The organism is Vibrio sp. 10N.261.51.A4, assembly GCF_041471945.1.
Lineage (GTDB): Bacteria > Pseudomonadota > Gammaproteobacteria > Enterobacterales > Vibrionaceae > Vibrio > Vibrio crassostreae_C.
The window spans coordinates 1-57671 of record NZ_JBFRPJ010000036.1; the positions used below are offsets into that span (position 1 = coordinate 1).

A 57671-nucleotide genomic window follows, 5' to 3' on the forward strand; every position below is an offset into this window, starting at 1 on the left:
CGTATTTTAGGACGAGACACAAAGCGGATGCTTCTTTCAAACATCCACTCTATAAAACGTGAGCTTATAGCTCTTCGTTTTCTTCTTCTTTCTCTACGTCTTTCTCTTCAAGAACAGCTGGAGTCAGTAGTAACTCACGAAGTTTAGTATCGATCTCTAGAGCAACTTCTGGGTTTTCACGTAGGTATTTACCAGCGTTAGCTTTACCTTGGCCGATCTTATCGCCTTTGTAGCTGTACCAAGCGCCTGCTTTTTCTACTAGCTTATTCTTAACACCTAAGTCGATAAGCTCACCTTCGCGGTTGAAGCCTTTACCGTAAAGGATTTGAGTCTCAGCTTGTTTGAATGGTGCAGCAATCTTGTTCTTAACGACCTTGATACGAGTTTCGTTACCAACAACTTCATCACCATCTTTAATCGCACCAGTACGGCGAATATCAAGACGAACAGATGCGTAGAACTTAAGTGCGTTACCACCTGTTGTTGTTTCTGGGTTACCGAACATCACACCAATTTTCATACGAATTTGGTTAATGAAGATAGCCATACAGTTAGACTGCTTAAGGTTACCCGTCAGCTTACGCATTGCTTGAGAAAGCATACGAGCCTGAAGACCCATGTGGCTGTCGCCCATTTCGCCTTCGATTTCTGCCTTTGGTGTTAGGGCTGCTACTGAGTCAATAACAAGAACGTCGATTGCACCTGAACGAGCCAGTGCATCACAGATTTCCAGCGCTTGCTCACCAGTATCTGGTTGAGAAACAAGAAGTGCATCGATATCAACACCAAGCTTTTGAGCGTAGATAGGGTCTAGTGCGTGCTCCGCATCAACGAATGCACACGTCTTTCCCACTTTCTGTGCTGCAGCAATAAGCTCAAGCGTTAGCGTTGTTTTACCTGATGATTCTGGACCGTAAACTTCTACGATACGTCCCATCGGTAGGCCACCAGCACCTAGTGCGATATCTAGAGATAGAGAACCTGTAGAAATAGTTTCTACGTCCATTGTGCGGTTATCACCAAGACGCATGATAGAACCTTTACCAAATTGCTTTTCAATCTGACCAAGGGCTGCGGCTAACGCTTTTTGTTTATTCTCGTCCATTTCTATCTCCACATAATCGGTTGTCTCAACAAGCGATCTAGAATCTATTTCTAACCCACATAGGGGTGACTAATTGGCTTTCATTATACTGTTGATTCATACAGTGTCTATACCTGTATGAAAATAATTTGTACAAATGTTACTTACCTTCCATTGATAGGTAATCATAAATAACTTGCAGGGCATGGTGCGTGGCTTGTTGGCGTACTTGTGATCTGTCGCCTGTAAATACATGCGTTTCTACTTTATCCCAGCCATTTAGCGCTTTCCACGCGAAGCATACTGTACCAACAGGCTTATCTTCGGTCGCGCCACCTGGGCCAGCGATGCCACTGATTGATACAGAGATCGTCCCGTTTGAATGTTGCAATGCCCCGCTCGCCATTTCTATTACGACAGGCTCACTCACGGCGCCGAACTCCATTAAGGTTTTAAACTGTACACCGATCATCTCTTGTTTGGCTTCATTGCTGTACGTAACAAAAGCGCGATCAAACCATCCAGAGCTGCCCGCAATATCGGTGACTGCACTCGCGACACCTCCGCCAGTGCAAGATTCAGCCGTCACTAACACGTGTTTGTGTTTAGCGAGTAAATGTCCAAGCTGCTCACTAAGGTCTTGAGTCATCTGCATCATCTGCTTCCCTTTATTTACTGTCATATCATTTGGATTCGCATCTTTTCGCATCAGCCGCTTTTCGCACGAAACGCTTTCACGTATCCTAAGCCGCAATAGAAATAAACGAAAGAAGTTAACTGTGAAAGCCGATCAAAAACATACTCCCATGATGCAGCAGTATCTAAAACTGAAAGCAGAAAACCCAGAAATTCTGCTGTTCTACCGCATGGGCGATTTCTACGAGCTTTTCTACGATGACGCTAAAAAAGCCTCTCAACTCCTCGATATTTCACTGACTAAGCGTGGCTCATCAAATGGTGAACCGATTCCGATGGCAGGTGTTCCATACCATGCGGTTGAAGGATACCTTGCAAAGTTAGTGCAACTTGGTGAGTCCGTAGCAATTTGTGAACAGATTGGTAATCCAGCACTTTCAAAAGGCCCTGTTGAGCGCGCAGTAGTGCGTATCGTGACACCGGGTACCGTAACCGACGAAGCCTTGCTTTCTGAACGCGTTGATAACCTAATTGCAGCCATTTATCACCACAACGGTAAATTCGGTTATGCGACACTTGATATTACCTCTGGCCGATTCCAACTTTGCGAGCCAGAAACAGAAGAAGCGATGGCCGCTGAGCTACAAAGAACCTCTCCGCGTGAGCTGCTGTTCCCTGAAGATTTCGAACCCGTCGATTTAATGGCAAGCCGTAATGGCAACCGCCGCCGCCCTGTATGGGAATTTGAATTAGACACCGCTAAGCAGCAATTGAATAAGCAGTTTGGTACTCGCGATCTGGTTGGCTTTGGCGTAGAAAGCGCGAAACTGGGTCTATGTGCGGCTGGTTGTTTGATCCAATACGTGAAAGATACCCAACGTACTGCCCTCCCTCATATCCGTTCACTCACGATGGATAAACAAGATCACTCGGTGATCCTTGATGCTGCAACTCGTCGTAATTTGGAGATCACGCAAAATCTTGGGGGTGGTACTGATAACACCCTTGCCGAAGTACTTGATCACACTGCGACAGCAATGGGTAGCCGTATGCTTAAGCGTTGGTTACATCAACCAATGCGCAATATATCTGCACTCGATCAGCGCTTAGATGCAATTGGTGAAATGAAAGATTTGGCTCTATTCACAGAACTACAGCCAACCTTAAAACAGATTGGTGATATCGAACGTATTCTCGCTCGATTAGCACTTCGCTCTGCTCGCCCTCGCGATATGGCGCGTCTTCGCCAAGCAATGGAATATTTGCCAGAGCTTGCTGAAACACTGACGCAACTGAAGCACCCATACCTAACTCAACTTGCTCAATATGCTTCTCCTGTGGATGAGGTTTCTGAGCTGCTTGAACGTGCAATCAAAGAGAACCCACCGGTGGTTATCCGTGACGGTGGTGTGATTGCAGAAGGCTACAATGCCGAGTTAGACGAATGGCGCGACCTTGCAGCAGGCGCAACTGAATTTCTTGATAAGCTTGAGCAAGAAGAGCGTGAACGTCATGGCATCGACACGCTAAAAGTTGGCTACAACAACGTACATGGTTTCTTCATTCAAGTAAGCCGTGGGCAAAGCCATCTTGTGCCGCCACACTATGTTCGTCGTCAAACGCTGAAAAATGCTGAGCGTTACATCATTCCTGAGCTAAAAGAGCACGAAGACAAAGTACTTAACTCTAAGTCGAAAGCACTCGCTATCGAGAAACAGCTGTGGGAAGAGTTGTTTGACTTACTACTGCCGTATCTAGAGCGCCTACAAAATATCGCCTCTTCAGTATCTCAGCTTGATGTTCTACAGAACTTGGCTGAGCGTGCAGATACCCTTGATTACTGTCGTCCAACCATGACAGAGTCTGCTGGCGTACAAATTCAGGCCGGTCGTCACCCTGTTGTTGAACAAGTGATGGACGAACCTTTCATTGCTAACCCTATCGACCTGAATGATCAACGTAAGATGCTGATCATCACGGGTCCCAACATGGGTGGTAAATCGACCTACATGCGCCAAACGGCACTCATCGCATTGATGGCTCATATCGGTTGTTATGTTCCTGCAGAAAGCGCAACCATCGGCTCTATCGACCGTATCTTTACGCGTATTGGCGCATCCGATGATTTGGCTTCTGGCCGTTCAACCTTCATGGTTGAGATGACAGAAACCGCAAATATCCTGCACAATGCAACACCAAACAGCCTTGTGCTAATGGATGAAATCGGTCGTGGTACCAGTACTTACGATGGCCTGTCTCTGGCTTGGGCAAGTGCAGAGTGGCTAGCCAATCAAATCAATGCGATGACACTGTTTGCAACGCACTACTTTGAGCTAACTGAACTACCTAACCAACTTCCAACTTTAGCAAACGTACACTTAGATGCGGTTGAGCATGGTGATAGCATTGCCTTTATGCACGCAGTTCAAGAAGGTGCTGCAAGTAAATCTTATGGTCTAGCGGTTGCAGGTTTAGCTGGCGTACCGAAAGCAGTGATCAAGAATGCTCGTGCGAAGCTGACTCAGTTAGAAGCGTTAAGTATGGAGTCGCCAACATCGAAGCCAAGCGGTGTCGATATCGCAAACCAACTGAGCCTGATCCCAGAACCGAGTGAAGTAGAGCAAGCGCTAGCGAATGTTGATCCTGATGATCTAACTCCTCGCCAAGCATTAGAAGAACTTTACCGCTTGAAGAAGCTGCTTTAGTTTCTTACCAAGTAGCTTGTTATGGCCGTACTGCTATTTTGATTAGACGGCATGAAATACCAAAGCCACAAACAAAAAAACGCTGACTTAAAGTCAGCGTTTTTATTTGTCTTCTATTTAGAGAAGCATCATCCGTTCAATTAGTCGCTTTCTACGTTGAACAGGTTTTCCATATTCAGACCTTGCTTGATAAGAATCTCACGTAGACGGCGAAGACCTTCAACTTGGATTTGACGAACACGTTCACGAGTCAGGCTGATTTCGCGGCCCACTTCTTCTAATGTTGACGGTTCATAACCCAGTAGTCCAAAGCGACGCGCAAGCACCTCTTTCTGCTTAGGATTCAGCTCATCAAGCCAGAAAATCAACGAGTTCTTGATATCGCTATCTTGGGTTGAAACCTCAGGATCTGAATTATTGATGTCTGGAATAATATCCAACAGCGCTTTCTCACCGTCACCACCAATTGGCGTATCAACAGAGCTCACTCTTTCGTTTAGACGAAGCATCTTGCTCACATCACCAACCGGCTTATCTAGCTTAGAAGCAATTTCTTCTGCCGTTGGTTCATGGTCAAGCTTTTGTGATAGCTCTCTTGCAGTACGTAGGTAGATGTTCAGCTCTTTCACAACATGGATTGGCAAACGGATAGTCCGAGTCTGATTCATTAACGCACGTTCAATGGTTTGACGAATCCACCATGTCGCGTAAGTTGAGAAGCGGAAGCCACGCTCTGGATCAAACTTCTCTACGGCGCGAATCAAACCTAGGTTGCCTTCTTCGATTAGATCGAGAAGTGCAAGGCCGCGGTTGCTATAACGACGTGAAATTTTTACCACTAAACGCAGGTTACTTTCGATCATGCGTTTACGTGCTGCTTCATCACCGCGTAGAGCTCGACGTGCATATAGCACTTCTTCTTCAGCGGTTAGTAGTGGTGAGAAACCAATTTCGCCTAAGTAGAGTTGAGTGGCATCTAAACTTTTAGACGTAACTTCAACTTCTTCTTTCGCTTCGGTTTTCTTAGTGACTGTTCGTTTTGCTTTTCCAAGAGCTTCCGGTTCCGTGGTTGCTTGGTCAAGATCGAACTCTTCTTTGGTTACTGCATTGCTTATACTCATAACGCCTCCCCCTGGCGAAATTAGCATGACATTACAACTTCATATGTCGCTAAATGACTATGTCACTCCATACAATACGTAATTTTTGCATATTGTATTTAAGGTAAATATCGTTTTGGATTAACGGATTTACCTTGGTAACGAATCTCAAAGTGCAACCTAACACTGCTGGCTCCAGAGCTTCCCATTGTTGCAATCTTCTGCCCTGGTTTCACACTTTGCCCTTCAGATACTAATAGTCGGTCGTTATGCGCGTATGCACTTAAGTAATTATCATTGTGCTTCACAATCACTAGATTGCCGTAGCCTCGTAGTGCATTACCCGAATAAACAACCGTTCCCCCTGCAGTAGATACTATTGGCTGACCTCGCTGTCCTGCTATGTCTATGCCTTTATTTCCTTGTTCGCCTACAGAGAAACTCTTGATTACTCTCCCTTTAGTTGGCCATAACCATTTGGATACTTTATCACTTGTTGGTTTGGTGGGCGGTGTAACATTCTGTTTACCTTTAGAACCAACATACTCCTTTGATTTGGATTGTTCAACCTTCTTTGGTGGATCTTTTTTCACCACTTTGGTGGTAGTTTGAGCTGGAGCCGGTTTAGAGTTTTTGCTCGGTTGCGATGTGGTTTTAGGTTTACTTGCCGCAGATGACGTTGTCGATGCCGCGACAGGCGCAGCAACTGCTGCTGCCGCTACCGTTGATTTACCATACGCTGGCGCATTGTAGCTAGGACGCCACAACTTAAGCTTCTGCCCGGGGTGGATAGTATAAGGCGCAGACAATTTGTTGTAGCTGACGAGGTCATTGACGTCTTTATTGGTCACATAAGCGATGAAATAAAGCGTATCGCCTTTTTTAACTTCATAGTAACTGCCACGATAACTACCACGATCAATCGATGAGTAATTCTTGTTTAGGTTTGAAACGGGCGCAGGCGAATTCGCTGCACACCCAACAAGGGCACAGCTAAGCAGTAAAGTACTTCCTTTTAACAACTTCGAACGCATCGACTCTCTATCCACCTACACCATTAGTCTTTTATTAAGCTAGCTCACCAGGAACAAGAGGTACAAATCTCACCATCTCGATAACACTCGATAAAAACTCATCGCCGTGTCGAACGATCTTCAATAGTTGCTGTTCGTCATCACCGACTGGAATCAGTAAACGACCGCCATCTTTCAGCTGTTGCAGAAGCGCTTGAGGAATCGACTCTGCAGCGGCGGTGACAATAATCGCATCAAAAGGGGCTTTTGAAGACCAACCTTGCCAACCATCACCGTGCTTAGTTGAGATATTGTAGAAATCGAGTTGCTTCAACCTACGCTTGGCATCCCATTGTAGCGACTTTATTCTTTCAACCGAATACACATGATCAACAAGTTGAGCCAATACCGCAGTTTGGTAACCAGAACCCGTTCCGATCTCCAAGACACGGCTATCTTGTTGTAATTCAAGTAGCTCTGTCATTTTAGCAACAATGTATGGCTGTGAGATTGTCTGACCCTGACCGATAGGCAGCGCATTATTATCATAGGCTTGGTGATACATCGCCTGTGATAAAAAGCTCTCTCTCGGCAGTTGGTAAATCGCATCAAGAACCTTTTGATCCTGAATACCATTTTCAATCAGGAAAGTAATTAAACGCTCAGCTTGCGGATTACTCACTTACTTCTCCCCTAACCATGTTGCCATCGCACCCAACGACTCATGCGCCGTCAGATCAACCTGCAACGGTGTTACCGACACAAAGCCATGCTCAATCGCGTAAAAATCGGTACCTTCACCGGCATCTTGCTCTTTACCCGGAGGGCCAAGCCAATAGATATCGTGACCACGCGGGTCTTTTTGCTTGATCATATCTTCAGCGTGATGACGAGCACCTAAGCGCGTCACCTGAGTACCAGACAATTGTTCTAAGGCTAAATCAGGAACGTTTACGTTCAACAAGCGGTTGGTCGGGATTGGGTTTGCTAAATGTTGTTCGACAATACGACGAGCAATCGCTGCCGCTGTCTTAAAATGTTTTTTTCCCACCAGAGAAAACGCTACCGATTGAACGCCTAGAAAATGCCCTTCCATTGCTGCAGCCACCGTGCCGGAATAAAGCACGTCATCACCCAGGTTAGCACCGTGATTAATGCCCGTTAATACCAGATCAGGCATGTCATTCTTTAGCAGTTCGTTTAACGCAAAATGCACACAGTCGGTCGGTGTTCCTTGTACCGAATAGGTATTTTCAGTAATCTCTTGAACACGCAGAGGCTGTTCTAAAGTTAATGAATTTGACGCACCCGAGCGATTACGGTCAGGGGCAACAATGATAACGTCAGCAAGATCACGTAGCTCATTTGCCAGCTCATGAATACCTTGAGCGTGCACACCATCATCATTGCTGAGTAAAATCTTCATCTTGTATCCTTTCTTTTGTTCCCATGCTAAGCCAAGTCACTTAAATTCCAATATCAAGTGACTCAGCTCCAAGCAGAATCATTATTGCTCGTAGGTTCTCTCTACGTGTACTTCTTCAACCAATTCGCGAACGATCGCTGTTGCGAAACAACCCGCATCAAGAGAGAACTTAAGCGTGACATTATCTTCGTTCACTTCCCAAGTTAAGTCTGTTGGTTTCAGTGACGCTTCACGGCGATCATGACGCATACGGTTACCACGAATCAGAGCCATTAGATCCGGTTCAGCATCAAGGTGTTTCTGTTCTAGAGCTTGAGACTCATCAATCGTTGGTAAGGCATTATCGCCAGCCAAAGCAACAGTTATCAAAGCAGAACCATTCGCAATGTCTTGGTTTACAGCTTCAATGTTGTCTGCTGTTACTGCCAGTTGAGCACCGTCTTTCACCACGATATCGCCAACCAATGCTGATGCAAACGCATCTTGCTCAATACGGTCTGAAAGGATCAGGTTGTAAATCCACGAACGAGCAGCAGAAAGGTACAAGCTGCGCTTATTCTGGTTACGAGTACGAACGTTATCGCGGCCCCAACGACGAGCTTCAGATAGGTTGTTACCTTCATTGCCAAAACGCTGAGCACCAAAGTAGTTTGGCACGCCCACTTGAGCGACTTTTTCCAAACGCTTGACCACATCATCGCAATCCGTTACTTCAGACAAGGTCAACTCAAATTGGTTGCCAACTAAATCGCCTGGACGTAACTTTTTGTTGTGTCGCGCTGTCGCTAAGATTTCAATGCTTGGGTATTGTGCTAAGAACCCTGAAAAGTCAGGCTCACCTTTCGGTAGGTGAACGCTCAACCACTGCTCTGTCACAGCGTGGCGGTCTTTCAAACCCGCCCAGCTCACGTCTTTCGACTTAACACCGCAAGCTTTAGCCAGCTCGTTTGCTACGAAGCTCGTGTTTTCACCAGTTTTACGAATACGAACCATTAGGTGCTCGCCTTCACCAGCAAACTCAAAACCCAAGTCTTCATTAACGACAAAGTGTTCGGCTTTTGCTTTTAGTTTTGCTTTCGCAGTTGGTTTACCGTTTAGATAAGCCAATGAAGATAAAATATCTGACATGCTGTTCTTTTCGTGTTGGTGCTTACGCACTTTTAGTAATTAGGACCACCGCTTCACATGCGATGCCCTCTTTGCGACCTGTAAAACCTAAACGCTCAGTGGTCGTCGCTTTTACATTCACATTGCTAATGCTGGTTTCTAGGTCTTGAGCAATAGCTTGGCACATAGAGTCTATATGAGGCGCCATCTTTGGAGCTTGCGCCATGATAGTAATATCGGCATTACCAATCACGTAACCTTGTTCTTTTACTCGACGGTAAACATCTTTCAGTAGCTCACGGCTATCCGCACCTTTCCATTCGTCATCGGTATCAGGGAAATGACGACCAATATCACCCGCAGCAATCGCACCCAATAGAGCGTCACACAACGCATGAACGGCAACATCACCGTCTGAGTGTGCAATAAGACCTTGCTCGTAAGGGATGCTTACACCACCAATAATTACCGGGCCTTCACCACCAAACTTATGTACATCAAAGCCATGGCCAATACGAATCATCATTATTCCTTATTCTGACTTAAATAGAACTCAGCAAGCGCTAAATCTTCAGGCTGAGTAATCTTAAAATTATCTGAACGCCCCGCCACTAAAGCGGGCGATAAACCTTTCCATTCAAAGGCTGAGGCTTCATCAGTAATTGAAGCGCCTTGTTGCAACGCCTCACTTAATGCCTTCCACAGAGGCTTTGCTCTGAACATTTGCGGCGTAAGTGCATGCCATAAATCGGCACGCTCAACGGTATGCTCGATCTGCCCTTGGGCACCGCGCTTCATCGTGTCACGAACTGGAGCCGCTAAAATAGCGCCCACATCATGGCTCATCGCGCCGGAAATTAGCTTGTCGATATCACTTAGCTGAACACACGGCCTTGCCGCATCGTGAACCATTACCCAATCACTAAGCTGCTGCTCAGCGATATAGTTTAGCGCAGAGAGTACAGAGTCCGCTCGCTCGCTTCCGCCTGACACTCTGATCACTTGCGGGTTCAGGTTGAGTGCTAGATCAGGGTAGTATGGGTCATCATCGCTGATCGCAACGACAATTTGAGCGACTTGTGGGTGAGACAGTAATTTCTCAATGGTGTGCTCTAAAATTGTTTTGCCGTGAATCTTGAGATATTGCTTAGGGCGGTCTGCCTTCATTCGGCTACCGACGCCCGCCGCAGGTACAACGGCAATCACGCTTTGAAGTTGAGTCGACATTAATGGGATTCCTCACCAATGATGCGATAAAACGTTTCACCTTCTTTGACCATTCCAAGTTCATGACGTGCGCGTTCTTCTATCGCGTCTAAGCCTTGGCGTAGATCGTCAATTTCAGCAAACATTTCTGCATTTCGAATATGCAGCTTTTCATTTACTTGCTGTTGAACTTGGATTTCGTTGTTCACACCGTAGTAATCAGAGATACCATTTTTACCGAGCCACAGTGTGTGTTGTAGCCAGCCAAACACTATGAGCAGTACTAAAGCAAAAATTCGCATAACACCTTTCGCCGGTTGAAAAAGAAGGAACTAGAATAAGGCACATATATACCATAATGAGCTTATTGGTGCGAGATATGTGGTGTCAGGGAATCAATAAGTCGGGGAGTCATTGTCAGGAAAACAATGAGATTCCCTACTCCTTCCTTCGTCAGTCTAGGGAATGACGAACTTTATATGTGACAAGGAGGAGCTTTAGAGCCTAGAGCTTCTTTCATTCAGTTTTCTACAGACAAAAAAATGCCCCGCATAAGCGAGGCATTCAAAAGTATTAGTGCATAATTCTAACTAGTTGGTGCTGTAGCAAGGCAACAAAGAAGATTCAGCTATGGAGCATAGTTTCCTATGTGACTTAGTGAATCTTCTGCAGTTAACGCAGCTACAGTGCCAAATAGGACGAATTATTGACCTTTAACTTCTTTAAGACCGTTGTAAGGAGCTTTAGAACCTAGAGCTTCTTCGATACGGATAAGTTGGTTGTACTTAGCAACACGGTCAGAACGGCTCATAGAACCAGTTTTGATTTGACCTGCAGCTGTACCTACCGCTAGATCAGCGATAGTTGCATCTTCAGTTTCGCCAGAACGGTGAGAGATTACTGCAGTGTAGCCAGCGTCTTTAGCCATCTTGATAGCAGCTAGAGTCTCTGTTAGAGAACCGATTTGGTTGAACTTGATAAGGATAGAGTTAGCTACGCCTTTCTCGATACCTTCAGCAAGAATCTTAGTGTTTGTAACGAACAGATCGTCACCAACGATTTGAAGCTTGTCGCCTAGAAGTTCAGTTTGGTGCTTGAAGCCATCCCAATCTGACTCGTCAAGACCGTCTTCGATAGAAACGATTGGGAAGTTGTTCGCTAGCTCAGCTAGGTAGTGGTTGAACTCTTCAGAAGTGAAAGTTTTACCTTCGCCCTTCATGTTGTAGATGCCAGCTTCTTTGTCGAAGAACTCAGATGCTGCACAGTCCATAGCAAGAGTAACGTCTTTACCTAGTTCGTAACCAGCAGCTGCAACAGCTTCTGCGATAACTTCTAGAGCTTCAGCGTTAGACTTAAGGTTAGGAGCGAAACCACCTTCATCACCAACTGCAGTGCTGTAGCCTTTAGACTTAAGAACTTTAGCTAGGTTGTGGAATACTTCAGCGCCGATACGTAGACCTTCTTTAAGAGTTTTAGCGCCAACTGGTTGGATCATGAACTCTTGGATGTCAACGTTGTTATCTGCGTGCTCACCACCGTTGATGATGTTCATCATTGGTAGAGGCATAGAGAACTGACCAGCAGTACCGTTTAGCTCAGCGATGTGCTCGTATAGAGGCATGCCTTTCGCAGCAGCAGCAGCTTTTGCGTTAGCTAGAGATACAGCTAGGATAGCGTTCGCGCCGAACTTAGACTTGTTATCAGTACCGTCTAGGTCAAGCATGATTTGGTCAACGTCAGCTTGTGCTTTAGCGTCAGTACCAACTAGAGCTTCAGCGATTGGGCCGTTTACAGCTTCAATAGCTTTAAGAACACCTTTACCTAGGAAACGTGATTTGTCGCCGTCACGTAGCTCAAGAGCTTCGCGAGAACCAGTAGATGCGCCAGATGGAGCAGCAGCCATACCTACGAAACCGCCTTCTAGGTGTACTTCAGCTTCTACAGTTGGGTTACCACGTGAATCGATGATTTCACGACCTAGAACTTTAACGATCTTAGACATTGAATGTTTCCTTCTCGTTGAATATATAAATGTCAAATTTAAAGGTAGCAGCACAACTTACGCAGCTACCTGTATTCCTTTTTACTTCTCTAACTCGCCGCGCTGGAACTCACCAGCCGCTTTAACGAAACCTGCAAACAATGGGTGACCATCGCGAGGTGTTGAAGTGAACTCTGGGTGGAATTGAGCAGCAACGAACCATGGGTGGTTCGGGTTCTCAATAACTTCAACCAGTTTCTTGTCCGCAGATAGACCCGATACTTTTAGGCCCGCTTTTTCGATTTGTGGACGAAGATTGTTGTTCACTTCGTAACGGTGACGGTGACGTTCATGGATCGTCGCGCTACCGTATAATTCGTAAGCTTTCGTCCCTTTCGCTAGGTGACAAAGCTGTGAACCAAGACGCATTGTGCCGCCAAGGTCAGATGTTTCTGTACGCTCTTCAACTTTACCTTCGCCATCAGTCCACTCAGTGATAAGACCAACAACTGGGTACTTAGTTTCAGTACAGAATTCAGAAGAGTGTGCCCCTTCCATTTTCGCAACGTTACGAGCGTACTCGATAAGTGCTACTTGCATACCTAGACAGATACCTAAGTACGGTACTTTGTTTTCACGAGCGTATTGAGCAGCAAGAATCTTACCTTCAACACCACGGTCACCAAAGCCACCAGGAACTAGGATTGCATCTAGGCCTTCTAAAACTTCTACGCCACGAGACTCAACGTCTTGTGAATCTACGTATTTAATATTAACGCTTAGGCGATTTTTCAAGCCCGCGTGTTTTAGCGCTTCATTTACTGATTTGTATGCGTCTGGTAGTTCAATGTACTTACCAACCATACCAATCGTCACTTCACCCGTTGGGTTAGCTTCTTCGTAAATTACTTGTTCCCATTCAGACAGGTCTGCTTCTGGAGCTGTGATGCCGAAACGCTTACATACAAGTTCATCAGTACCTTGAGCTTTAATAAGCTGAGGGATCTTGTAGATAGAGTCAACATCGCGCATAGAAATAACTGCATTTTCTTGCACATTACAGAACAGAGCAATTTTCTTACGCTCGTTCGAAGGAATGTTGCGGTCTGAACGACAAACTAGGATGTCTGGCTGAATACCAATAGACAGTAGCTCTTTTACAGAGTGTTGCGTTGGCTTAGTTTTCACTTCGCCCGCAGCTGCTAGGTATGGCACTAGAGTAAGGTGCATGAACATTGCGCGTTCACGGCCTAGTTCTACTGCTAGCTGACGAATCGCTTCCATGAATGGTAGAGATTCGATATCACCAACCGTACCACCAACTTCAACGATCGCGATATCGTGGCCAGCTGCGCCAGAAATTACACGCTCTTTGATAGAGTTAGTGATGTGTGGGATAACCTGAATAGTTGCACCTAGGTAATCACCGCGACGCTCTTTTGCTAGTACGTCTGAGTAAACACGACCTGCAGTGAAGTTGTTACGCTTAGTCATCTTGGTGCGAATGAATCGCTCATAGTGACCAAGGTCAAGGTCTGTTTCAGCGCCATCTTCCGTAACGAACACTTCACCGTGCTGAGTCGGGCTCATAGTGCCTGGATCAACGTTGATGTAAGGGTCAAGCTTCATCATGGTCACTTTAAGACCACGAGCTTCTAAAATAGCTGCAAGAGATGCTGCAGCAATACCTTTACCTAGAGAGGATACAACCCCGCCAGTAACAAAAATGTAATTTGTCGTCATGTTTAACCTGAAATTGGTTGAATGAGGGAAATGGACTACTTCTGGACGGGATGAAAATATACCAGAAGCCCCTTATCGCCACAACGTGAAATCTATCACACTGCTATTTTTTATTTTTTGCTTCAAATCAATTCATGATAAAAGCTTTGGTTATCTTTTCTCCGCCACTTTGACTTCATCCCACATGGAATCAAGCTGTTGTAGTGAAAAGTCAGTCAAATTTTTATCTTGCTGACGAACTTTTTGTTCCACCCCTTTAAAGCGACGCGAAAACTTGAGATTGGCTTTATTGAGTGCCGATTCTGGGTTTTTACCTAAATGTCGTACCAAATTGACCGTCGCAAACAGCAAGTCTCCCAACTCTTCTTCAACCAAATCTTCATTTGGCGTCACTTGAAGTGCCTCTTCCAGCACCTCATCGACTTCCTCTAAAACCTTATTGGCGACTGGGCCAATAGAGTCCCAATCAAAGCCATATTTCGCTACCTGTTTTTGAATCTTTGTAGCACGTGAAAGCGCAGGTAGAGAGTTTGGTATTGAGTCTAGAATACTTTCTTGAGTTTTGCCTGCCTGAGCTTTTTCTTTGGCTTTTTCAGCTTCCCAGTTGGCATTAATTTCTTCATCGCTCGCAAACTCGGTATCAGAAAACACATGCGGATGGCGGCGTGTTAGCTTTTCGTTAATGCCATCAACCACATCAGAGAACTCAAACAACCCCTGTTCTTTCGCTAACTGGCTATAGAAGATCACCTGAAACAACAAGTCACCCAACTCTTCTTGTAGGTTCGGCCAATCTTTGTTGTGAATCGCATCCACCACTTCGTACGTCTCTTCGATAGTATGCGGGACAATTGTTTCAAAATTTTGTTTTAAATCCCAAGGACAGCCACCTTCTGGATCGCGCAGCTTAGTCATAATTTGTTCTAGTTGTTCAATCGGGTGGCTCATGGTGCTTTCCTATTATTCTGTTTGATTGTTTTAATCTAATTCTTTTCTTAAAACTAAAAAAGGTGAGCAGCCAAAACCACTCACCTTTCTATTTTTCGTCATCTCCAAGAGTGAAGTATGAGCGAGTTGGGGATCTCAAACCGCTTGGCGAGATTCCCTATCACGTTCGTCCCTCACTGTAGGGAATGACATAAATGACACAAAAGGATCATCCAAGTCTCTTAACGCTCATTACATCTTTGATCTGCTCGACTCGACTTGTCACTCGGCTCAGAATCTCAATATTGGTCACTTCCAAATCGAAATCCATTACCGATAGCTGACGCTTGTAGTCGATGCGGCTCTTCATTGTGGTCACGCTGATCTTTTCATTCGAGAACAGTGAGGTGATGTCTTTCAACAAGCCATTACGTTCTAGCGCTTCAACACGCAGCGTTAGGATGTATGAACCGACAAAGCCATTACCCCAAACGGTATCAATGATACGTTCTGGCGCATGCACGCTTAGCTCGCCTAGCTGTTCACAGTCAGCGCGGTGCACTGAGATACCACGACCTTGAGTGATGTAACCTTTAATCACATCACCTGGGATTGGCTGACAGCAACGCGCTAGGTGCGTCATTAGGTTATCAACGCCCTCAACCACTACCGCATCTTTCTTCGGACGACTCTGTTGTGCCGGCTTGTTTTCCGACTCAAGCAGTTTCTCTAGCGCTTTCTTGTCTTCTTCTTCCGCCGTTGGCTTATTCACTAGCGCATTGATGTGATTAACCACTTGGTTAATACGCAAGTCGCCACTACCAATACCTGCATAGAGTTCGTCTGGCGTATTCACGTTAAAGCGTTTTAGTGCGTATTGATCAGCATCTTTTAGGGTTGCGCCTACTTTCGCTAGCTCAACTTCCAGGATATCACGACCCGCTTCTAGGTTTTTCTCACGGCTTTGTGCGCGGAACCAAGCGTTGATTTTCGCTCGAGCTCGACCAGAATGAACAAAACCTGTGGTTGGATTTAACCAGTCACGAGATGGGTTCGGCTCTTTCTGCGTGATGATCTCAACTTGATCGCCCATCGATAGTTTATGAGTGAACGGTACGATACGCCCCGCTACTTTGGCACCGATACAGCGGTGTCCGACCATCGAGTGGATGTGGTAGGCGAAATCCAACGGGGTTGCGCCCATTGGTAAGTCGACCACGTCACCACGTGGAGTAAATGCGTATACACGGTCATCGAAGACTTGGCTACGTACCTCATCCAGCATCTCGCCAGAGTCCGACATCTCTTCTTGCCAGTCGATAAGTTTACGCAACCAAGTGATTTTCTCATCGTAGCCACTACGGCCGCTTGAAGCTCCTTCTTTGTACTTCCAGTGCGCCGCCACACCAAGCTCAGAGTCTTCGTGCATTTGCTTAGTACGGATCTGAATCTCAATGGTCTTGCCTTCAGGGCCAAGTACTACGGTATGAATCGACTGGTAACCATTTGGCTTAGGGTTCGCCACATAGTCATCAAATTCGCTCGGGAGGTGCTTGTATTTAGTGTGTACCACCCCAAGGCCGGCGTAACAGTCTTGCAGCTGGTCAGCGATAATACGTACTGCTCGTACGTCAAAAAGCTCATCGAAGGCTAAGCCTTTCTTCTGCATTTTGCGCCAGATACTGTAGATGTGTTTTGGTCGGCCACTCACTTCAGCATTGATGTTTGAACGCTGCATTTCTGCGGTTAAATCATCAACGAAATCTGTGATGTATTGTTCACGAACGATACGACGCTCAGACAGCTGTTTTGCAATCTGCTTGTAGGTATCTGGTTGTTGGTAGCGGAATGCGTAATCTTCGATTTCCCACTTAAGTTGGCCGATACCTAAACGGTTTGCCAGTGGGGCATAGATGTTAGAACACTCTTTTGCGGCCGCGCGACGCACAGCATCAGGCGCTTTTTTTACCTCGATAAGGTTACAGATTCGTTCAGCGAGTTTGATGACTACGCAGCGGAAATCATCGACCATAGCCAGTAGCATGCGTCGAACGTTATCAACTTGACCCGAGGCAGCACTGCCTTCAAGGGTCACGTTTAACTGGCCTAAGGCCGCCATTTCTTCAACGCCATCGATCAACTTTACGGTTTCTTTACCGTAGCTTTCTTCAAACGCTTCGCGCTCAAAAACGCCGCTTGAGACGACGGGGAAAAGTTGTGCAGCAATTAAAGTGGCACGGTCCATGGACAAGGTGACCAAGATTTCGATCATCTCACGGCCACGCCAAAGCAAGAGCGATGCTTGCTCGTGATCTTTTAAAAGTTCTTCACAGTGACGATAAACTTTAATCAGTTTATTCGAGGTTTTTGCGTCTTGATTCAATGACGCAATCCAACTTTCTAGCTCAAACTGTTCGCTTGGGTTTAAATGTGCGCTTCGTACCGCAACCATCATGCCTTCCTAGTTATTATGTTTTATACCCAATTCAATATGACTAACTGGTTCCAAGTTAGTTCGACCATATTGATATCAGCGCAGGCTTCCCTGCGCCTTTGTGATTCATTTGAAGCCTTGTTTAAGGGCCTCTAAGCCTTGATAAAGAGAGCCATCGATTCTAGATGACTGGTGTGTGGGAACATGTCCAACATACCCAGTTTGGCTAATTGATAGCCTTGTTTTTCTAAGCTCTCAGAATCTCTAGCTAGAGTAGCAGGATTACACGAAACATAAACCACACGCTTCGCTCCTAACGCTGAAATTTGATCAACGATCCCACTCGCTCCCGCACGTGCCGGGTCAAGCAATACTTTATCGAATTTCTCTTTTGCCCAAGGCTGTGAAGATAAGTCTTCTTCAAGGTTAGCTTGGTAAAATTCCGTATTGCTTAACTGGTTTAACGCTGCATTAGATGCGGCTTGCTGAACCATTTCATCAACGCCTTCTACACCAACCACAAACGCCGATTGTTGCGCGATAGGCAGACTAAAGTTACCGAGACCACAAAACAGGTCTAGCACTCGCTCATCCGCTTGAGGTTCTAGCCACTCAATCGCTTGAGCCACCATCTGCTGATTCACTTTCTGGTTTACTTGGATAAAGTGGTTTGGCTCAAACGGTAACGTCACGCCAGTTTCGCTGTAGCTAGGCGCATCACCAACCAGACGGGCCAACTTATCGGTTTCAGGCATCGAGTACAGCGTAGCGCCTTCTTCTTTTGCTAACGCAATCAGCGCTTGCTCATCTTTTTCAACTAAAGGCTTAAGGTGACGTAGAACCATAACAGGGCCAGTATCGCCCAACACCAATTCAACGTGTCCTAAAGACGTAAGGCTGTTGAAAGTGTTCAGTAAATTTTTCAGTTTTGGCAGCAACACATTAAGGCGAGGATCAAGCACGGCACAGTCGGTGATGTTTTCAATCTGCTTACTCTGCTTCTTACGGAAACCGAATTGAAGCTGTTGTGTCTTCTTATCAACAAATAGGCTGATACGTGCGCGACGTCGATAACCGGTTTCATCACCGACAATAGGTTGTGCAACTTCAGTGTTCGCCGTTTGGTATTGGCTCATCAGGTGCGTCAGAGATTGCGATTTATGCTCAACCTGAGAAGAGTAACCTAGGTGTTGAAGGTGACAGCCACCACACTGATTAAAGTGCTTACAAAACGGCTTTAAACGCTGCTCGCTCGGCTTCAATAACTTGATGAGTTTAGCTCGCGAAAACTTACTTTTGCTCTCAGTAAGTTGAATAACCACCTGCTCACCGGGCAATGCGCCATCAATGAAAACCGGTTTATTCTTTTGATAAGCGATGCCAGCGCCATTGTGATCCATTCGTTCAACCAAAACCGATTGATGCTTGGTCTCGAGTTGAGTTTTCTTTTTTGGTTGGAAAAAACGTGCCATTGCTTGTGCCTAATGTATCTTTTAATAAGTAATTGGTATCCAGGACTCACTATTATGTCTTGGAATCATTGTCGAACGTCACGGCTTTGATTAAGCTTACCGTTCACTTAACCGCCATTGTGTGCGTTATTTTCCCATATCCAGACCTCGATGTAATTAAAGAACATGACCAGATATGGCTTAAGAGCCCGTGTAATTACCTTAACTCTAGCTCCAACCCTGATTATTGGGTTGCTATTGAGTGCATTTTTCTCATTTAACCGCTATCAAGACCTTGAAGGTCAAGTGGTTAACACTGGTACTAGCATCATTGAGCCACTTGCGATTACGAGTGAATCAGGCATGAAGCTCGAAAGTCGAGAGTCTGTTCGTCAGCTTATTAGCTATGCGCATCGAAAGAATTCTAAGCTAGTGCGCAGTATCGCGGTGTTTGATGAGCGTCATGAGTTGTTTGTAACCTCAAACTTCCACCCCGATTTTGAAAGCCTGACCTACCCCAAAGATAAACCGATCCCGCATTTAAGCTCATCGAACCTTCTCGATAATACGCTGATTCTGCGGACACCTATCATCGCCGAAGGCCAGTACATCAATTCAGCCAACGGTCAGTCTCAAGCTAATCAAGCGATCGGCTACATTGCGATTGAATTAGATCTTTCATCACTTCGATTGCAGCAATATCAAGAAGTGTTCTCTGCATTCTTAGTGTTGATTCTCGGGCTTGGTTTATCGGGCGTGTTTGCGTTCCGCTTAATGCACGATGTCACTCAACCGATCACACACATGAAAAACATGGTCGACCGAATTCGTCGAGGTCACCTAGATGTGCGTATCGAAGGTAAGATGCATGGTGAGCTAGACTCGCTGAAAAACGGTATCAATGCGATGGCGGTATCGCTATCAGAGTATCACGTCGAGATGCAGCACAGTATCGACCAGGCCACATCAGATTTGCGTGAAACTCTTGAACAACTAGAGATTCAAAACGTTGAGTTAGACATCGCGAAGAAACGCGCTCAAGAAGCGGCTCGTGTTAAGTCTGAGTTCTTAGCGAATATGTCTCACGAATTGAGAACGCCGCTGAACGGTGTGATTGGCTTTACTCGTCAAATGCTCAAGACTCACCTATCGAACAGTCAAACCGATTACCTGCAAACCATTGAACGCTCGGCAAACAACCTGCTTAGCATCATCAACGATATCTTGGACTTCTCGAAACTTGAAGCCGGTAAATTAGCCCTAGAGAACATCCCATTTGAATTCCAAGCCAGCCTTGAAGAGGTAGTAAACCTTCAAGCAACCAACGCTCATGAGAAAGGCCTAGAACTGACACTGAAGATCGACCCTAAAGTACCGCCAGGTGTGGTGGGCGATCCACTGCGTATTCAGCAGATCCTAACCAACCTTGTTGGTAACTCAATCAAGTTTACCGAACGCGGCAACATTGATATCAGCGTTGAGCTTCGCTCACAAAGTGAAGACAACATCGAGCTGCAATTCATGGTTCGCGATACGGGTATTGGTATTTCTGAGCGTCAACAAGCTCAGCTTTTCCAAGCTTTCAGCCAAGCCGATGCAAGTATCTCTCGTCGTTACGGCGGTACAGGCTTAGGTCTGGTTATCACCCAAAAACTGGTCAGCCAAATGGGCGGAGAGATCAGCCTAACCAGTCGTCTTCACCAAGGCTCTACCTTCTGGTTCACCTTGAGACTATCAACGACTGATATGCCGATGACAGAGCTGATTGAGACGCAGTGTCTGCAAGACAAACAACTGCTGCTTATCGAGCCAAACATGCAAGCGGCATCGATTACTCAGCAAATCCTAACCCAAGAAGGCTTAGTGGTAACGTATCGTTCGGTGATGCCAGATGAGACGACCTCGTATGACTACGTTCTGCTTAACCTAGCCGCCAACCAAGAGTATCAATTTGATACTGTGAGTGGTTGGGCGATCGGTGCGAAGAAGATTGCTCAAAACGTGATTATTGGTACACCAAGTACCGAGCTAGCGTTGGGTGAGCAACTAATGAAAGAGGTCGATGTTCAGTGCATCACCAAGCCTCTTTCTCGTAAGAAGTTGCTGCAAACTCTGGTATCGAATCAGGCACCTACCTTGATTGCACCAGCGATTGAAACGCATTCTGAAGAGAAGTTACCGCTTACTGTGATGGCAGTAGACGACAACCCAGCCAACCTTAAGTTGATTACCGCGCTGCTTAAAGAGCGTGTAGAAACCGTCATCAGTTGTACCAGTGGTCAGCAGGCGATAGACAAAGCGACAGAGACGCCATTTGATATCATCTTCATGGATATTCAAATGCCACAGATGGACGGTGTAACCGCTTGTCAGAACATCAAAAAACTGGCGAACAATGCGAATACACCTGTAATTGCCGTGACCGCACATGCAATGATTGGCGAACGAGATCGACTGCTTGAAGCGGGCATGGATGACTACCTAACCAAACCTATTGAAGAGCATGTTTTACAGCAGGTTCTGATTCATTGGAGCCCGACCTCTGAGGTTGAGCACATCGAAAAAATAGATCCAGACCACCCAGCGGTCTCTGCTGAAGTCGACAATGGTCCGGTGTCAGAAACTGAAGCCAGCGTGCACACAAACATCATCATTGATTGGCAAGCTGCGATGAAACAAGCCGCCAATAAAGAAGACCTCGCACGCGATATGCTGCAAATGCTCGTCGACTTTATTCCAGAGGTGTATGAGGCAGCAGACAAAGCGATAGAAGACAGTGACTATCCAGTTGAAGAGCTGATACACATCATTCACAAGATGCATGGCAGCAGCTCGTACAGCGGCGTACCAAGGCTAAAATCGGTATGTGCGACAATAGAGAAAGAGCTGCGTTCAGGTACTTCTGTTGAAGACATTGAACCTGAGCTTTTCGAGCTTCAGGATGAATTAGATAAGGTTCAAGCAACCGCAATTCACTACTTGAAACCGGCGAAGGCCTAGCGGGTACTTGTTACTCACTAGTATTCTTTAGAGGGTTTACCCGCCAATAAAAAAGCAGAGCTCATGAGCTCTGCTTTTTTCTGTCTAGAGCCAAGAGCACTAGATATAAAGTCGCGATAATCTGTTTACGATTCGAGTAACACCGTTGCCACAGCGTAGTGACGCTCATCCGAGATAGTCAGATGAATCGATGTTGTGCCATTCGCCTCTGCGATTTCACGCGCTTTTTTATGCAAGCTCAGAACTGGCTTGCCATGCTCATCGTTTGAAATCTCAAAGTCGTGGAAGGTCACACCCAGCGCGATACCCGTACCTAACGCCTTAGATGCCGCTTCTTTGGCAGCAAAACGTTTTGCAAGGTAACGCCCTTTTTGCTTGAGTTGCTGGAATACTTCAAATTCAGAATCAGTCAAAATACGCTGAGCAAAAGCGTCACCACTTCGTGACAATGCCTTTTCAACACGTTCAATTTCTGCGATATCTGTACCTAATCCAACAACAGCCATGCTTACCCTACTACTAAACTTCTATCTATTAATTCTACTAATTCGTCGCTTACGGTTTAGAAAATTAAGCGTTGTTGCGTGCTGTTTCCATCACAGCTTTCATGTCTGCAACGGCTTTGTTCAAACCATCAAACACTGCGCGTCCCATGATCGAGTGACCGATGTTCAGCTCGTAGATCTCAGGAAGAGCCGCAATCGGTGCTACGTTGTGGTAAGTCAGACCATGACCCGCATTGACTGTGATACCTAAGTCATCTGCATAGCTTGCGCCTGCTGCGATCTTCTTAAGCTCGTCTTGTTGATCTTCTTCTGTCTTAGCATCAGCATAGTGACCCGTGTGCAGTTCAATGAACGGTGCGCCACACGCTTTTGCAGCATCGATTTGCTCACGGTCAGCATCGATAAACAGAGATACCTTGATACCTGCTGCAGACAGTTTTTGTGTCGCCGCTTTGATCTTCTCTAGTTGACCAACTACGTCCAAGCCACCTTCAGTGGTTAGCTCTTCACGTTTTTCAGGAACCAGACAAACAAACTCAGGATTAGTATCGAGTGCAATTTGAACCATCTCGTCCGTTACGGCCATCTCCAAGTTCATGCGAGTTTGAAGTGTTTCAGCCAGAATACGCACATCGCGATCAACGATGTGACGACGGTCTTCACGCAGGTGAATAGTAATGCCATCTGCACCAGCACGTTCAGCGATTTCAGCTGCGTGTACTGGATCTGGGTATTTAGTACCACGTGCATTACGTAGTGTTGCAATATGGTCGATATTAACGCCTAAAAGGATTGAGCTCATTTTCCAATACTCCGTGCTCTGGAGAGGGCTATTGTTGGCATAAATAGCTCTCTACTTTTTAATGGTTTGCCGCCAAGATACGGCTTTAAGGCTATGCGTGTAAAGCGTTTTGCCGCTTTTAACTGCTCTTTAGTGATAAACCTACGTTCGCTGATTGCAATAAGTTCATCGCCCATAAAAGTCAGGTTATCTCGACGTACTGAAGCGATGAAACCTTTCTGCTCTCGATAGCGATAAGTCATGCTCGGATCAATCGCTTCGCCAGTGCCCGCGCAGTGTAAAAAGTCGACGCCGTAACCCATAGCAGATAATAGAGCCAGCTCAAAGCGACGCAGTGCTGGCTCAGGATTATCATTATGCGCCAGCTCTGTTAAAGCATGAAGATAGTCGTGAAAAAGTGCAGGCATCGGTACTTCCGCCATCAATACCCGACCGATAAGCTCGTTCACGTACATGCCTGAATACAGATTAATACCGGCGAGAGGGAGCCCCAAGCTGATAGGTTCAGCTTGGCGTAAGGTTTTCATCGAACCATTACCAGACCACTTAAGCAATAGCGGCGTAAAAGGTTGTAATGCACCTTTCAAATTGGAACGCTTGCTGCGAGCGCCTTTAGACATCAACGTCACCCGACCGAACTCTTCGCTGAAGACGTCCAAGATCAGGCTCGACTCACTGTATGGTCGACGGTGCAACACAAAGCATCGCTGTAACCCTTCGCTCAATCACTTACCCTTATTACAGATACAAAAAGAGAGAGTTCGCACTCTCTCTTGGATTTATCTTCAGTTCAACTTTCTTAATCTCAGAAAGTGACGTTCAATATATTATAGATCGTCGATGTAGCCTAACGAGCGAAGTGCACGCTCATCATCAGCCCAGCCAGATTTAACCTTGACCCAAGTCTCTAGGTAAACCTTACGGCCGAATAGCTCTTCCATATCGATACGCGCTTCACGACCAATCGTTTTGATCTTCTCGCCCGCTTTACCAATCACCATTTTCTTCTGGCCTGTACGCTCAACAAGAATCAGTGCATTGATGTGGAAGCCATCGTTATCTGGGTTGTAATCGAAACGTTCGATTTCAACCGTTACCGAGTAAGGTAGCTCGTCACCCGTAAAGCGCATCAGCTTTTCACGGATAATTTCAGAGGCCATAAAACGTTGCGAGCGATCAGTCACGTATTCTTCAGGGAAGTGGTGTGTCGCTTTAGGTAAATGTTCACGTACGTGCTTACGCAGTACATCAATATTTTTACCTTGCTTCGCTGAGATTGGCACTACATCAATGAAGTCCATCTTCTTAGAGACTTCCATCATGTGCTGCATCACGTTAGTACGGTCTTGAACGTTATCTACTTTGTTGATGCAAAGTACAACTGGGAAGTCAGTCTTCTTCAGTTTGTTCAGAACCATCTCATCGTCGTCAGTCCAGTGAGTACCATCGACAAGGAAGAATACTAGGTTTACATCACTCAATGAGCTGTTCGCCGCACGGTTCATCAAGCGGTTGATGGCACGCTTTTCTTCAATATGAAGTCCAGGAGTATCAACAAAGATCGCTTGGTAATCACCCTCAGTTTCAACGCCCATAATACGGTGACGTGTCGTCTGTGGTTTACGTGATGTAATAGAAATCTTCTGACCCAGAATATGGTTCAGAAGCGTCGACTTACCTACATTTGGGCGACCGACAATAGCGATGAAGCCACAGTGTTGGTTTTCCGGTAGGCCTGTTTTTTTGCTATCAGATGAAAAGAATGCATCGATATCGAAATCTTGGTTGTTATCAGACATTGCTTAGTTGCTCTAATGCTGTTTCAGCAGCCGCTTGTTCTGCCTTGCGGCGGCTAGTGCCTTTACCGATAACAGGTTTATCCACACCTGCCACTTCACACTCAACCGTAAACTCTTGGTTGTGTGCTTCACCTTTAATATTAGTCACTGTGTAGACAGGTAGAGGATTTCTTCGACCTTGCAAAAACTCTTGTAGGCGAGTTTTCGGATCTTTTTGAGATACTCCAGGCTGAATAGCATCTAGGCGAGATTGGTACCAGCTTAAAATAATGCCGCGAACCGTCTCGGTATCACTATCTAAATAGACAGCGCCGATGACCGCTTCAACCGCATCCGCTAGAATAGAATCACGACGGAAACCGCCACTCTTCAACTCACCTGGACCTAATTTTAAGTAATCTCCTAGTTCGAATTCACGACCTAGTTCTGCCAATGTATGACCACGTACTAATGTTGCGCGCATGCGGCTCATATCACCTTCGTTTACCTTAGGAAAACGGTGGTAAAGATCATCAGCGATAACAAAACTTAAAATTGAATCGCCCAGAAACTCAAGACGTTCGTTATGTTTACCTGCGGCGCTGCGGTGAGTCAGCGCCAAGTGGATAAGATCGGCATCATTAAACTGATAGCCAATCTTTCTCTCTAGTTTATCAATTGGAGAATTCATGCTCTCTCGATGTGTTATGTGATCGATTAATGAATCCCACCGATGCGATTAAAACGCACACCAGTAGGAATCCATGTTGGAAGTACACTGTCTGAACCGCGTTCGAATTCGAAGCTGATCCAAATAGCAACGGCCTTACCAACAAGGTTTGCTTCAGGGACAAAGCCCCAGTAACGGCTATCGGCACTGTTGTCACGGTTATCACCCATCACAAAGTACTGGCCTTCTGGAACGACCCATTCGTTAACACCATTGCGAGGCTGATATGCTTGCACACGATCGCGGCGCAATGGGTTAACTAAAATCTGGTGTTCTACGTCTCCAAGCTGTTCGTTCAGCTGAATCAGAGGCACACCATCTTGAATAAATTGGCTCTCTTCAACATTACTTAGTTTCACTGGTTCACAGCTACTTGTACCCTTCGCCTGAATGCAGATCTCTTTACGACTGCTGTAGCGAATGGTGTCACCTGGCATACCAACAACACGCTTGATGTAGTCGATGTTAGGCTGAGGTGGGTACTTAAATACGATTGAATCACCACGCTCTGGCTTGCCCGTTTCTACCAGTTGAGTGCGCCATACTGGGTCTTTTAGACCGTACGCGTACTTCTCTACCAAGATGAAGTCACCAACCAAAAGCGTTGGCATCATCGAGCCAGAAGGGATTTGAAACGGTTCATAAATAAATGAACGCAGAACCAAAACAAATGCAATTACCGGGAAAATGGACACACTGTTCTCAACCCACCAAGGTTGAGCCGTAACTTTTGCGCTAGTTTCAGCGTCTAGGCCATTCGATTGTGCTTCAACGTCAGCAAGCTTTTGCTGGCGCTTCTTCGCCCACACAAACTTTTCCAACGCCCATACAATGCCGGTCACTAGAGTTACGATCACTAAGATAAGCGAAAATGTATTAGCCATTGATATCCCTTAAATTTCATTTCTTTAAAAATAACGAAAGTGAAAGAGTATAACCCTTTCACTCTGCTTAATATTTCTAATCTGTATCAATCATGCTGACTAAATGCTGGGGAGATTACGCAGGAAAAATCGTTTAGTTCGAGGCGCAAAGTGCAGTGACTAGTGGGCCTAATTGCAATCTTTGCAACAAAGAAATAAACGATTTTAACCAGTAATGTTCAGCAGATAGTTAGTGCGATTGATACCTAGTCTTTGCCAACATGAAGGATTGCAAGGAAAGCTTCTTGAGGCAGTTCAACGTTACCGATCTGCTTCATACGCTTCTTACCTTCTTTTTGTTTCTTAAGAAGTTTCTTCTTACGACTGATATCACCACCGTAACATTTTGCGATTACGTTCTTACGCAGTTGTTTCACTGTAGAACGAGCAATGATGTGGTTACCAATCGCTGCTTGAATCGCGATATCGAACATCTGACGAGGGATGAATTCTTTCATCTTCTCTACCAGTAGACGACCACGAGACTGAGCAATATCTTTGTGCGTAATGATAGCTAGTGCATCAACTGTTTCGCCATTCAGCAGTACGTCTACACGTACCATGTTTGATGGCTCGTAACGTTGGAAGTTGTAATCCAATGATGCATAGCCGCGAGACGTTGACTTCAGACGGTCGAAGAAGTCTAGAACTACTTCTGCCATAGGAAGATCGTACGTCACAGCAACTTGGTTACCGTGGTAGACCATGTCTACTTGTACGCCACGCTTCTCAACACACAGTGTGATTACGTTACCTAGGTAATCCGAAGGTACCAGAATATTACAGCGTGCAATTGGCTCACGAATTTCTTCTAGGTCATTAACCGCTGGCAGTTTAGCCGGGCTATCAACGTAAAGAACCGTTTTATCTGTTTTTACAACTTCATACACTACTGTTGGAGCAGTTGTGATTAGGTCTAGGTCGTATTCACGCTCTAGACGCTCTTGGATGATCTCCATGTGAAGCATTCCTAAGAAGCCACAACGGAAACCAAAACCAAGTGCTGCTGAACTTTCTGGTTCAAAGAACAGTGATGCATCGTTCAGGCTTAATTTGCCTAACGCGTCACGGAAGTTTTCGTAGTCATCAGATGATACAGGGAATAGACCAGCGTATACCTGAGGCTTCACTTTTTGGAAACCAGGTAGACGTTCAGTGCTGCCGCCTTTTGCAAGCGTCAACGTATCACCAACCGGTGCACCTAGGATGTCTTTAATACCACAAACAACCCAACCTACTTCGCCAGTATTTAGCTCTGTAGTATCGATTTGCTTAGGCGTGAAGATACCTAGACGGTCAACACCCCATACTTGGTCTGTCGACATTACTTTGATCTTATCGTTCTTCTTCAGCTTACCGTTTTTGATACGAACCAAAGAAACTACGCCAAGGTAGTTATCGAACCAAGAGTCAATGATCAACGCTTGTAGAGGCGCTTCAGGATCACCTTCCGGTGGCGGGATTGCCGTCACGATGTTTTCTAGAACATCATCAACACCCAAACCTGTTTTCGCAGAACAGCGAGTCGCTTCCATCGCATCGATGCCAACGATCTCTTCGATTTCTTCAGCAACACGTTCTGGTTCAGCAGCTGGTAGGTCAATCTTGTTCAAGATTGGCACTACTTCCAGTTCCATTTCGATTGCTGTGTAACAGTTTGCTAGAGTTTGTGCTTCAACACCTTGGCCAGCATCCACTACAAGTAGTGCGCCTTCACAAGCCGCTAGAGAACGAGATACTTCGTAAGAGAAGTCTACGTGTCCAGGAGTGTCGATAAAGTTAAGTTGGTAAGTTTCACCATCTTTAGCTTTGTAATCTAAAGTCACACTCTGCGCTTTAATTGTAATACCACGCTCGCGTTCTATATCCATAGAATCGAGGACTTGAGCTGCCATCTCACGTTCACTTAATCCTCCACAAACTTGGATTAAGCGGTCAGAAAGGGTCGACTTACCGTGGTCGATGTGGGCGATAATCGAAAAATTACGAATGTGCTTCATAGGCTTGGTGTGACTAAACTCTTTGAATAGGGATAATAAGAAAGCCGCGACGCGTCCAATCTACAGTCAGCATTGGTGGCGGCATTTCAATCAAGTTGGCAGATTCTACCCAATTTAAGGGCAAGAAGCATCATAAATTAGACGAGAGACTCACCTAGGATTCGAATCAAGACGACTTCTTGCTTGGATTTGTCTTCCATGGGTTTGGCTAACCGCTTCGCTAAGGCAATCCCACCAGCAGTAAACAGTGCTGCACTTAAGATAACAATGCCCTCGCCCCCCTGGAGTAAGGGTTGTAACAAGAGTTGCCCAAAACCAGCACCAATCATCAACATGAAAAGTGGGATGAGATAAACAATCGCCGCCGACTGAAGTAGGCTTTTTTCTGGAAAGCCAATTTCTACGATTTGTCCAGCTTTGACTAAGCTTTTGGTTTTAAGCTGCCAAAACAAAGATTTATTGCCAACAGCCTTGGTCACAATACCCGTACCGCAGTTTTTTTGAGAAGAACAGCTGCTACAACTGGTTTGTTGTTCGCAGCTCAATTGAACAAAGTATTGCTTACCTTTTTGTTCAACCGAGCTAACGGTCGCCAGCGCGGTCATCATTGCGCTTGTACCGATTTATTAAATGTAACTGACTGAGCAATACGTTTTGCAGTTGCCGGCGGAATGTCACCAACCACAGAGATCTCTTTATCGCCAATCACTAAGCTGTGCAAGGTTCTACGCCCTTGACGCACCAGCTGCCCTTTCAATGAATGCTCATCTTTTTCCGCGATATAAACCGAAAAGTTAAACAGTCCATCACTGAAAAGCTGACTTTCAACCATTTTATCGGTCGCAGCCATTTGATAGCGGCTAAGCTCTTTTGATTTAAACCCTTCAGGAATCCACGACGCTTGCCAGTTAGTTTCACTCACTAAGCCTTCCGGTAATGATAAAACTTTCGGCAATTGAGCTTGGCTCAAGCCACCCATAGCCTCAGCAATCTTATCGTTCACCACGTAAGAGATAGTGCGGTACTGTTCAAGCACTTCGCCATCACGATCCAAAAGGTCGGCACGCAAAGGAAGATTCGTTTTTTCGTCTACCCAAACCACGTAAGAGTAGCGAAGGCCATCTTTCGGCACGACACGCAGCACTTGAGTGGTGCTACCTGCTTCACGAGAGCGACCAACTTTCACAAAGTCGTAGTACTGATTCAGAGATTCGATATCTCGATTAATCATCGGAATAACAGGCGCAACCATGCTGCCTGACTGAATCGTAAATGGCTCTGTACCCGGCTCGATGTAGCTAACTTCGTTGCCACGTCGAATGACTTCACGAACAGGGCCGCTTAGATAAACAAGGTGTGCAAGTTGTTGGTCGTCGTTAACCGCATGGCGATAAACAAGAGGCTCAATACTGCTCTTCTTTATCAAAATGTAGGAGAGTTCGTAATTTAGATGCTGACTGGCCTCGTTCATTTGATGCAACAAGGCCTTTGCAGTGGTTTCCTCTGCAAAGGCTGTTGGAGACATCAAGCTGAACAGTGTCAGTGCACTGACCAGGATTTTCTTCATTCAATGTCCGATTCTAGATGTGCATCTTGCATTGGCGATGCATCACTGTTTAATCTTAGCTGCAGCTCATAATCTTCTAACAATGCATGAACGCGTTTGCGCTGCTCTTGCAAGTTAGCTTCAGATGCTGGTTTCTCAACAGAGTCACGCGTTAAACTTACTGGTTCCGCAGAACCGGCAAATGGAATCGTCTGGAGTACAGGCAACTGCTCTGGTGCTGCAGGGTCGCTACCACCATATTGTTGAACACCTAATACAACGGCTAATGAAACACACGCTGCCACGGCAACTTGTCCAAACTGTTGTAACCACGCCGGAAGCTGACGCTTCGCTTGCTGAGGTTTAGGTTGCTCTTCAATTGGAGCAACAGTAGGTTCAACATTCACTTGGTGCAGGTTCGACATTGAACCATGTGCAGGCTCGTTCTCAAGCGCTGCCGCTACACTATTAGCAATGTTCCACTCTGGAGTTTCTGGCGAATCCCCACGCATAACATCACCAATTAAATGGTAACTCTGCCAAGTATCCATGCTTTCTTGATCAGATTCTAGATCTACAATGAGAGCTTTATCGATCGTTTCACCATCCATGAGTGCCGAAAGCTTTTCTTTATCAGCCATTATTTTCACCATAATTATTACAAGTTCTAGCGTTGCAAAAGAGGTTTGATTTTCTTTTCCACCGCTTCACGAGCTCGGAAAATACGCGAACGTACGGTTCCTACAGGGCAATCCATTACTTCTGCAATCTCTTCGTAGCTCAAACCTTCGAGCTCTCGCAACGTCATTGCAGTTTTTAAGTCTTCTGGTAGCGCTTCAATCGCTCCAAAAACAACTTGTTTCAATTCTTTAGACAGCGTTAAGTTCTCAGGGTTCGATATTTCTTTTAACGCGCTGCCTGTTTCGTAATATTCTGCATCTTCTGCATCTACATCGGTTGCTGGCGGCCTACGGCTTTGGGCAACGATATGATTTTTAGCGGTGTTCACGGCAATTCGGTATAACCATGTATAGAAGGCACTCTCGCCACGAAAGTTAGGTATCGCGCGGTAAGCTTTAATAAAAGCTTCTTGTGCTACATCAGGTACATCACCGGAATTATTCACGTATCGAGAGATAAGATTACAAACTTTGTTTTGATACTTAACCACTAGTAAGTTAAATGCCTGCTTATCTCCACTCTGAACTCGCTCAATCAACACTTGATCGGTTAGCTGCTCGTTCATTCGAGCGGGTACTCCTATTGTTATAACCCTCACCTTCACAGATATGGGTACTAATTATGCGAAATGTAGTATTGACACCACCGTCTACAAGAGCACTATTGTGACTAAGCCAAATACCGAAAGTTCCAACTTTCTTAAAATTATTTGCCATTATTGTTTCACAATGTGATGTAATAAAAATAGCTATCCCTATCAATTTGGGGAAACTTGAGCAAAAGCAATGGTATTGAGCAATTAAATATTTCTAGATAGCTGTCTATATATTGATTTTGCATAGCGTTTAAGGATGACTCTGGAGAGATTATAACAGTCTTAGCCAAACTCCTAAAACAAGACAAAGTCAATTGAGAGTGGACAACTCGACTATAGCCCGGGATTTAATAAGTTTTATGAACGCAAACCGTGAACATCAGTGTGATGTATTAGTGGTAGGAAGTGGTGCGGCAGGCTTGTCATTAGCCTTACGCGTAGCAGAACATGCAAAAGTAATTGTATTAAGCAAAGGACCACGCAGCGAAGGATCGACGTATTACGCACAAGGTGGTATCGCCGCGGTGTTCGATGAGTCGGACAGTATTGAGTCTCATGTAGAGGATACTCAAATCGCTGGGGCTGGGTTATGCGAAGAAGATACAGTTCAATTCATTGCTGAAAATGCGAAAGAGTGTGTGCAATGGCTGATTGATGGTGGTGTTCCATTTGATAAAGATGAGAACAGCACAGAAGGCCAACCAAAATATCACCTCACTCGTGAGGGTGGCCACAGTCACCGCAGAATTCTGCACGCTGCCGATGCAACTGGCATGGCGATGCAAACCTCACTACAAGATAACGTCAACAACCACCCAAATATCGAGATCTTCGAGCGCCACAATGCGCTGGATTTGATCACGGAAGATAAGATTGGTGGTTCAAAAGACAAGGTGATCGGTGCCTACATTTGGAACCGTAACCAAGAACATGTTGAAACCGTGCGCGCTAAGTTTGTTGTATTAGCAACAGGCGGCGCTTCAAAGGTTTACCAATACACCTCTAACCCAGATGTTTCTTCAGGTGATGGTATTGCTATCGCTTGGCGTGCGGGTTGTCGTGTGGCAAACCTTGAGTTCAACCAGTTCCACCCAACTTGTTTATTCCACCCAGAAGCGCGTAACTTCCTACTAACGGAAGCACTGCGTGGTGAAGGTGCTTACTTGCGTCGTCCAGATGGTTCTCGCTTTATGAAGGACTTCGATGAGCGCGGTGAACTGGCGCCACGTGATGTGGTTGCTCGTGCAATTGACTTCGAAATGAAGCGCTTAGGTGCCGACTGTATGTATGTTGATATCAGCCACAAGCCTGAAGAATTCATCACAGCGCACTTCCCGATGATCCATACTCGCTTGATGGACTTGGGCATCGACATGACCAAAGAGCCGATCCCTATCGTACCAGCCGCTCACTACACGTGTGGTGGTGTCATGGTGAATAAGCAGGGTCAAACCGACCTAACGAACTTGTATGCGATTGGCGAAGTGAGCTACACCGGCTTACACGGTGCAAACCGAATGGCTTCTAACTCACTGCTTGAGTGTGTGGTTTACGCATGGGCAGCAGCAAAAGATATCGTTGAGAACATCGACCAATCTCAACTGTGCGCTGAACTGCCAGCATGGGATGAAAGCCAGGTCACCAACAGTGATGAAGAAGTTATCATTCAACACAACTGGCACGAACTGCGCCTATTCATGTGGGATTACATGGGCATTGTTCGAACGGATAAACGACTAGAGCGAGCATTGCGTCGCATTCAGATGCTGCAACAAGAAACTCATGAGTACTACAGCTACTTCAAGGTTTCGAATAACTTATTAGAACTGCGTAATTTGCTACAAGTGGCAGAGCTAATGGTTCGTTGTGCAATGCAGCGCAAAGAGAGCCGCGGCCTACACTACACGTTGGATTACCCTGAACTTGCTGAAGACAGTGGCCCAACGATTCTGACGCCAGAGAAACGCCAATCATAATAATTGGTTAAACGTGCTTAGCGAATTAGCCGTCAGCGGAAAATGATTAAACGAAAGGGAGCCGAGAGCTCCCTTTTCTTTTGTCTAACGCTTTCTTTTATCTAGCGTGTTCGTTGTAAGTTCGCCAGAAAATGACGATATTCGCGCTCGCAACAGCTGTCTCGCCAAAGCAGTACCGAGTGCCCACATTCAAACTGTAATTTAACGAAGAACTGCGCCCAGATCTTATCAACGGACTTGAGTCGGTAAGTTCGGTCATTGAGTCGAATATCACCATCCTCTTTATAATCAAAACGGCCATGGGCACTATTCAAAATCAGATGATTAGTTTGAAGCAGATGAATCAGCAGTGCCAAGCAATAAAGGCTGACAACAAGTGGAATAGAAGACAGGACGATGAAAAACAAAAGGCACCCGAAAACAGTGCCCTTTGCGAATAATGCGGAATATGAAGGGTTAAGCTGGAGCTTAACGAACCTTGCTGAGGTTGTGTGCGACAATTTTATCAACCATTGATGCATGGCCTAGGTTTTCACTGCGTCCGTGTCCCATCACCCAAGTAAACAAATCTGGGTCATCACACTCTAATAGAGAAACAAACTCGCGCTGTTCCTGCTCTTGCAATGAATCAAAACACTCTTCGAAAAATGGCATGATGACTACATCAAGTTCTAACATGCCGCGACGGCAACCCCATTTAATTCGTGCTTTCTGCTCTGCAGTGTACATTGGCTATCCTCACCTATAATTTTTCTTTCTCGGAGTGTAACAAGTCATACGCCCTGTAACTACTATGTGAGTCACAGTCCCTATCTAAGCTCACAAAAAAACCTAGGCTGACAAAGAAACAGAACCGGATTAACATAGAGCCAAATAAAATTCTTAGGAAAGATAAAATGGATTGGAAAAACACATTTCAGCCACTCGCTCATACGCAAAATGAATCGCTTCCAGAACTGATGATGACACACGTGTCAGACTGGAGCGCAATCACCATGATAGGCGATGACAAAAAGTCGTACCTACAGGGTCAAGTAACGTGCGATGTCGTCACTCTTCCTAATGATGAATCCACGTTAGGCGCGCACTGTGATGCAAAAGGAAAGGTATGGAGCATCTTCCGCCTGTTCCATCACAATGGCGGTTACGCACTCATGCAGCCTAAATCTGCGATTGAAGTAGAGCTGGTCGAAATCAAAAAATACGCCGTGTTCTCTAAGGTTGATATCGAGCAAACGACAGATGTTGTTATCGGTGTGATGGGCGCGTCTGCGGATCAATATATTGATTCAATTTCAGAAGGCCAAGGTAACGTGCGTGCTATCTCTGGTGGCACAGCGGTTAAAGTCTCAGACAATCGCTGGGCTCTACTTGTGACAGAAGAAGCCGCTGAAGCCTTGGTATCAAACAGCGCTGCGGAGAAAGTATCAGAAACACTTTGGCAATATCATGAAATTCTTGATGCTCAGCCTAACCTATCGAAAGCAGAGCAAAACGAGCACATCCCTCAAGCGCTTAACCTGCAAGCGATTGGCGGTATCAGCTTTTCAAAAGGCTGTTACACAGGTCAAGAAACGGTTGCTCGTGCTAAGTACCGTGGCATGAACAAGCGTGAGATGCGCATTGTGTCGGGCACAACTGCGGACGTGCTGTCGTTAGAAAACCCTATTGAACTGGAACGTAGTGTGGGTGAGAACTGGCGTGGCGCAGGCCGACTATTAAACGTCTATCAATTTGCTGATAACCGAGCGATTGGTTTGATGGTACTGCCAAACAACCTTGATGACGATGTTCAGCTGCGACTGACCGCGCAGCCTGATCAAACATGGAATATCCTGCCACTGCCGTACAGCCTTGACGACGAGTAACCACGTGGAAACGCTGATTACACAATGGCTGGATCAACAGCAGGTGAATTATCGCCTGCTGATGCAAAGCAAGCCAACCACCAGCATTGAAGAAACCGCACAAGAGCGAGGCATCGACGCCTCTCAAATGGTGAAGTGCATCCTGCTTAAGGATATGGGTAACCAGTATGCGTTAGCCTGTACTGCTGGTGACCGCTCTGTCGATCCCAAGAAAGTACGCTCGGTACTGAATTGCCGTCGAATGACCTGCGTGTCTCTCGCTGATGTTGAAACAATCACTGGCTTTAAAGTGGGTTGTGTTGGCCCGCTCGCTCTCAAGAGACACATGCCGATCATTTTTGATCCTTCCATTCAAAACAACTCGACCGTAACCATTAGCGCCGGCGACCGAATGGCTGGCGTTGCGCTGGATCTCAATGATCTTATGGCGCTATGTGCACCGACCGTCGCGGACATCAGTCGATGATCGTTTAGATCATGCTTCGCAAACTTCATTTTAATATTTCATTGAGTACATTTTTAGTGTGAACCTCGTCATAAGAAGAACACACCATTAATAAATAGTTACTCAAAATAAAAGCATAAGTAGTCACAAAGTTAAATTTGCGTTATTGTAAATTTACTGACTAGCTATTAAGCAAATCAGTGCAAGTGAATCCACTGAGTAACATCAGTATCCACTTTTGTGTAATGCATCTGTGACTATTCGCCCGTTTTAGACGGGCTTTTTTTTTGTCCGAAATTTACAATTTGATTACACAAACAAAAATATCCCGCCTATTCTTATACTTGTAACATTATCACTGCTTAATACTGAACAGAAAAGTTCACGGCAGTTCACTACTCAGTATTATTTTGGGGAGGAGCTCACGTAAAAATAGATATTTACTGAAGAAAGTGCTTAGAACAGCACAAATATCTAATTAACGTCAACGCTACTGCATATAACTCCATGCTTATCACAATTATTATCTCGGAGTTTTTCTATAATATGCAGGCTAGGTAAATATAAGGATAATTAAGAATGAGACTGTTTAAGCGCTATACACCGAGTATGATTGCTAAACATGTAAGTCGACTTTTCAAAGGACGAATCTACATTTACGGCGTAGGAAAATTTGAGTTTGATAACGGTAAGCTAGTGCTACCAGACCGAGCAGAAAAACGTCACTTTCAAACAGTGAAAGAAATAAATAGTGAAATCATGAAACTGCGCTGCGCGTACGCATGACCTGATTATCTACAGAATTAAAAACAAAAAGGGTTGGCATTATGCCAACCCTTTTTTCGTACCAATTTTCGTATCAATGATGATTCGATATACCACCAGAACACTATGTCATTATCGATGAGTCACTGGACGCTTAGCTAAGTCAGGAAGATTGCCAGACAAACCCAGTGCGCGCTTCATGATCTCATCTTTCGCACCCGGTAATTGGCCCGCAAGCTTCATACCAATGCCACGAATCAGCTTCTTAGCTGGGTTATCGCCTTCAAACAGATCTTTAAAGCCCTGCATTGAAGCAATCATTTTCGCCGCCTCTGCTTTTCTCCAGCGCTCGTAGCCGCGAAGATTACGCTTGGTGCCAATGTCTTCACCCGCAGACCATAGCTTTAACAGCTCTTGCGCTAGGCTTGCTGCGTCTAATAGGCCAAGGTTCACGCCCTGCCCTGCTAATGGGTGAATGGTATGAGCAGCATCACCAACCAAAGCCACACGCTCTACCGCAAAGTCACGCGCATAACGCATGCGCAGTGGGAAGGCAAAACGGTCACCAACCACTTCGCACAATCCAAGCTTCGAGTCGAACTCTGCCGTTAGCTGCTTATTAAAATCAACATCCGACATGGATACCAGCTTCTCGGCACGATTTGGTTCCGTAGACCAAACAATCGAGCTCATGTTGCTTGGTTGCATTGGTAGGAATGCCAATGGGCCTTGAGGCGTGAAGATTTGACGAGCAACGCTGTGGTGCGGCTCTGTGGTTTTGATGTTCGCGACAATCGCACTGTGTCCGTAATCCCAATGTGTTAATGGGATATCTTGCTGCTTACGAACCCAAGAGTTTGCGCCGTCTGCTCCAACAACTAACTTAGCTGTCAGTGCTTGACCATTGTCCAATGTTAACCAAGCTTCACTTTCACCAATCGCCATCGTTTTACACGTTGCGGGCATATACAGGCTGACGTTGTCTTGTTTCTTAACCTGATCAAGCAGCGCTAATTGAATCACACGGTTTTCAACGATATGACCAAGATTAGGCTGAGCCAAGCGTGTCGAGTCAAACTCAATACGAGCGAAACTGTCTTGTTCCCACACTTCCATCGCTTGATACGGTGCAGCGCGTCTTTGTTCGATACCTTGCCATGCACCTAGGTTACGAAGAATCACTTCACTAGAACGACTCAACGCGGATACACGCACATCAGGCAGCTCACTCAGCCCTTCACTAGGCGCTCTGCCTTCAATGACAGCGATTCTTAGGTCACTGTCTTTTAGGGCAGCAGCAAGCGCTAGGCCAACCATGCCACCACCAACAATCGCGATATCAACACTTTGCATCATTATTTATTACCTTATCTTTCTACTAGGCCAAGCGTATGACGCAAAAGTGGACCTTTAAGTGGTGGAAGGTTATCTATTACGGCTAACCCAAGATTACGCCCAATGCGAGCGGTCATATAATCGTTTGAGAACAGGTGAACTAGGCTTGAAGTCAACGTGATCGTTGCGTCTCGGTCTTGTTCTCTACGCTTTCTAAAGTTAACAAGACCACGGTAACGACCTACATCATCTAACTGGGTACACAACTCTTCTGCCAAGGAAGCCACATCTCGGATGCCTAGGTTAAAGCCTTGCCCCGCAATTGGGTGAAGCGTTTGAGCAGCATTACCAACAATGGCAAATCGATGAGAGATATTTTGCTGTCGGTGACGAAGAATCAGAGGGTAACTCGCGCGCTTGCCGACCTTCTCTAATCGGCCAAGTCGCCAGCCAAAGTCATTCTGCAATTGCTCAAGAAATTCATTGTCGTTTAGCGTCATCACTTTTTGTGCTTGCTCTGGTGTTAAACACCAAACCAACGATAAACGGTTGTCACTCATCGGTAATAGAGCAACTGGCCCATGATGGGTAAAACGCTCAAATGCGCGACCTTGGTGAGGTTCACTCGCCACAATATTGGCAATCACAGCGACTTGCTCAAAGTCGTGCTCACTCAATGAGATATTGAGCTGTTGGCAACAGGTTGAGATTGCACCGTCAGCAGCAACCAGTAACTTAGTGGTTACTGTTTGCCCACTTGTCAGTTCAATCGTCGTCAACGCTTCTTCACGTTCAACTTTACTAACAGACTCAGGACAAAGCATGGTAATTGCCGCTTCTGATTCAAGTTTCTGCTGATAGATTCGACCCACATCTGCTAACTCGACCACGTAGCCAAGCGCATCTACAGCAAGCTCTTCACTGTAGATGTCTGTCATTCCGGCATGCCCGCGATCCGAAACATGGATATCTTTAATCGGGGTCGCGACCGGAGCGATAGATTGCCATAAGCGCAAAGAATCCAGGATCTGCACCGTGCCATAGGACAAAGCAATCGAACGAGAATCAAACCCAGGGTGAGCTTGATGATAAACCTGATAAGGCTCCACTACCGCAATCGACAGTGAACCTTGGCTTAGGTGATTCAAAGCAAGGGCTAAGGTTGCCCCTGCCATTGCGCCACCAGCAATTACAACATCATACTGAGCCATCATAACCTCAAACCGGCCAACGAATTAATGAATGGTAGGCGCCGCATCTTCAGATGGGCGAGCACCAAATTCAGCATGAATCGTTAGTGCACACGCTTTTACGTGCTCAATAACGTGCTCTAGAAGCTGCGCTTGCTCTTCCAGATCATCTTCTTCGTCAATGCCTAGCTTAGCCATCTCTTCTAGATCAGCTAATGCTTCTTTTGTACTGTCAGACGCTTTGTTCAATTGAGCGCCAACCAAGCCTAGACCAGTAATGAAATGGTTAATCCAATCAGACACACCATCAGCCAAGTCAAATAGGCTTGCGCTTGCGTCTTCGTCAGGCAGCAACATAGACAATTCCATACCCGAACCTGTGATTTCACTGGTCGTTACTTTCAGTGTCGCTTCCGCTAGCGTTAATGCGCGATCTGGCCAACCCATGCCTTCATTGGTGTAATCGAAGATCAGTGGTTGCCAGCTTTTATCTGCAAGGCTTAAGCCTCCGCTTAACATACCCGTTAATAAACCGTGCATCTCAGCAGGGGTTACGGCTAGACTTGCCGATTGAAGTTCAGTCGCAACCGTTAGGTAGTCAGGTAAAGTAGTTTCGCTCATCAGATAGCTCGCTCAGTTATTCTTTATATCGATAGTATAATCGTACCACTTCACCCCAATTCTGATAAGCATCGATCCCCAGCAATTGAAGGATGACTGACTACCAATTGTTCAATTTGCTGAATTACTGTGTGCTCAAGCTCTCATTTACAAACAGTCACTCTGAAAAGCTTGAATCTTAATAGCGGTTTACCTATAGTTTCTCCCTCAGAGGAGATTGCTTCCTCATCGGTACTTGCACTTTTTCTTTCTCAAAAAATGGCGAAGGGCAACAGCCTTAAAATAGCGCGTTAAAGAGTTCATCCATCATGAGTAATCAAGCGGTAGACGTTGAAATATTAGGAAAACTGACTCGAGTGAATTGTCCACCAGGGCAAGAAGAGTCATTGATTGCAGCGGCGGCCGATCTTGATAATCGATTGAAAGAGATGGCTGAACGTACTAAGGTAACCAATGAAGTGAAGCTGCTGACTATCGCAGCTCTGAATATTTGCTACGAATTACAAACCAAGAAGTTTGAAGCAAATGATGAACAAAACGCACTGACCGAGCGAATGGAACAGCTCACGACATCACTTTCAGATGTCCTCAGTAAAGTTAAGCACGGACAGCAATAGCGTACACAAAATTTACCCTGGAGTGTTTGTCAGAGGATTCACGTCCCCGAGCCGATAAGCAATCCCTAAGGGTTAGTACTTGAGTGCTATTGAGCATGCTCGGCCCGACCGAGAAGCCTACGGTAATCATTGCTGATCCGCCTTGAACTCGCTGGTTCAAGGGCCATCTATTCTCAACGGCACTTTGGGGTATCCCTTCTTATGAAGACGCTCACACGCAGCGAATTTCGCAAACAGATCCGTATCAAACGCAATGCCTTATCTGGCGACCAACAAACTCAATCCGGTATCGACTTAGTTAAGCAGTGCATGCAGCTTGATGAAATTCAGTCTGCTCAGCATATTGCCCTCTATATCTCTATCGATGGCGAACTCGATACTCAGCCTTTAATCGAATGGTTATGGGCGCAAGGTAAGCAAACTTATTTACCAGTATTGCACCCCTTCTCTGCCGGGCACCTGCTGTTTTTACACTACTCGCCAACCACACCGACGGTCTTGAATAAGTACGGTATTGTCGAACCTCAGCTCAATCAAATGCTGGTTAAACCTTGTCAGCAACTCGACCTTATTCTTACGCCCCTTGTCGGCTTTGACTCCCATGGCCATCGTTTAGGTATGGGCGGCGGATATTACGATCGCACCTTGGCAAAGTGGTTCGAGACGGGCGAAGGTGCAGCTCCTATTGGTTTGGCTCATGATTGCCAACATGTTGATACGCTACCGATTGAAGAATGGGACATTCCGTTACCTAAAATCGTGACTCCGAGTAAAACTTGGCAATGGGAAAACAACCATTAAAGCGCTATAATCGCGCCGCAAACGTTAACCTCGATATAGAAACGTTAACTCAATATCTAAACGTTAACTTCATCATTACGCAAACGATCAATTCAAAGCGCAAGACCTTATTCAGGAGAATGGCATGACTCAAGATGAAATGAAAAAAGCAGCTGGCTGGGCAGCACTTCAATATGTTGAAGAAGGCAGCATTGTAGGTGTAGGTACTGGCTCTACAGTAAATCACTTCATCGACGCACTAGGCACAATGAAAGACAAAATCAAAGGTGCGGTTTCAAGCTCTGTTGCTTCAACGCAGCGACTAGAAGAGCTAGAGATCAAAGTGTATGAGTGTAACGATGTCGCTAAGCTAGACATCTATGTTGATGGCGCAGATGAAATCAACCCAACTCGCGATATGATCAAAGGCGGCGGCGCTGCTTTGACTCGTGAAAAAATCGTAGCGGCTATCTCTGATAAGTTTGTGTGTATTGTTGACGGTACTAAAGCAGTTGATGTGTTGGGTAAATTCCCACTGCCTGTTGAAGTAATCCCAATGGCACGTTCATACGTGGCACGTGAGTTGGTTAAGCTTGGTGGTGACCCAGTTTACCGCGAAGGCTGCACAACCGATAACGGCAACGTGATCCTAGATGTGTACGGCATGGCGATCGAAAACCCGAAGCAACTAGAAGATATCATCAATGGTATAGCTGGTGTGGTGACGGTTGGTCTGTTCGCTCACCGTGGTGCTGATGTGGTTATCACCGGCACGCCTGAAGGTGCAAAAATCGAAGAATAAATAATAGAAGATTGAGTTTTTCTGTTACTTCATTACATACGGTGCCCTAGGGCGCCGTTTTTTTTGCTTTATTGCTGTAAAATTATGTCTTATTCCGTAATTTTCTTACCCAAAACATTTTTTTTTTGTTACTTTATTGTTCAGAAGACGCACAGGGAAAACGTTTGTCTCCTAACAAAGTGGTGAATTTGTTCCCCTTTCAGCCATTTTGTAGCACGTGCGCCGCATTTGCCCAACCTTTCCATTTTAAGGACGAGAACAATGGCCAAAGTTTCACTGGAAAAAGAAAAAATTAAAATTCTACTTCTAGAAGGTCTTCACCCTTCTTCTGTAGAAGTACTGCAAGCCGCTGGTTACACAAACATTGAGTACCACAAAGGCTCGCTACCGGAAGATGAACTTCTTGAAGCAGTAAAAGATGCTCATTTCATTGGTATTCGTTCTCGCACTAATATCTCCCAAGAAGTTATTGATGCAGCTGAAAAGCTGGTTGCCGTCGGTTGTTTCTGTATTGGTACTAACCAAGTCAACCTTCAAGCAGCAGCAAAACGCGGTATCCCTGTGTTCAACGCACCGTTCTCAAACACTCGAAGCGTTGCTGAGCTCGTTCTTGGTCAGGTTCTATTGCTACTACGTGGCATTCCAGAAAAGAACGCGCTTGCACACCGTGGCATCTGGAAAAAGAGTGCCGACAACTCTTACGAAGCCCGTGGTAAGCGTTTAGGTATTATTGGCTACGGTCACATCGGTACTCAACTGGGTATTATTGCTGAAAACCTTGGCATGCGTGTTTACTTCTACGACATTGAAAACAAACTGTCTCTGGGTAACGCAACGCAAGTTCATACCATGACGGAATTACTGAACAAGTGTGACGTAATCTCTTTGCATGTACCTGAAACCAACGAAACAAAAGACATGATGGGTAAAGAAGAGTTCGAGCGCATGAAGCCTGGTTCTATCTTTATCAATGCAGCACGTGGCACGGTAGTCGATATCCCAGCTCTGTGCGGCGCCCTAGATTCTGGTCACCTTTCAGGTGCAGCAATCGATGTATTCCCAACGGAACCAAAAACCAATGCTGACCCATTTGAGTCCCCATTGATGCAGTTCGATAACGTGATCCTAACGCCTCACGTGGGTGGTTCAACTCAAGAAGCACAAGAGAACATCGGTGTTGAAGTAGCAGGTAAGCTTGCAAAATACTCTGATAATGGCTCAACGCTATCAAGTGTTAACTTCCCTGAAGTATCATTACCACTGCATACAGGTGCTTCTCGCCTGCTGCACATTCACGAAAACCGTCCGGGTATCCTAACTCAAATTAACACCATCTTCGCAGAGGAAGGGATTAACATTGCAGGTCAGTACTTACAAACTGCAGCAGATATGGGTTATGTGGTTATCGACGTGGAAGCGAATCGTTCAGAAGAAGCTCTGCTTAAACTGAAAGAGATCGAAGGCACAATTCGTGCTCGTCTACTTCACTAATCATCGAATTAGATCATAAGTAAAATAGAAAAGGCTCTCGTAATGAGAGCCTTTTTAGTACTTGGCCTACTGTAGGTAAATAGATCATGATGATCTAATCCCTCCTGAGGTATGTTCACTACTCTTCTAGTTGGTAGATCACATTCACTCGATCACGAATGGTGATCGTCGAATCTTCATAAGAATTCGACTCGGTTCTCGCATCCATTGCCATTGAACGCATCAATACAGGCTGAGAAGATTGTGCGTTGTAATCTACGCGCCATACATCACCTAACTCGCGCTCAAAACCGCTCGCCAATGATTTAGCTTTTGATGTCGCATCTTTAATGGCCTCCAAGCGCGCTTGCTCCTGATACTTAGCTTGGTCACGAACCTGAAGTTGGATATTATCGATCTGGTTAATACCCTGCCCAATGGCAATATCCATGTAGTCATTTAAGTTGGCTAGCTCATTCACTTGAACGGTCACATTACGTGATGCACGGTAACCAACCAGTTCAGGTTTACCATTTTTCGGGTAATGATATTGAGGAGATAAATACAGGTTAGAGCTGTGTACATTCGCCTCATCAACACCCGCTTGATGTAGCTTATTTAGAAAGCCAGTCACCACTTTATCAACGGTATTTTTAGCCTGTTCAGCAGTCATCGTCGATTCCACGACTCTAACTGAAAATGTCGCCATGTCTGGTGTCGCGATCACTTCACCATAGCCTGTCGTTGAAATATGCGGAAAAGATGGCGAGTCAGCCAATGATGGAAAACTCACAGCACTCAATGCTGCTGTAAGAGTAAGAGACGTTGCTAACATCTTTGGTACAAACTTCATTAGGTAGACCTATGCTGAACAAATGTTCTTTTATCATAGAGCAATTTGTCACATAACCAATCCCGCGACAGGACTTCTAACACAACTTTGACGCTGCAAAAACCAACAGCTTACTGAGGTAAGTGGTTGTGGGCATAATTTAATATTGCTTGAGATATCTCTTTTAATACCCCGCTCTCTAATTGCCAATGGTGCCAATAGATTCGATAAGACAACAAAAAGCCGGGCGTAATATCAATCAAAGCACCAGACTCTAGCTCCTCGATAATCTGCAATCGAGGAATCAAACAATAGGCAACGCCCGACAATGCCAAGCGTACAAATGCTTCTGAGCTGCCGACAGTATGATTGATCACACTATCTCTCGGGACGTTAAAATGATCATGCAAAAATTTCTTATGCAGATCATCGTATTGATCATAGGAAACCGCAGGTGCTTTGCTTAAGGTGGCGTAGTTTACGCCCTCTGCAAAGTAACGCTGATGAAAGTCAGGGCTAGCCACGCACACATAATCCATCCTACCGAGATAGTCAGCACTGCAGCCAGGAATCGCTTGAGACTCCAAACTGATTGCACCGGCCACCTCACCACTTTTAATCTTCTCAATGGTTCTTGATTCACCATGAATCGCGAGGTTCAACTCAACTTGACGTGAATTCATCACATCAGATAACGCAGGAAGTAACCATGTCGCCAAGCTATCAGCATTGGTCGCAATAGACAGAGAAAGAGGTTGAGTTCCCTCTTCGTTCATCAACTCTGGGACAAGCTCGTGCTCTAACAAGCGAACACGGCGATATAAGCCCAGTAGTTTTTTACCCGCAGGCGTTGGCCTAGGCGGGCTTTCTCTCACCAAGGCTGGCTGAGCCAACCACTTTTCCAGCTGTTTGATGCGTTGAGATACCGCCGACTGGGAGATATATAACTGCTCAGCAGCCCTTTCGAAGCTACGTTGTTTTACTACAGCATCCAGTGCTTCAATCCATTTATAATCCAATCCGCGCATCAATTTGCTTCCTTTTTAAGCTAACTCATCACCACATTAGCAACTCTAATAATGGATTAAAATCATTAATTATACTTATTTAAAGGGTCAGAGTATCTTCGCCATATAGCACGTAAATATCGTTAAATAAGTGGAGGTTAAAATGAGTTTTTGGGTTTTATTACAAGGTTTTGGTCTAGGGGCAAGTATGATTATCCCTATTGGCGCTCAGAATGCGTACGTCCTAAATCAAGGGATAAAACGCAATCATCATTTAACGACAGCAACGATTTGTAGCCTGCTCGATACTCTGTTTATCTCATTAGGCATTTTTGGCGGCGGAGCGATCTTGTCGCAAAATGAATTACTGCTTACCTCAGTGACACTAGGTGGCATCGCTTTTCTGACTGTGTATGGTTTGCTCTCACTACGCAGTGCATTCAAAGTGCGCACCAGTGATGAGTCGAAAGGTGAGATATTAGCGCGTGGCAAGCGCACCGTTATTTTAGGGGCATTGGCAGTAACAGTATTAAACCCACATCTCTATTTGGATACCGTGGTAATTCTTGGATCCATTGGTGGGCAATTTGAAGGCAACGACAGAATTGCATTTGCTATGGGGACTATATTGGCTTCGTTCGTCTGGTTCTATTCTTTGTCATTAGGCGCTGCAAAACTAGGCCCGACGCTATCTAAACCTAAGGTTAAGAAAGGCATTGATATCGCAGTCGCAACCATGATGTTCGCCATAGCAACGGTGCTTACCGATGGACTTATTGAGCAATACTGGTAAATCTATTTAGCTTCATGAAACCAACAAAAAAGGCGGATAACCTAAGTTATCCGCCTTTCCTTATAAAAGCTTATAGTTATAAAAACTAACTAGGAATTAAGCTTCTACTTTATTCATGTGTACATCCATTTGCGGGAATGGAATTTCGATACCCTCGTTATCCAAGCCTTCTTTGATTGCTTGCATCAGGTCGAAATAAACATTCCAGTAGTCAGCAGTGCTAACCCATGGACGAACAACGAAGTTAACTGAAGAATCAGCAAGCGTATGAACACCAACTTGAACGCCAGGTTCTTTCAGTACACGCTCATCAGATTCACAGATCTTAGTCAGTAGCGCTTTTGTCTTCTGAAGATCAGCGTTGTAAGAAACACCAATCATTAGATCAATACGGCGCGTCGCATGACGAGAATAGTTTGTGATTGGGCTGCCGATAACGCTACCGTTAGGTACTACAACCATTTTGTTGTCTGGCGTTGTTAGAACCGTTTGGAAGATTTGAATAGAATCAACTGAACCTGCCACACCACCAATTTCCACATAGTCACCAGACTTAAATGGACGGAATGCAACGATAAGTACACCAGCAGCAAAGTTAGATAGTGAGCCTTGTAGTGCAAGACCAACGGCTAAACCAGCCGCACCAATAACAGCAACTACAGATGCCGTTTGAACACCTAAACGACCAAGTGCAGCAATTAAAACAATCACAAACAACAAGTAACGAACTAAACCATGGACGAACTCCACAACTGCTCGGTCCATTTTCTTCTTCTGAAGAACCTTAGACACGCTATTCGCTACTGCTTTAACAATAAGGTTACCAATAAATAGAATTATCAGTGCTGAAATGATATTTACGCCATATTGGATAAATAAATCTGAATTATTTGTTAACCACTGCTCTGCTTGAGACAAACCATCCACAAGTGGAGTCTCAATCGCTGTCGAACTATCAGCCATAATGTGCATCCTCTATATAATATGCTATGGGCTAAACTGCCTTAAGCCTCATTTACTCTGCAATATAATAAACAGTGTAATTACCGTTAAGTCATTGTGTTAAAAGTAAATTAAAGCCAAGTCCTTTTTATAAACTGAACCAAGTTCAGTTTTTCGGCACGATATCCGATCTTTGACAGATTGCAAAGTCATATTTATGTAAGCTTTTGAATTATTAAAACTTACCGATAAACACAAATACCGATAACTAAAAGACTACGAAATTTATTCACCGCACGCTAGGTTTTTCACATATTTAGTACAAGTTTTTATCAGATATAAAAAAACCCGCTCAATGAGCGGGTTTTTAAAACTTAAAGAGTACTTAATTCAAAGAATTATAGTACGTCTACAGCGTTAAGGTCAGCAAATGCTTTCTCTAGACGAGCAACCATTGAAGCTTGACCAGCACGTAGCCATACGCGTGGATCGTAGTACTTCTTGTTTGGAGCAGCTTCGCCAGTTGGGTTGCCGATTTGACCTTGTAGGAAATCGAAGTTGTCAGCAGAGTACTGACGGATACCGTCCCAAGTTGCCCACTGTGTATCAGTATCGATGTTCATTTTGATAACACCGTAGCCGATAGACTCTTGGATTTCTGCTTCAGAAGAACCAGAACCACCGTGGAATACGAAGTTTAGAGCGTTAGGTGCGATACCGAACTTCTCTGCACAGTATGCTTGAGAGTCACGTAGGATAGTTGGAGTAAGTACAACGTTACCAGCTTGGTAAACACCGTGTACGTTACCGAAAGATGCAGCGATAGTGAAACGTGGGCTAACAGCCATTAGTTTCTCGTAAGCGTATGCTACGTCTTCTGGAGAAGTGTAAAGCTCAGATGCGTCCATATCAGAGTTATCAACGCCGTCTTCTTCACCACCAGTACAACCAAGTTCGATCTCGATTGTCATGTTCATTTTAGCCATGCGCTCTAGGTACTTAGCACATGTTTCGATGTTCTCTTCTAGAGACTCTTCAGAAAGGTCTAGCATGTGAGAAGAGAATAGAGGCTTACCAGTTTGTGCGAAGAACTCTTCACCAGCGTCTAGTAGACCGTCGATCCATGGAAGAAGTTTCTTAGCAGCGTGGTCAGTGTGCAGGATAACTGGAACACCGTAAGCTTCAGCTACAGCGTGTACGTATTTTGCACCAGCTACAGCGCCAAGAACTTGTGCGCCTTGACCTTCAAGTTTAACGCCTTTACCTGCGAAGAATGCAGCGCCGCCGTTAGAGAACTGAACAACTACTGGAGCTTTAACTTTAGCAGCTGCTTCTAGTACTGCGTTTACAGAGTCAGTACCAACAACGTTTACAGCAGGAAGAGCAAATTTGTTTTCTTTTGCTACTTCAAATACTTTCTGTACGTCATCGCCAGAAATCACACCAGGTTTTACAAAATCGAAGATCTTAGACATGGAAATAGTCCTATTTATTCTATCGTTTTAAGATTAAAAAACTTAAGTTTAAAAACTTGCAATCGTTTGCTCACAACTTATGCCATTCTAGCAAAAAAGTGTGATATGCAGCAAACGTTAAAAGGCGAGATTCACATCTCGCCTTTCTAAATCAATTATGCTTTAGCACGCTCTTCAAGCATTGCTACTGCAGGAAGTACTTTACCTTCAACGAATTCAAGGAAAGCGCCACCGCCAGTAGAGATGTAAGAAACGTCAGCTTTGATACCGAACTTATCGATAGCTGCTAGCGTGTCACCACCACCTGCTACAGAGAAACCTGCAGACTCAGCGATTGCTTTAGAGATACCAGCTGTACCCGCTTCGAAGTTCTTGAATTCGAATACGCCTACAGGGCCGTTCCAAAGGATTGTTTTCGCGTTGCCGATGATTTCAGCTAGTGCCGCAGTTGAATCTGGACCAAGGTCGAAGATCATGTCGTCGTCTTGAACTTCAGAAACGTGCTTGATTTCAGCTTCTGCGTTTTCGTCGAATGCTTTAGCACATGCAACGTCAGTTGCTACTGGGATAGCACACTCTTTCATTAGCTTTTGAGCCGTTTCAACTAGGTCAGCTTCGTATAGAGACTTACCTACGTTGTGGCCTTCAGCAGCGATGAATGTGTTCGCGATACCACCACCAACAACAAGCTGGTCAGCAATTTTAGAAAGAGATTCTAGAACGGTTAGTTTAGTAGAAACTTTAGAACCACCAACAATAGCCACTAGTGGGCGAGCTGGGTTGTCCATTGCTTTACCAAGCGCTTCAAGCTCAGCAGCTAGAAGAGGGCCAGCACATGCTACAGGAGCGTAAGTACCAACGCCGTGTGTAGAAGCTTGAGCACGGTGAGCTGTACCGAATGCGTCCATCACGAAGATGTCACATAGCGCAGCGTACTGCTTAGAAAGTGCTTCTTCGTTCTTCTTCTCGCCTTTGTTGAAACGAACGTTTTCAAGAACAACTAGCTCACCAGCGTTTAGCTCTAGGCCGTTTAGGTAATCTTTAGCTAGTTTAACTTCGCAATCTAGTGCGTCGTTTAGGTAGTTAACTACAGGAGCTAGAGAGAACTCTTCGTTGTATTCGCCTTCAGTAGGACGACCAAGGTGAGAAGTAACCATTACTTTTGCACCAGCTTCTAGGCAAAGCTTGATAGTTGGTAGAGATGCTAGGATACGTGCATCTGAAGTTACTTTACCGTCTTTTACTGGTACGTTTAGGTCAGCACGGATAAATACGCGTTTACCTGCAAGTTCCAGGTCAGTCATCTTGATCACAGACATGATTTGTCCTCTCAAATTTAAATAAATATAAAGTTTTGGAAACTCAGCAACCCTGCTAAGCCTATAAATTATTCAACTGGTAATTCTTTCACTACTAATAATATGTGGACTCTTAGTATTTATTTCAAGCTAAAAAATAAATAATCCGCACATTTGCTTCTAGGTCTTACTTCTTGCCTTCAGAAGCTTGCATTGCAAGAACCGTATCCAGCATTCGGTTCGCAAAGCCCCATTCATTATCACACCACACTAGCATTTTAACTAAGTGGCCGTTGCTCACTCGCGTTTGTGAACCATCAACGATTGCGCTATGGGGATCGTGATTAAAGTCGATGGAAACGAGCGGCGCTTCAGTATAGTCAACTATATTGTGTAATGTACACTGGGATGCATTAACAATGGTTTGATTTACGTCATTAACTTTCACATTTGCATTAATTGTGACACTTAAATCCATCGCTGTTACGTTTACCGTCGGCACACGCACAGATATAGCTTCAAATTTGTTGGAAAATTTCGGGAAGATTCTTTCAATACCTTTATGCAACTTGGTATCGACAGGAATGATCGATTGGCTTGCTGCTCGAGTACGACGCAAATCGCTGTGGTACGCATCGATAACTTGTTGATCATTCATTGAAGAGTGAATAGTCGTAATCGTACCGGACTCGATACCAAAGGCGTCATCAAGAACCTTAATGATAGGGACAATACAGTTGGTGGTGCACGAACCATTGGAAACGATTTGGTGGTCCGCTTCGATGGTATCGTGGTTCACACCATAGATAATGGTGTTATCGAGGTCATTGGCACCGGGGTGAGAAAACAGTACCTTTTTCGCCCCTGCAGCAATGTGCGCGAGGCCGTCATCTCGGCAACCATAAACACCGGTACAATCGAGAACGATATCCACCTCAAGGTCACGCCAAGGCAACAGCTCAATATCAGCAAGATGTAAGATACGAATGGTATCAAACTCACCCTTGTCTTCAGCACCAATGCCATGATGGACATAAATGTGCTCTTGATCGTTAGAGATTTTCTTACCGAAGCGGCCGTGACTGGTGTCGTACTGCAATAGGTGAGCCATAGCGTCAGGCTGAGCAAGCTCATTGACCGCTACTACTTTGATTTGTTGGCTTTTGCCACTTTCATAGACAGCGCGCAATACATTACGCCCTATTCGTCCAAATCCATTTATCGCGACTTTTAGCATAGTTCCGTACATCTAACCAAAATTTCGTGCAACAGATGATAACTGAATCCTACCCAAAAGGCATTACTTGAATAACTCAGCTTGTTCATGACAGATTGATCTGTTGCTTATAGAGATGAGTCTAGGAGAAACAAATCCCAGAGACAAAAAACCGAGCTCAGCGCTCGGTTTTTTTATTCATTTCATTGTTAGCACTAAGCTAGCAATCAATGATTAAGCAAGAAGCTCTTTCGCGGTGTTTACTACGTTTTCAGTAGTGAAACCGAACATCTTGAATAGCTCGCCTGCTGGTGCAGATTCGCCAAACGTTGTCATACCGATGATCTTGCCACCGAAACCAACGTACTTGTACCAGAAGTCAGCGATGCCAGCTTCTACTGCGATACGAGCAGTAACGTCAGATGGAAGTACAGACTCACGGTATTCAGCATCTTGCTTGTCGAACGCGTCAGTTGCAGGCATAGATACTACGCGTACTGCTTTACCTTCAGCGGTTAACTGTGCAGCAGCTTCAACAGCAAGCTCAACTTCAGAACCTGTTGCAATGATGATTAGCTCTGGCTTGCCTTCACAATCTTTCAGGATGTAACCACCCTTAGCGATGTTAGCTACTTGCTCAGCATTACGATCTTGTTGTGCAAGGTTTTGACGAGAGAAGATTAAAGATGAAGGACCATCTTTACGCTCAATAGCCAGTTTCCAAGCAACAGCAGACTCAACTTGGTCACATGGGCGCCATGTGCTCATGTTTGGCGTTAGACGTAGAGAAGCGATCTGTTCAACCGGTTGGTGAGTAGGACCATCTTCGCCTAAGCCGATAGAGTCGTGCGTGTAAACTTGGATGTTCTGAACTTTCATCAGAGCAGCCATACGCATTGCGTTACGCGCGTATTCCATGAACATTAGGAACGTTGCGCCGTATGGTACGAAACCACCGTGCAGAGCGATGCCGTTCATGATAGCCGTCATACCGAATTCACGTACACCGTAGTGGATGTAGTTACCAGAGAAGTCAGTTGCTTCAAGAGACTTAGAACCAGACCACATAGTTAGGTTAGAAGGCGCAAGGTCAGCAGAGCCACCCATGAATTCTGGTAGCATTTGACCAAACGCTTCTAATGCGTTTTGAGATGCTTTACGTGAAGCGATGTTTGCTGGGTTAGCTTGAAGATCAGCAATGATTGCGTTTGCTTTCTCTTCCCACTCAGCTGGAAGTTCGCCGTTAGTGCGACGTTTGAATTCTGCTGCTTGCTCAGGGTAAGCCGCTGCGTATGCGTCAAACTTAGCATTCCACGCCGCTTCTTTTGCTGCGCCCGCTTCTTTCGCATTCCACTCAGCGGCGATATCTGCTGGGATTTCGAAAGGACCGTGTTCCCAACCAAGTGCTGCTTTAGTTGCTGTAATTTCATCAGCACCTAGTGGAGCGCCATGGCAGTCGTGCGTACCAGCTTTGTTTGGAGAACCAAAACCGATGATAGTTTTAGTACAGATAAGCGTTGGACGAGGGTCTGCTTTAGCTGCTTCGATAGCTGCATTGATTGCTTCCGGATCGTGACCGTCTACTGCTGGGATTACGTGCCAGCCGTATGCTTCAAAACGCTTAGGAGTATCGTCAGAGAACCAACCTTCCACTTCACCATCGATAGAGATACCGTTGTCATCCCAGAAAGCAACTAGCTTACCAAGACCTAGCGTACCAGCTAGTGAACATGCTTCGTGAGAGATACCTTCCATCAGACAGCCATCACCCATGAATGCATAAGTGTAGTGGTCTACGATGTCGTGGCCTTCTTTGTTGAACTGTGCAGCCAGTGCTTTCTCTGCCATTGCCATACCAACAGCGTTAGTGATGCCTTGACCTAGAGGACCCGTCGTTGTCTCGATACCAGGAGCGTAACCGTACTCTGGGTGACCAGGAGTCTTAGAGTGCAGTTGACGGAAGTTTTTCAGATCTTCAATTGAAAGCTCGTAGCCTGCAAGGTGAAGCAGAGAGTAAATCAACATTGAACCATGGCCGTTAGACAGGATAAAACGGTCGCGGTCAGCCCACTCTGGGTTTGCTGGGTTGTGGTTCAAGTGGCCACGCCAAAGAACTTCAGCGATGTCAGCCATACCCATAGGTGCGCCTGGGTGGCCTGAATTTGCTTGTTGAACACCGTCCATGCTAAGTGCGCGGATTGCATTGGCTAGATCTTTACGAGAAGGCATGTCTGCTCCTGGATACATAAGCGATTTAAAAAAGAGATAGTGCTAATGTTTTCATTTTAATTAGCGCGGGTATTCTCTCAAACGACTATTGCGACTGCAAACGTTTTACTGGCATTTTAACGGTCATTTTTCGCAATTTTCGAACATTTACATCACTTGGCAGTGGCTTATCTCAATCGATACGCAAACGATTAGTTATGACATATCATAAAAAAGAGCTTGTAATTCGACCGCTGGAATTTAGAATAGCCGTCTAGATGTAGAAACACCTACAAAATATACTGTATTTAATGGCGCGCTTCCTAGCTTGCGACGCCATAAACTATTTACACCAAAAACTAAAAGTGGAGCTCTCATGGCTAAGCACCTATTCACTTCTGAATCTGTTTCAGAAGGCCATCCAGATAAAATTGCAGACCAAATCTCTGATGCTGTTCTTGATGCCATCTTGGAACAAGATCCAAAAGCACGTGTTGCTTGTGAGACTTACGTTAAAACCGGCATGGTTATGGTTGGCGGTGAAGTAACAACGTCTGCATGGGTTGATATCGAAGAAATCACTCGTGAAACAGTACGTGAAATTGGTTACGTTCATTCTGATATGGGCTTTGACGCTGACTCTTGTGCTGTTCTAAACACAATTGGTAAGCAGTCTCCAGACATCAACCAAGGTGTTGATAAAGAAGACCCTAAAGAGCAAGGCGCAGGCGACCAAGGCATCATGTTTGGTTACGCGACTAACGAAACACCAATCCTAATGCCGGCTCCAATTACTTACTCTCACCTTCTTGTTAAGAAGCAAGCTGAAGTACGTAAGAGCGGTAAACTTGACTTCCTTCGCCCTGATGCGAAATCTCAAGTTACGTTCCAATACGACCAAGGTAAAATCGTTGGTATCGACGCTGTTGTTCTTTCGACTCAACACTGCGATTCAGTAACAACACCGGATCTACGTGAAGCAGTAATGGAAGAGATCATCAAACCAGTACTTCCTGCTGAGTGGATCAACAAAGACACTAACTTCTTCATCAACCCAACAGGCCGTTTCGTAATCGGTGGCCCAATGGGTGACTGTGGTCTAACAGGTCGTAAGATCATCGTTGATACCTACGGCGGCGCAGCTCGTCACGGTGGCGGTGCATTCTCTGGTAAAGATCCATCAAAAGTTGACCGTTCTGCAGCTTACGCGGCTCGTTACGTTGCGAAAAACATCGTTGCTGCTGGCATGGCTGACCGTTGTGAGATTCAACTGTCTTACGCTATCGGTGTTGCTGATCCAACATCTATCATGGTTGAAACGTTTGGTACTGAAAAAGTAGCTCACGAAATTATCATTGAAGCAGTTCGTCAAAACTTCGACCTACGTCCATACGGTCTTCAAGAGATGTTGAACCTTCTTCAGCCTATCTACAAGCAGACTGCTGCATACGGCCACTTCGGTCGTGAAGAGTTCCCTTGGGAAGCGACTGACAAAGCAGCAATCCTTGCGGACTTCGCTGGCCTAAAATAATTTAGCCACTGCGATTTGTTTCTTTAAAGCCCTTACTTCTTAGTAAGGGCTTTATTTTTATGTACTTACCTTACTTTCACTCGCCATTCTCTTCTCTAATGCCCTTCTTTACCGTTAACCACTTAGTATAAAAAACCGCTGATAATTTGTGTTTTCTAACACTACTGACAATAGTTAAGGTAACTCCTAAGAGATCAAGCTCACATTTAACTTAAATTAATTCAGCCTGATAACGCTCGTTAAATGCACGCTAGAACAAAAACTGGGATGACAAAGAGCAATTTAGCTCAACACCATAACTCTCACACAAGCCACATCGATGAGCCTTATGGAATTATAACTAGGACGTTATTTAACTAGGGGGATCTATGCCTCGTACCGCGCACCCATCCGAACTGAACGATAAAAAACACAAGGTCAGCGATAAGGATTACGCTCGCACCATTCCTTGTAACCAAATCAGTATTTCCGCACCCTTTCATTGGTTGTCGCTTGCTCTGCATGACTTAGTAAGAATGCCATTAATCAGCGCATTCTACGGTTTGTGCTTTATGGGAGCGGCAATCGCCATTGTTCAGCTTGTCCAATGGCAAGGAACACACTTGGTCGTAATGCCAAGCCTGATCGTGTACATGCTAATAGGGCCGTTTCTTGCTCTGGGCTTGTATGACGCAGCTTGGGAAAGAGAAAAAGGCCACAACGCAAGCCTACTGCACTCGATGAAAGCCATCACTCGCAACTCCACCCACCAATGGGCCTTTGCGATCGTATTGATGGTTGCGATGATATTCTGGATGCGTATCGCTGCGTTATTGCACGCGCTCTACCCTTCAGTGCAAGGCGCACCACTGGCTGAGTTCGCTCCCTTCTTAATTACGGGTTCTGTGATTGGTTTTGTTATCGCAAGCCTCATATTTAGCATCTCAGCATTTTCAATTCCGTTAATGATGGAGAGACGCGTTGATGTGATGAGTGCGATTTTCACTAGCTTTAATGCCGTGAAATCGAACATCCCTGCAATGGTGGTTTGGGCGAGTATTATTTGTGCCGGTATTTTGGTGGGTTTTGCCACCTACGGCATCGGAATGATCGTCACCATGCCGCTACTTGGCTATGCTACATGGCACGCTTATCACGAGATCATTAAGAAAAAACATCACGTGTAAAGCATCGCTAGATCAACAAGCAATGTTATGATTAGGCCTTGGTTTAAACGCTGAGGCCTTTTATTTGGAGTTAACAACGTTTGTCTTACACCCCGCAACAACACCGAGCAAATAAGAAATTGGCCGAATGCCTAGCTATCGCAAATCAACATTTCTCTCGTGAATTTCCACACCCAACTATCACCTTCAAGTTAAGAGGCAAAGCGGCGGGAAAGGCCTACCTTCAGCTCAACGAAATTAAGCTCAACCACGTACTATTTTCTGAAAATGAAGATGCCTTCATCAACGAGGTTGTGCCACATGAACTCGCACACCTGATCACGCATCAGGTTTTCGGACGTGTTAGGCCTCACGGAAACGAGTGGAAATACGTGATGGAAAAAGTATTCAACGTGCCAGCCAGAACAACTCACAGCTTTGAAATCGCGTCAGTTCAAGGGAAAACCTTTGAATATCGATGTGAGTGCACCACTTACCCATTATCAATCAGACGACACAACAAAGTACTTCGGAATCAATCGACCTACCGCTGCCACTTGTGCCAGCAAACCTTAGCTTTCACGGGAACTCAACTAAGCTAGTGACAGGTTGATTTACTCGGTAGAACAAATCTAATAGAGAGATCTAACATTTGAGTGCTAGACTGATGTTTATCATACTTTTATCAGTCTTTTTCTATGCAAAAACTCACCTTCAAAGCATTTGGCCTACCTGTATCTTTTTACTTAACAATAGTATTTGGCCTACTGGTAACCCAAAGCGTTCTCGCCGCACCACCGAGCTCATTTTCCAAAGCAAAAAGAGAAGCGGTGAAGATTTACCTCGACCATCCGACTTCATTTTATTGCGGCTGTGACATTACTTGGAAGGACAAAAAGAAAGGCATTCCCGACCTTGATGGCTGTGGCTATCAAGTCCGAAAACAACAAAAGCGGGCGAGTCGAATTGAGTGGGAACACGTGGTTCCAGCTTGGCAATTTGGCCACCAGCGTCAGTGTTGGCAAGATGGTGGGCGCAAGAACTGCACTCGCAATGACAAAATATTCAAATCCATGGAAGCCGACCTTCACAACCTAACTCCGGCCATTGGCGAGGTTAACGGTGATCGCTCCAACTACAACTTCAGTCAGTGGAATGGCATGGATGGTGTGAGCTATGGTCAGTGTGAAATGCAGGTCAACTTCAAGCAGCGTAAAGTTATGCCGCCAGACAGAGCAAAAGGCTCTATCGCGCGTACTTACCTTTACATGAGCCAAGAGTATGGTTTCAAACTATCTAAGCAACAAACCAACCTAATGATGGCGTGGAACAAGCAATTTCCTGTCGACAAGTGGGAATGTACTCGTGATGAGCGAATCTATGCCATCCAAGGTAATCACAACCCATTTGTTTACCCTGCTTGTAAATAACGTCGCTCGTACAATCAACATTCCTAACTATCTCAAACAAGAGTTTCAGAATTGCCCCTGAAACTCTTGCTCTACCCTTGTTTTTTCAACTAAAAGCATCCATGTTAGGCAGAGACAAAATACCCAAATGAACATATTTATAGGTTTACCAGCATGAGAATCCCTCGTATTCATCACCCAGAACGCATTCATCAGTTAGGTTCACTCGCTTTAGGCGAAGATGCCGCGGGTCATGTTGGTCGTGTCCTTCGCATGAAAGAAGGCCAAGAAGTCCTTCTATTTGATGGCAGTGGCGCTGAATTCCCTGCGACGATAGCCGAAGTATCAAAGAAAAATGTCACCGTTAATGTTTCTGAACGCATCGAACGCAGCAGCGAATCTCCGTTAGACTTACATTTAGGCCAAGTGATTTCACGTGGCGACAAAATGGAGTTCACGATTCAGAAATCGGTTGAGCTTGGTGTGAACACCATTACCCCTTTAATTTCAGAGCGCTGTGGCGTTAAGCTTGATACAAAACGCTTCGAGAAAAAACTCGCACAGTGGCAAAA

General features: G+C 45.3%; 54 protein-coding genes and 1 other RNA gene (1 of these 55 running past the window's edge). 17 read left to right on the forward strand and 38 right to left on the reverse strand.

Features of this window, described 5'->3' with window-relative positions:
- Nucleotides 1–64 precede the first annotated feature (64 nt).
- Together recA and pncC are read right to left on the reverse strand one after the other, a co-directional pair.
- Nucleotides 65–1105 carry a recombinase RecA gene (gene recA / locus AB4384_RS09155; RefSeq protein ID WP_017056586.1) on the reverse strand — a complete coding sequence of 347 codons (1041 nt, stop codon included), beginning with the start codon at nucleotides 1103–1105 and terminating at the stop codon, nucleotides 65–67.
- A 139-nt stretch (nucleotides 1106–1244) separates the two neighbouring features.
- Nucleotides 1245–1739: a nicotinamide-nucleotide amidase gene (gene pncC, locus AB4384_RS09160; protein WP_102319958.1), complete on the reverse strand. Its 495-nt coding sequence runs from the start codon at nucleotides 1737–1739 to the stop codon at nucleotides 1245–1247.
- Nucleotides 1740–1863: 124 nt separating this feature from the next.
- On the opposite strand from pncC, the gene mutS reads away from it, so the two are divergent.
- Entirely contained in the window at nucleotides 1864–4425 is a 2562-nt protein-coding gene (gene mutS / locus AB4384_RS09165) for a DNA mismatch repair protein MutS (protein ID WP_017059026.1), read from the forward strand.
- Nucleotides 4426–4565: 140 nt separating this feature from the next.
- Here the strand turns inward: mutS and rpoS are convergent, their stop codons facing one another.
- The 13 genes from rpoS to rlmD form a co-directional block, all read right to left on the reverse strand.
- The gene (rpoS, locus tag AB4384_RS09170; protein WP_102319876.1) at nucleotides 4566–5546 is read right to left on the reverse strand and encodes an RNA polymerase sigma factor RpoS; all 981 of its coding nucleotides are present in this window, start codon (nucleotides 5544–5546) and stop codon (nucleotides 4566–4568) included.
- Nucleotides 5547–5644: 98 nt separating this feature from the next.
- Complete coding sequence (gene nlpD, locus AB4384_RS09175; RefSeq protein WP_102319875.1) at nucleotides 5645–6559, reverse strand: murein hydrolase activator NlpD; 915 nt, start codon at nucleotides 6557–6559, stop codon at nucleotides 5645–5647.
- A 34-nt stretch (nucleotides 6560–6593) separates the two neighbouring features.
- Nucleotides 6594–7220, reverse strand: coding sequence for a protein-L-isoaspartate(D-aspartate) O-methyltransferase (locus tag AB4384_RS09180; RefSeq protein ID WP_017059029.1), 627 nt, complete (start codon nucleotides 7218–7220; stop codon nucleotides 6594–6596).
- Entirely contained in the window at nucleotides 7221–7964 is a 744-nt protein-coding gene (gene surE, locus AB4384_RS09185) for a 5'/3'-nucleotidase SurE (protein WP_017059030.1), read from the reverse strand.
- Nucleotides 7965–8045: 81 nt separating this feature from the next.
- On the reverse strand, nucleotides 8046–9092 hold the full coding sequence (gene truD / locus AB4384_RS09190) for a tRNA pseudouridine(13) synthase TruD (RefSeq protein ID WP_017059031.1): 1047 nt from the start codon (nucleotides 9090–9092) through the stop codon (nucleotides 8046–8048).
- A gap of 22 nt (nucleotides 9093–9114) precedes the next feature.
- Nucleotides 9115–9594, reverse strand: coding sequence for a 2-C-methyl-D-erythritol 2,4-cyclodiphosphate synthase (gene ispF / locus AB4384_RS09195; RefSeq protein ID WP_102319874.1), 480 nt, complete (start codon nucleotides 9592–9594; stop codon nucleotides 9115–9117).
- Nucleotides 9595–9596: 2 nt separating this feature from the next.
- On the reverse strand, nucleotides 9597–10298 hold the full coding sequence (ispD, locus tag AB4384_RS09200) for a 2-C-methyl-D-erythritol 4-phosphate cytidylyltransferase (protein WP_017067355.1): 702 nt from the start codon (nucleotides 10296–10298) through the stop codon (nucleotides 9597–9599).
- Entirely contained in the window at nucleotides 10298–10579 is a 282-nt protein-coding gene (ftsB, locus tag AB4384_RS09205; RefSeq protein ID WP_010435786.1) for a cell division protein FtsB, read from the reverse strand. The genes ispD and ftsB overlap by 1 nt, the downstream gene beginning before the upstream one ends.
- A 401-nt stretch (nucleotides 10580–10980) precedes the next feature.
- The gene (gene eno / locus AB4384_RS09210) at nucleotides 10981–12279 is read right to left on the reverse strand and encodes a phosphopyruvate hydratase (protein WP_017059033.1); all 1299 of its coding nucleotides are present in this window, start codon (nucleotides 12277–12279) and stop codon (nucleotides 10981–10983) included.
- 81 nt (nucleotides 12280–12360) lie between these two features.
- Entirely contained in the window at nucleotides 12361–14001 is a 1641-nt protein-coding gene (locus AB4384_RS09215) for a CTP synthase (protein ID WP_017063214.1), read from the reverse strand.
- Between the two features lie 150 nt (nucleotides 14002–14151).
- Nucleotides 14152–14949: a nucleoside triphosphate pyrophosphohydrolase gene (gene mazG / locus AB4384_RS09220; RefSeq protein WP_137001308.1), complete on the reverse strand. Its 798-nt coding sequence runs from the start codon at nucleotides 14947–14949 to the stop codon at nucleotides 14152–14154.
- A gap of 208 nt (nucleotides 14950–15157) precedes the next feature.
- Complete coding sequence (gene relA / locus AB4384_RS09225) at nucleotides 15158–17380, reverse strand: GTP diphosphokinase (protein ID WP_017059036.1); 2223 nt, start codon at nucleotides 17378–17380, stop codon at nucleotides 15158–15160.
- Nucleotides 17381–17514: 134 nt separating this feature from the next.
- The gene (rlmD, locus tag AB4384_RS09230; RefSeq protein WP_136978438.1) at nucleotides 17515–18834 is read right to left on the reverse strand and encodes a 23S rRNA (uracil(1939)-C(5))-methyltransferase RlmD; all 1320 of its coding nucleotides are present in this window, start codon (nucleotides 18832–18834) and stop codon (nucleotides 17515–17517) included.
- Nucleotides 18835–18999: 165 nt separating this feature from the next.
- Here rlmD and barA point away from each other — a divergent pair, with 165 nt between their 5' ends.
- A complete protein-coding gene (gene barA / locus AB4384_RS09235; protein ID WP_102319872.1) occupies nucleotides 19000–21813 on the forward strand; it encodes a two-component sensor histidine kinase BarA in 2814 nt (937 codons plus the stop codon).
- 125 nt (nucleotides 21814–21938) lie between these two features.
- Here barA and acpS read toward each other — a convergent pair whose 3' ends face one another.
- The 11 genes from acpS to rpoE form a co-directional block, all read right to left on the reverse strand.
- Nucleotides 21939–22319: a holo-ACP synthase gene (gene acpS / locus AB4384_RS09240; protein WP_017059039.1), complete on the reverse strand. Its 381-nt coding sequence runs from the start codon at nucleotides 22317–22319 to the stop codon at nucleotides 21939–21941.
- A 64-nt stretch (nucleotides 22320–22383) separates the two neighbouring features.
- Nucleotides 22384–23121, reverse strand: coding sequence for a pyridoxine 5'-phosphate synthase (gene pdxJ / locus AB4384_RS09245; protein ID WP_102319871.1), 738 nt, complete (start codon nucleotides 23119–23121; stop codon nucleotides 22384–22386).
- Nucleotides 23118–23846, reverse strand: a complete 729-nt coding sequence (gene recO / locus AB4384_RS09250) for a DNA repair protein RecO (protein ID WP_019826299.1) — start codon at nucleotides 23844–23846, stop codon at nucleotides 23118–23120. The genes pdxJ and recO overlap by 4 nt, the downstream gene beginning before the upstream one ends.
- A gap of 102 nt (nucleotides 23847–23948) precedes the next feature.
- Nucleotides 23949–24920, reverse strand: a complete 972-nt coding sequence (era, locus tag AB4384_RS09255; protein WP_017059042.1) for a GTPase Era — start codon at nucleotides 24918–24920, stop codon at nucleotides 23949–23951.
- Nucleotides 24913–25590, reverse strand: a complete 678-nt coding sequence (rnc, locus tag AB4384_RS09260) for a ribonuclease III (protein ID WP_017066012.1) — start codon at nucleotides 25588–25590, stop codon at nucleotides 24913–24915. The genes era and rnc overlap by 8 nt, the downstream gene beginning before the upstream one ends.
- 26 nt (nucleotides 25591–25616) lie before the next feature.
- On the reverse strand, nucleotides 25617–26513 hold the full coding sequence (gene lepB / locus AB4384_RS09265) for a signal peptidase I (RefSeq protein WP_017068697.1): 897 nt from the start codon (nucleotides 26511–26513) through the stop codon (nucleotides 25617–25619).
- A 245-nt stretch (nucleotides 26514–26758) separates the two neighbouring features.
- Entirely contained in the window at nucleotides 26759–28552 is a 1794-nt protein-coding gene (lepA, locus tag AB4384_RS09270; protein ID WP_017059045.1) for a translation elongation factor 4, read from the reverse strand.
- Nucleotides 28553–28689: 137 nt separating this feature from the next.
- Nucleotides 28690–29160 (reverse strand): SoxR reducing system RseC family protein, encoded by a 471-nt coding sequence (locus tag AB4384_RS09275; protein WP_017059046.1) that lies wholly within the window; start codon nucleotides 29158–29160, stop codon nucleotides 28690–28692.
- Nucleotides 29157–30119: a sigma-E factor regulatory protein RseB gene (gene rseB / locus AB4384_RS09280; protein WP_017059047.1), complete on the reverse strand. Its 963-nt coding sequence runs from the start codon at nucleotides 30117–30119 to the stop codon at nucleotides 29157–29159. Before rseB ends, AB4384_RS09275 begins: the two co-directional genes overlap by 4 nt.
- Nucleotides 30116–30739 carry a sigma-E factor negative regulatory protein gene (locus AB4384_RS09285; protein ID WP_017063205.1) on the reverse strand — a complete coding sequence of 208 codons (624 nt, stop codon included), beginning with the start codon at nucleotides 30737–30739 and terminating at the stop codon, nucleotides 30116–30118. The genes rseB and AB4384_RS09285 overlap by 4 nt, the downstream gene beginning before the upstream one ends.
- A 26-nt stretch (nucleotides 30740–30765) precedes the next feature.
- Nucleotides 30766–31344, reverse strand: a complete 579-nt coding sequence (gene rpoE / locus AB4384_RS09290) for an RNA polymerase sigma factor RpoE (RefSeq protein WP_008223963.1) — start codon at nucleotides 31342–31344, stop codon at nucleotides 30766–30768.
- A 389-nt stretch (nucleotides 31345–31733) separates the two neighbouring features.
- Between rpoE and nadB the strand changes: the two genes are divergently transcribed.
- Nucleotides 31734–33350 (forward strand): L-aspartate oxidase, encoded by a 1617-nt coding sequence (gene nadB, locus AB4384_RS09295; RefSeq protein ID WP_017059049.1) that lies wholly within the window; start codon nucleotides 31734–31736, stop codon nucleotides 33348–33350.
- A 101-nt stretch (nucleotides 33351–33451) separates the two neighbouring features.
- Here nadB and AB4384_RS09300 read toward each other — a convergent pair whose 3' ends face one another.
- Entirely contained in the window at nucleotides 33452–33871 is a 420-nt protein-coding gene (locus tag AB4384_RS09300) for a protein YgfX (RefSeq protein WP_346763701.1), read from the reverse strand.
- Nucleotides 33819–34079: a succinate dehydrogenase assembly factor 2 gene (locus AB4384_RS09305; protein ID WP_004735374.1), complete on the reverse strand. Its 261-nt coding sequence runs from the start codon at nucleotides 34077–34079 to the stop codon at nucleotides 33819–33821. Before AB4384_RS09305 ends, AB4384_RS09300 begins: the two co-directional genes overlap by 53 nt.
- Before the next feature lie 167 nt (nucleotides 34080–34246).
- On the opposite strand from AB4384_RS09305, the gene ygfZ reads away from it, so the two are divergent.
- The 3 genes from ygfZ (at nucleotide 34247) to AB4384_RS09320 (ending at nucleotide 36449) form a co-directional block, all read left to right on the forward strand.
- On the forward strand, nucleotides 34247–35218 hold the full coding sequence (ygfZ, locus tag AB4384_RS09310) for a tRNA-modifying protein YgfZ (protein WP_017059051.1): 972 nt from the start codon (nucleotides 34247–34249) through the stop codon (nucleotides 35216–35218).
- Nucleotides 35219–35222: 4 nt separating this feature from the next.
- Nucleotides 35223–35684 (forward strand): aminoacyl-tRNA deacylase, encoded by a 462-nt coding sequence (locus AB4384_RS09315; protein ID WP_229648162.1) that lies wholly within the window; start codon nucleotides 35223–35225, stop codon nucleotides 35682–35684.
- A gap of 558 nt (nucleotides 35685–36242) precedes the next feature.
- On the forward strand, nucleotides 36243–36449 hold the full coding sequence (locus tag AB4384_RS09320; RefSeq protein ID WP_009847660.1) for a DUF1107 domain-containing protein: 207 nt from the start codon (nucleotides 36243–36245) through the stop codon (nucleotides 36447–36449).
- 111 nt (nucleotides 36450–36560) lie between these two features.
- Here AB4384_RS09320 and AB4384_RS09325 read toward each other — a convergent pair whose 3' ends face one another.
- The 3 genes from AB4384_RS09325 to AB4384_RS09335 are packed head-to-tail and all read right to left on the reverse strand — an operon-like array spanning nucleotide 36561 to nucleotide 39574.
- Entirely contained in the window at nucleotides 36561–37784 is a 1224-nt protein-coding gene (locus AB4384_RS09325; RefSeq protein WP_102321427.1) for an FAD-dependent 2-octaprenylphenol hydroxylase, read from the reverse strand.
- An 11-nt stretch (nucleotides 37785–37795) separates the two neighbouring features.
- Nucleotides 37796–38974 carry a 2-octaprenyl-6-methoxyphenyl hydroxylase gene (gene ubiH, locus AB4384_RS09330; protein WP_102321428.1) on the reverse strand — a complete coding sequence of 393 codons (1179 nt, stop codon included), beginning with the start codon at nucleotides 38972–38974 and terminating at the stop codon, nucleotides 37796–37798.
- 24 nt (nucleotides 38975–38998) lie between these two features.
- Nucleotides 38999–39574 (reverse strand): YecA family protein, encoded by a 576-nt coding sequence (locus AB4384_RS09335; RefSeq protein ID WP_017059055.1) that lies wholly within the window; start codon nucleotides 39572–39574, stop codon nucleotides 38999–39001.
- A 308-nt stretch (nucleotides 39575–39882) separates the two neighbouring features.
- On the opposite strand from AB4384_RS09335, the gene zapA reads away from it, so the two are divergent.
- From zapA to serA, 5 genes are all read left to right on the forward strand, one after another.
- Entirely contained in the window at nucleotides 39883–40191 is a 309-nt protein-coding gene (zapA, locus tag AB4384_RS09340) for a cell division protein ZapA (protein ID WP_004735366.1), read from the forward strand.
- An 11-nt stretch (nucleotides 40192–40202) separates the two neighbouring features.
- A non-coding RNA gene (ssrS, locus tag AB4384_RS09345) (6S RNA) lies at nucleotides 40203–40386 on the forward strand.
- Nucleotides 40387–40392: 6 nt separating this feature from the next.
- A complete protein-coding gene (locus AB4384_RS09350) occupies nucleotides 40393–40992 on the forward strand; it encodes a 5-formyltetrahydrofolate cyclo-ligase (protein WP_017059056.1) in 600 nt (199 codons plus the stop codon).
- Between the two features lie 124 nt (nucleotides 40993–41116).
- Entirely contained in the window at nucleotides 41117–41773 is a 657-nt protein-coding gene (gene rpiA / locus AB4384_RS09355) for a ribose-5-phosphate isomerase RpiA (protein WP_017059057.1), read from the forward strand.
- A gap of 261 nt (nucleotides 41774–42034) precedes the next feature.
- Entirely contained in the window at nucleotides 42035–43264 is a 1230-nt protein-coding gene (gene serA / locus AB4384_RS09360; RefSeq protein ID WP_102321429.1) for a phosphoglycerate dehydrogenase, read from the forward strand.
- A gap of 118 nt (nucleotides 43265–43382) precedes the next feature.
- Here serA and AB4384_RS09365 read toward each other — a convergent pair whose 3' ends face one another.
- Together AB4384_RS09365 and AB4384_RS09370 are read right to left on the reverse strand one after the other, a co-directional pair.
- Nucleotides 43383–44096 (reverse strand): oxidative stress defense protein, encoded by a 714-nt coding sequence (locus tag AB4384_RS09365; protein WP_004735362.1) that lies wholly within the window; start codon nucleotides 44094–44096, stop codon nucleotides 43383–43385.
- A 110-nt stretch (nucleotides 44097–44206) separates the two neighbouring features.
- Nucleotides 44207–45103, reverse strand: coding sequence for a LysR family transcriptional regulator ArgP (locus AB4384_RS09370; RefSeq protein WP_102321476.1), 897 nt, complete (start codon nucleotides 45101–45103; stop codon nucleotides 44207–44209).
- Between the two features lie 142 nt (nucleotides 45104–45245).
- On the opposite strand from AB4384_RS09370, the gene AB4384_RS09375 reads away from it, so the two are divergent.
- On the forward strand, nucleotides 45246–45875 hold the full coding sequence (locus AB4384_RS09375) for a LysE/ArgO family amino acid transporter (protein ID WP_017059061.1): 630 nt from the start codon (nucleotides 45246–45248) through the stop codon (nucleotides 45873–45875).
- Between the two features lie 96 nt (nucleotides 45876–45971).
- On the opposite strand, the gene mscS is transcribed toward AB4384_RS09375, so the two are convergent.
- The 5 genes from mscS to tkt all read right to left on the reverse strand — a co-directional run bounded on the left by mscS (nucleotide 45972) and on the right by tkt (nucleotide 53035).
- Nucleotides 45972–46838, reverse strand: a complete 867-nt coding sequence (gene mscS / locus AB4384_RS09380) for a small-conductance mechanosensitive channel MscS (protein WP_017063201.1) — start codon at nucleotides 46836–46838, stop codon at nucleotides 45972–45974.
- A gap of 377 nt (nucleotides 46839–47215) precedes the next feature.
- Nucleotides 47216–48292 (reverse strand): class II fructose-bisphosphate aldolase, encoded by a 1077-nt coding sequence (fbaA, locus tag AB4384_RS09385; RefSeq protein ID WP_010435694.1) that lies wholly within the window; start codon nucleotides 48290–48292, stop codon nucleotides 47216–47218.
- Nucleotides 48293–48447: 155 nt separating this feature from the next.
- Complete coding sequence (locus AB4384_RS09390) at nucleotides 48448–49611, reverse strand: phosphoglycerate kinase (protein ID WP_372129364.1); 1164 nt, start codon at nucleotides 49609–49611, stop codon at nucleotides 48448–48450.
- Between the two features lie 166 nt (nucleotides 49612–49777).
- Entirely contained in the window at nucleotides 49778–50827 is a 1050-nt protein-coding gene (gene epd, locus AB4384_RS09395) for an erythrose-4-phosphate dehydrogenase (protein ID WP_032545627.1), read from the reverse strand.
- Between the two features lie 213 nt (nucleotides 50828–51040).
- The gene (tkt, locus tag AB4384_RS09400) at nucleotides 51041–53035 is read right to left on the reverse strand and encodes a transketolase (RefSeq protein ID WP_102333136.1); all 1995 of its coding nucleotides are present in this window, start codon (nucleotides 53033–53035) and stop codon (nucleotides 51041–51043) included.
- Between the two features lie 355 nt (nucleotides 53036–53390).
- Between tkt and metK the strand changes: the two genes are divergently transcribed.
- The 5 genes from metK to rsmE all read left to right on the forward strand — a co-directional run.
- The gene (gene metK, locus AB4384_RS09405; RefSeq protein ID WP_017062234.1) at nucleotides 53391–54545 is read left to right on the forward strand and encodes a methionine adenosyltransferase; all 1155 of its coding nucleotides are present in this window, start codon (nucleotides 53391–53393) and stop codon (nucleotides 54543–54545) included.
- Between the two features lie 368 nt (nucleotides 54546–54913).
- Complete coding sequence (locus AB4384_RS09410; protein ID WP_017062235.1) at nucleotides 54914–55711, forward strand: DUF2189 domain-containing protein; 798 nt, start codon at nucleotides 54914–54916, stop codon at nucleotides 55709–55711.
- Nucleotides 55712–55791: 80 nt separating this feature from the next.
- Nucleotides 55792–56292: a SprT family zinc-dependent metalloprotease gene (locus AB4384_RS09415; RefSeq protein WP_372129365.1), complete on the forward strand. Its 501-nt coding sequence runs from the start codon at nucleotides 55792–55794 to the stop codon at nucleotides 56290–56292.
- Nucleotides 56293–56388: 96 nt separating this feature from the next.
- Nucleotides 56389–57120 (forward strand): endonuclease, encoded by a 732-nt coding sequence (locus AB4384_RS09420; protein WP_017063198.1) that lies wholly within the window; start codon nucleotides 56389–56391, stop codon nucleotides 57118–57120.
- Between the two features lie 153 nt (nucleotides 57121–57273).
- Nucleotides 57274–57671: the 5' portion of a 16S rRNA (uracil(1498)-N(3))-methyltransferase gene (gene rsmE, locus AB4384_RS09425; RefSeq protein WP_017062238.1), read on the forward strand. It continues 334 nt past the right edge of the window; the window shows 398 of its 732 coding nt (coding positions 1–398); its start codon is at nucleotides 57274–57276; its stop codon lies off the right edge, out of view.

Excerpts from the sequence above, each read along its gene's own strand:
- mazG (WP_137001308.1), bottom strand. The coding sequence starts at position 14,949 with ATGAGCCACCCGATTGAACAACTAGAACAAATTATGACTAAGCTGCGC.
- AB4384_RS09375 (WP_017059061.1), top strand. The coding sequence starts at position 45,246 with ATGAGTTTTTGGGTTTTATTACAAGGTTTTGGTCTAGGGGCAAGTATG.
- AB4384_RS09300 (WP_346763701.1), bottom strand. The coding sequence starts at position 33,871 with ATGCATCAATGGTTGATAAAATTGTCGCACACAACCTCAGCAAGGTTC.
- AB4384_RS09350 (WP_017059056.1), top strand. The coding sequence starts at position 40,393 with ATGAAGACGCTCACACGCAGCGAATTTCGCAAACAGATCCGTATCAAA.
- AB4384_RS09370 (WP_102321476.1), bottom strand. The coding sequence starts at position 45,103 with ATGCGCGGATTGGATTATAAATGGATTGAAGCACTGGATGCTGTAGTA.
- lepA (WP_017059045.1), bottom strand. The coding sequence starts at position 28,552 with ATGAAGCACATTCGTAATTTTTCGATTATCGCCCACATCGACCACGGT.
- pncC (WP_102319958.1), bottom strand. The coding sequence starts at position 1,739 with ATGCAGATGACTCAAGACCTTAGTGAGCAGCTTGGACATTTACTCGCT.
- barA (WP_102319872.1), top strand. The coding sequence starts at position 19,000 with ATGACCAGATATGGCTTAAGAGCCCGTGTAATTACCTTAACTCTAGCT.
- ygfZ (WP_017059051.1), top strand. The coding sequence starts at position 34,247 with ATGGATTGGAAAAACACATTTCAGCCACTCGCTCATACGCAAAATGAA.
- epd (WP_032545627.1), bottom strand. The coding sequence starts at position 50,827 with ATGCTAAAAGTCGCGATAAATGGATTTGGACGAATAGGGCGTAATGTA.
- surE (WP_017059030.1), bottom strand. The coding sequence starts at position 7,964 with ATGAAGATTTTACTCAGCAATGATGATGGTGTGCACGCTCAAGGTATT.
- AB4384_RS09325 (WP_102321427.1), bottom strand. The coding sequence starts at position 37,784 with ATGATGCAAAGTGTTGATATCGCGATTGTTGGTGGTGGCATGGTTGGC.
- AB4384_RS09390 (WP_372129364.1), bottom strand. The coding sequence starts at position 49,611 with ATGTCTGTGATCAAGATGACTGACCTGGAACTTGCAGGTAAACGCGTA.
- tkt (WP_102333136.1), bottom strand. The coding sequence starts at position 53,035 with ATGCCTTCTCGTAAAGATCTAGCCAATGCAATCCGCGCACTTAGCATG.
- AB4384_RS09410 (WP_017062235.1), top strand. The coding sequence starts at position 54,914 with ATGCCTCGTACCGCGCACCCATCCGAACTGAACGATAAAAAACACAAG.
- relA (WP_017059036.1), bottom strand. The coding sequence starts at position 17,380 with ATGGTTGCGGTACGAAGCGCACATTTAAACCCAAGCGAACAGTTTGAG.
- nlpD (WP_102319875.1), bottom strand. The coding sequence starts at position 6,559 with ATGCGTTCGAAGTTGTTAAAAGGAAGTACTTTACTGCTTAGCTGTGCC.
- AB4384_RS09285 (WP_017063205.1), bottom strand. The coding sequence starts at position 30,739 with ATGGCTGATAAAGAAAAGCTTTCGGCACTCATGGATGGTGAAACGATC.
- mscS (WP_017063201.1), bottom strand. The coding sequence starts at position 46,838 with ATGGCTGATAGTTCGACAGCGATTGAGACTCCACTTGTGGATGGTTTG.
- serA (WP_102321429.1), top strand. The coding sequence starts at position 42,035 with ATGGCCAAAGTTTCACTGGAAAAAGAAAAAATTAAAATTCTACTTCTA.
- metK (WP_017062234.1), top strand. The coding sequence starts at position 53,391 with ATGGCTAAGCACCTATTCACTTCTGAATCTGTTTCAGAAGGCCATCCA.
- rlmD (WP_136978438.1), bottom strand. The coding sequence starts at position 18,834 with ATGGCACGTTTTTTCCAACCAAAAAAGAAAACTCAACTCGAGACCAAG.
- pdxJ (WP_102319871.1), bottom strand. The coding sequence starts at position 23,121 with ATGAGCTCAATCCTTTTAGGCGTTAATATCGACCATATTGCAACACTA.
- lepB (WP_017068697.1), bottom strand. The coding sequence starts at position 26,513 with ATGGCTAATACATTTTCGCTTATCTTAGTGATCGTAACTCTAGTGACC.
- eno (WP_017059033.1), bottom strand. The coding sequence starts at position 12,279 with ATGTCTAAGATCGTTAAAGTTCTAGGTCGTGAAATCATCGATTCACGT.
- AB4384_RS09320 (WP_009847660.1), top strand. The coding sequence starts at position 36,243 with ATGAGACTGTTTAAGCGCTATACACCGAGTATGATTGCTAAACATGTA.
- AB4384_RS09215 (WP_017063214.1), bottom strand. The coding sequence starts at position 14,001 with ATGACGACAAATTACATTTTTGTTACTGGCGGGGTTGTATCCTCTCTA.
- rnc (WP_017066012.1), bottom strand. The coding sequence starts at position 25,590 with ATGAATTCTCCAATTGATAAACTAGAGAGAAAGATTGGCTATCAGTTT.
- rpiA (WP_017059057.1), top strand. The coding sequence starts at position 41,117 with ATGACTCAAGATGAAATGAAAAAAGCAGCTGGCTGGGCAGCACTTCAA.
- zapA (WP_004735366.1), top strand. The coding sequence starts at position 39,883 with ATGAGTAATCAAGCGGTAGACGTTGAAATATTAGGAAAACTGACTCGA.
- fbaA (WP_010435694.1), bottom strand. The coding sequence starts at position 48,292 with ATGTCTAAGATCTTCGATTTTGTAAAACCTGGTGTGATTTCTGGCGAT.
- AB4384_RS09275 (WP_017059046.1), bottom strand. The coding sequence starts at position 29,160 with ATGATGACCGCGCTGGCGACCGTTAGCTCGGTTGAACAAAAAGGTAAG.
- ispD (WP_017067355.1), bottom strand. The coding sequence starts at position 10,298 with ATGTCGACTCAACTTCAAAGCGTGATTGCCGTTGTACCTGCGGCGGGC.
- AB4384_RS09420 (WP_017063198.1), top strand. The coding sequence starts at position 56,389 with ATGCAAAAACTCACCTTCAAAGCATTTGGCCTACCTGTATCTTTTTAC.
- AB4384_RS09335 (WP_017059055.1), bottom strand. The coding sequence starts at position 39,574 with ATGAGCGAAACTACTTTACCTGACTACCTAACGGTTGCGACTGAACTT.
- AB4384_RS09365 (WP_004735362.1), bottom strand. The coding sequence starts at position 44,096 with ATGAAGTTTGTACCAAAGATGTTAGCAACGTCTCTTACTCTTACAGCA.
- acpS (WP_017059039.1), bottom strand. The coding sequence starts at position 22,319 with ATGGCTGTTGTTGGATTAGGTACAGATATCGCAGAAATTGAACGTGTT.
- recA (WP_017056586.1), bottom strand. The coding sequence starts at position 1,105 with ATGGACGAGAATAAACAAAAAGCGTTAGCCGCAGCCCTTGGTCAGATT.
- AB4384_RS09305 (WP_004735374.1), bottom strand. The coding sequence starts at position 34,079 with ATGTACACTGCAGAGCAGAAAGCACGAATTAAATGGGGTTGCCGTCGC.
- truD (WP_017059031.1), bottom strand. The coding sequence starts at position 9,092 with ATGTCAGATATTTTATCTTCATTGGCTTATCTAAACGGTAAACCAACT.
- era (WP_017059042.1), bottom strand. The coding sequence starts at position 24,920 with ATGTCTGATAACAACCAAGATTTCGATATCGATGCATTCTTTTCATCT.
- ispF (WP_102319874.1), bottom strand. The coding sequence starts at position 9,594 with ATGATTCGTATTGGCCATGGCTTTGATGTACATAAGTTTGGTGGTGAA.
- ubiH (WP_102321428.1), bottom strand. The coding sequence starts at position 38,974 with ATGGCTCAGTATGATGTTGTAATTGCTGGTGGCGCAATGGCAGGGGCA.
- rseB (WP_017059047.1), bottom strand. The coding sequence starts at position 30,119 with ATGAAGAAAATCCTGGTCAGTGCACTGACACTGTTCAGCTTGATGTCT.
- ftsB (WP_010435786.1), bottom strand. The coding sequence starts at position 10,579 with ATGCGAATTTTTGCTTTAGTACTGCTCATAGTGTTTGGCTGGCTACAA.
- rpoE (WP_008223963.1), bottom strand. The coding sequence starts at position 31,344 with ATGAACGAGCAGCTAACCGATCAAGTGTTGATTGAGCGAGTTCAGAGT.
- rpoS (WP_102319876.1), bottom strand. The coding sequence starts at position 5,546 with ATGAGTATAAGCAATGCAGTAACCAAAGAAGAGTTCGATCTTGACCAA.
- nadB (WP_017059049.1), top strand. The coding sequence starts at position 31,734 with ATGAACGCAAACCGTGAACATCAGTGTGATGTATTAGTGGTAGGAAGT.